At 62.8% G+C, this 56,352-nt stretch carries 52 protein-coding genes (1 of these 52 running past the window's edge); 26 read left to right on the top strand and 26 right to left on the bottom strand.

Going from position 1 to position 56,352, the window contains the following annotated elements; translation table 11 throughout:
• The 8 genes from ACEK02_RS12295 to ACEK02_RS12260 form a co-directional block, all read left to right on the top strand.
• Window positions 1-251, top strand: partial view of an ABC transporter substrate-binding protein gene (locus ACEK02_RS12295; RefSeq protein ID WP_371421988.1) — the 3' portion only. The gene continues 1,009 nt to the left of window position 1, outside the view; 251 of the gene's 1,260 nt are visible here — the last part of the coding sequence; the start codon falls outside the window, past its left edge; the stop codon is at window positions 249-251.
• 135 nt (window positions 252-386) lie between these two features.
• Entirely contained in the window at window positions 387-1,292 is a 906-nt protein-coding gene (locus ACEK02_RS12290; RefSeq protein ID WP_371421987.1) for a branched-chain amino acid ABC transporter permease, read from the top strand.
• A complete protein-coding gene (locus ACEK02_RS12285; RefSeq protein WP_371421986.1) occupies window positions 1,289-2,293 on the top strand; it encodes a branched-chain amino acid ABC transporter permease in 1,005 nt (334 codons plus the stop codon). Before ACEK02_RS12290 ends, ACEK02_RS12285 begins: the two co-directional genes overlap by 4 nt.
• Window positions 2,293-3,060 carry an ABC transporter ATP-binding protein gene (locus ACEK02_RS12280; RefSeq protein WP_371421985.1) on the top strand — a complete coding sequence of 256 codons (768 nt, stop codon included), beginning with the start codon at window positions 2,293-2,295 and terminating at the stop codon, window positions 3,058-3,060. The genes ACEK02_RS12285 and ACEK02_RS12280 overlap by 1 nt, the downstream gene beginning before the upstream one ends.
• A complete protein-coding gene (locus ACEK02_RS12275) occupies window positions 3,060-3,773 on the top strand; it encodes an ABC transporter ATP-binding protein (RefSeq protein ID WP_371421984.1) in 714 nt (237 codons plus the stop codon). The genes ACEK02_RS12280 and ACEK02_RS12275 overlap by 1 nt, the downstream gene beginning before the upstream one ends.
• A gap of 75 nt (window positions 3,774-3,848) precedes the next feature.
• Window positions 3,849-4,634, top strand: a complete 786-nt coding sequence (locus ACEK02_RS12270) for an SDR family NAD(P)-dependent oxidoreductase (RefSeq protein WP_371421983.1) — start codon at window positions 3,849-3,851, stop codon at window positions 4,632-4,634.
• 85 nt (window positions 4,635-4,719) lie between these two features.
• Entirely contained in the window at window positions 4,720-5,463 is a 744-nt protein-coding gene (locus ACEK02_RS12265; protein ID WP_371421982.1) for an SDR family NAD(P)-dependent oxidoreductase, read from the top strand.
• Between the two features lie 118 nt (window positions 5,464-5,581).
• The gene (locus ACEK02_RS12260; RefSeq protein ID WP_371421981.1) at window positions 5,582-6,763 is read left to right on the top strand and encodes a M20 aminoacylase family protein; all 1,182 of its coding nucleotides are present in this window, start codon (window positions 5,582-5,584) and stop codon (window positions 6,761-6,763) included.
• Between the two features lie 141 nt (window positions 6,764-6,904).
• On the opposite strand, the gene ACEK02_RS12255 is transcribed toward ACEK02_RS12260, so the two are convergent.
• Entirely contained in the window at window positions 6,905-7,054 is a 150-nt protein-coding gene (locus ACEK02_RS12255; protein WP_371421980.1) for a hypothetical protein, read from the bottom strand.
• A gap of 161 nt (window positions 7,055-7,215) precedes the next feature.
• Between ACEK02_RS12255 and ACEK02_RS12250 the strand changes: the two genes are divergently transcribed.
• Window positions 7,216-7,464 carry a hypothetical protein gene (locus tag ACEK02_RS12250; RefSeq protein ID WP_092139892.1) on the top strand — a complete coding sequence of 83 codons (249 nt, stop codon included), beginning with the start codon at window positions 7,216-7,218 and terminating at the stop codon, window positions 7,462-7,464.
• A 37-nt stretch (window positions 7,465-7,501) separates the two neighbouring features.
• Here ACEK02_RS12250 and ACEK02_RS12245 read toward each other — a convergent pair whose 3' ends face one another.
• Window positions 7,502-7,759, bottom strand: coding sequence for a hypothetical protein (locus ACEK02_RS12245; protein WP_371421979.1), 258 nt, complete (start codon window positions 7,757-7,759; stop codon window positions 7,502-7,504).
• Window positions 7,759-8,034: a transcriptional regulator gene (locus ACEK02_RS12240; protein WP_371421978.1), complete on the bottom strand. Its 276-nt coding sequence runs from the start codon at window positions 8,032-8,034 to the stop codon at window positions 7,759-7,761. Before ACEK02_RS12240 ends, ACEK02_RS12245 begins: the two co-directional genes overlap by 1 nt.
• A 180-nt stretch (window positions 8,035-8,214) precedes the next feature.
• Here ACEK02_RS12240 and ACEK02_RS12235 point away from each other — a divergent pair, with 180 nt between their 5' ends.
• Window positions 8,215-9,270, top strand: a complete 1,056-nt coding sequence (locus tag ACEK02_RS12235) for a HoxN/HupN/NixA family nickel/cobalt transporter (protein ID WP_371421977.1) — start codon at window positions 8,215-8,217, stop codon at window positions 9,268-9,270.
• A 10-nt stretch (window positions 9,271-9,280) separates the two neighbouring features.
• On the opposite strand, the gene ACEK02_RS12230 is transcribed toward ACEK02_RS12235, so the two are convergent.
• Both ACEK02_RS12230 and ACEK02_RS12225 read right to left on the bottom strand, forming a co-directional pair.
• Window positions 9,281-10,111: a class II aldolase/adducin family protein gene (locus tag ACEK02_RS12230; RefSeq protein WP_371421976.1), complete on the bottom strand. Its 831-nt coding sequence runs from the start codon at window positions 10,109-10,111 to the stop codon at window positions 9,281-9,283.
• Between the two features lie 50 nt (window positions 10,112-10,161).
• On the bottom strand, window positions 10,162-11,202 hold the full coding sequence (locus tag ACEK02_RS12225; protein WP_371421975.1) for an MBL fold metallo-hydrolase: 1,041 nt from the start codon (window positions 11,200-11,202) through the stop codon (window positions 10,162-10,164).
• Between the two features lie 145 nt (window positions 11,203-11,347).
• On the opposite strand from ACEK02_RS12225, the gene ACEK02_RS12220 reads away from it, so the two are divergent.
• Both ACEK02_RS12220 and ACEK02_RS12215 read left to right on the top strand, forming a co-directional pair.
• Window positions 11,348-12,028 (top strand): DUF938 domain-containing protein, encoded by a 681-nt coding sequence (locus ACEK02_RS12220; protein ID WP_371421974.1) that lies wholly within the window; start codon window positions 11,348-11,350, stop codon window positions 12,026-12,028.
• A gap of 114 nt (window positions 12,029-12,142) precedes the next feature.
• Entirely contained in the window at window positions 12,143-13,381 is a 1,239-nt protein-coding gene (locus ACEK02_RS12215) for an MFS transporter (protein WP_371421973.1), read from the top strand.
• A gap of 171 nt (window positions 13,382-13,552) precedes the next feature.
• On the opposite strand, the gene ACEK02_RS12210 is transcribed toward ACEK02_RS12215, so the two are convergent.
• Window positions 13,553-14,869, bottom strand: a complete 1,317-nt coding sequence (locus ACEK02_RS12210; RefSeq protein ID WP_371421972.1) for an ActS/PrrB/RegB family redox-sensitive histidine kinase — start codon at window positions 14,867-14,869, stop codon at window positions 13,553-13,555.
• Between the two features lie 109 nt (window positions 14,870-14,978).
• Here ACEK02_RS12210 and ACEK02_RS12205 point away from each other — a divergent pair, with 109 nt between their 5' ends.
• The 4 genes from ACEK02_RS12205 to ACEK02_RS12190 all read left to right on the top strand — a co-directional run bounded on the left by ACEK02_RS12205 (window position 14,979) and on the right by ACEK02_RS12190 (window position 19,179).
• Window positions 14,979-15,773: an ABC transporter ATP-binding protein gene (locus tag ACEK02_RS12205; RefSeq protein ID WP_371421971.1), complete on the top strand. Its 795-nt coding sequence runs from the start codon at window positions 14,979-14,981 to the stop codon at window positions 15,771-15,773.
• Window positions 15,770-16,588: an ABC transporter permease gene (locus ACEK02_RS12200; protein WP_371421970.1), complete on the top strand. Its 819-nt coding sequence runs from the start codon at window positions 15,770-15,772 to the stop codon at window positions 16,586-16,588. The genes ACEK02_RS12205 and ACEK02_RS12200 overlap by 4 nt, the downstream gene beginning before the upstream one ends.
• A 137-nt stretch (window positions 16,589-16,725) precedes the next feature.
• Window positions 16,726-18,051 (top strand): polyhydroxyalkanoate depolymerase, encoded by a 1,326-nt coding sequence (locus tag ACEK02_RS12195; RefSeq protein WP_371421969.1) that lies wholly within the window; start codon window positions 16,726-16,728, stop codon window positions 18,049-18,051.
• Window positions 18,052-18,342: 291 nt separating this feature from the next.
• Window positions 18,343-19,179, top strand: a complete 837-nt coding sequence (locus ACEK02_RS12190) for a M48 family metallopeptidase (RefSeq protein WP_371421968.1) — start codon at window positions 18,343-18,345, stop codon at window positions 19,177-19,179.
• A 53-nt stretch (window positions 19,180-19,232) separates the two neighbouring features.
• Here the strand turns inward: ACEK02_RS12190 and ACEK02_RS12185 are convergent, their stop codons facing one another.
• The 5 genes from ACEK02_RS12185 to ACEK02_RS12165 form a co-directional block, all read right to left on the bottom strand.
• Complete coding sequence (locus ACEK02_RS12185; RefSeq protein ID WP_371421967.1) at window positions 19,233-21,506, bottom strand: transglycosylase domain-containing protein; 2,274 nt, start codon at window positions 21,504-21,506, stop codon at window positions 19,233-19,235.
• 367 nt (window positions 21,507-21,873) lie between these two features.
• Window positions 21,874-23,076, bottom strand: a complete 1,203-nt coding sequence (locus tag ACEK02_RS12180) for an ABC transporter substrate-binding protein (protein WP_371421997.1) — start codon at window positions 23,074-23,076, stop codon at window positions 21,874-21,876.
• A 433-nt stretch (window positions 23,077-23,509) separates the two neighbouring features.
• Window positions 23,510-25,504, bottom strand: coding sequence for a methyl-accepting chemotaxis protein (locus tag ACEK02_RS12175; RefSeq protein WP_371421966.1), 1,995 nt, complete (start codon window positions 25,502-25,504; stop codon window positions 23,510-23,512).
• 325 nt (window positions 25,505-25,829) lie between these two features.
• On the bottom strand, window positions 25,830-26,195 hold the full coding sequence (locus ACEK02_RS12170) for a DUF1304 domain-containing protein (protein ID WP_371421965.1): 366 nt from the start codon (window positions 26,193-26,195) through the stop codon (window positions 25,830-25,832).
• A gap of 183 nt (window positions 26,196-26,378) precedes the next feature.
• Window positions 26,379-28,115 carry an EAL domain-containing protein gene (locus tag ACEK02_RS12165; protein ID WP_371421964.1) on the bottom strand — a complete coding sequence of 579 codons (1,737 nt, stop codon included), beginning with the start codon at window positions 28,113-28,115 and terminating at the stop codon, window positions 26,379-26,381.
• Between the two features lie 206 nt (window positions 28,116-28,321).
• Here ACEK02_RS12165 and ACEK02_RS12160 point away from each other — a divergent pair, with 206 nt between their 5' ends.
• Window positions 28,322-28,648, top strand: a complete 327-nt coding sequence (locus ACEK02_RS12160) for a hypothetical protein (protein WP_371421963.1) — start codon at window positions 28,322-28,324, stop codon at window positions 28,646-28,648.
• A 3-nt stretch (window positions 28,649-28,651) separates the two neighbouring features.
• Here ACEK02_RS12160 and ACEK02_RS12155 read toward each other — a convergent pair whose 3' ends face one another.
• The 3 genes from ACEK02_RS12155 to mtgA all read right to left on the bottom strand — a co-directional run bounded on the left by ACEK02_RS12155 (window position 28,652) and on the right by mtgA (window position 30,644).
• Window positions 28,652-29,302 (bottom strand): hypothetical protein, encoded by a 651-nt coding sequence (locus ACEK02_RS12155; protein WP_371421962.1) that lies wholly within the window; start codon window positions 29,300-29,302, stop codon window positions 28,652-28,654.
• A 274-nt stretch (window positions 29,303-29,576) separates the two neighbouring features.
• Window positions 29,577-29,762, bottom strand: a complete 186-nt coding sequence (gene rpmF, locus ACEK02_RS12150; protein ID WP_068732923.1) for a 50S ribosomal protein L32 — start codon at window positions 29,760-29,762, stop codon at window positions 29,577-29,579.
• A gap of 219 nt (window positions 29,763-29,981) precedes the next feature.
• Window positions 29,982-30,644: a monofunctional biosynthetic peptidoglycan transglycosylase gene (gene mtgA, locus ACEK02_RS12145; RefSeq protein ID WP_371421961.1), complete on the bottom strand. Its 663-nt coding sequence runs from the start codon at window positions 30,642-30,644 to the stop codon at window positions 29,982-29,984.
• Window positions 30,645-30,812: 168 nt separating this feature from the next.
• Between mtgA and ACEK02_RS12140 the strand changes: the two genes are divergently transcribed.
• From ACEK02_RS12140 to ACEK02_RS12130, 3 genes are all read left to right on the top strand, one after another.
• Window positions 30,813-31,739, top strand: coding sequence for a polyprenyl synthetase family protein (locus ACEK02_RS12140; RefSeq protein WP_371421960.1), 927 nt, complete (start codon window positions 30,813-30,815; stop codon window positions 31,737-31,739).
• Between the two features lie 13 nt (window positions 31,740-31,752).
• On the top strand, window positions 31,753-32,451 hold the full coding sequence (locus ACEK02_RS12135) for a DUF1345 domain-containing protein (protein WP_371421959.1): 699 nt from the start codon (window positions 31,753-31,755) through the stop codon (window positions 32,449-32,451).
• 218 nt (window positions 32,452-32,669) lie between these two features.
• A complete protein-coding gene (locus tag ACEK02_RS12130) occupies window positions 32,670-34,274 on the top strand; it encodes a Na+/H+ antiporter (RefSeq protein ID WP_371421958.1) in 1,605 nt (534 codons plus the stop codon).
• Window positions 34,275-34,945: 671 nt separating this feature from the next.
• On the opposite strand, the gene ispG is transcribed toward ACEK02_RS12130, so the two are convergent.
• From ispG to ACEK02_RS12110, 4 genes are all read right to left on the bottom strand, one after another.
• Window positions 34,946-36,229, bottom strand: a complete 1,284-nt coding sequence (ispG, locus tag ACEK02_RS12125) for a flavodoxin-dependent (E)-4-hydroxy-3-methylbut-2-enyl-diphosphate synthase (RefSeq protein ID WP_371421957.1) — start codon at window positions 36,227-36,229, stop codon at window positions 34,946-34,948.
• 49 nt (window positions 36,230-36,278) lie between these two features.
• Entirely contained in the window at window positions 36,279-37,193 is a 915-nt protein-coding gene (locus tag ACEK02_RS12120) for a DMT family transporter (protein WP_371421956.1), read from the bottom strand.
• Between the two features lie 41 nt (window positions 37,194-37,234).
• The gene (locus tag ACEK02_RS12115; RefSeq protein WP_371421996.1) at window positions 37,235-37,720 is read right to left on the bottom strand and encodes a Fur family transcriptional regulator; all 486 of its coding nucleotides are present in this window, start codon (window positions 37,718-37,720) and stop codon (window positions 37,235-37,237) included.
• Between the two features lie 157 nt (window positions 37,721-37,877).
• Window positions 37,878-38,642, bottom strand: a complete 765-nt coding sequence (locus ACEK02_RS12110) for an AraC family transcriptional regulator (RefSeq protein ID WP_371421955.1) — start codon at window positions 38,640-38,642, stop codon at window positions 37,878-37,880.
• A 487-nt stretch (window positions 38,643-39,129) separates the two neighbouring features.
• On the opposite strand from ACEK02_RS12110, the gene ACEK02_RS12105 reads away from it, so the two are divergent.
• The 4 genes from ACEK02_RS12105 to ACEK02_RS12090 all read left to right on the top strand — a co-directional run bounded on the left by ACEK02_RS12105 (window position 39,130) and on the right by ACEK02_RS12090 (window position 43,356).
• The gene (locus tag ACEK02_RS12105) at window positions 39,130-39,975 is read left to right on the top strand and encodes an outer membrane protein (RefSeq protein WP_371421954.1); all 846 of its coding nucleotides are present in this window, start codon (window positions 39,130-39,132) and stop codon (window positions 39,973-39,975) included.
• A 178-nt stretch (window positions 39,976-40,153) separates the two neighbouring features.
• Window positions 40,154-40,633, top strand: a complete 480-nt coding sequence (locus ACEK02_RS12100; RefSeq protein WP_371421953.1) for a MarR family winged helix-turn-helix transcriptional regulator — start codon at window positions 40,154-40,156, stop codon at window positions 40,631-40,633.
• Window positions 40,626-41,780, top strand: coding sequence for an HlyD family secretion protein (locus ACEK02_RS12095; protein WP_371421952.1), 1,155 nt, complete (start codon window positions 40,626-40,628; stop codon window positions 41,778-41,780). The genes ACEK02_RS12100 and ACEK02_RS12095 overlap by 8 nt, the downstream gene beginning before the upstream one ends.
• 10 nt (window positions 41,781-41,790) lie before the next feature.
• The gene (locus ACEK02_RS12090; RefSeq protein ID WP_371421995.1) at window positions 41,791-43,356 is read left to right on the top strand and encodes a DHA2 family efflux MFS transporter permease subunit; all 1,566 of its coding nucleotides are present in this window, start codon (window positions 41,791-41,793) and stop codon (window positions 43,354-43,356) included.
• A gap of 46 nt (window positions 43,357-43,402) precedes the next feature.
• On the opposite strand, the gene pcaG is transcribed toward ACEK02_RS12090, so the two are convergent.
• The 3 genes from pcaG to pcaF are packed head-to-tail and all read right to left on the bottom strand — an operon-like array spanning window position 43,403 to window position 45,954.
• Window positions 43,403-43,984 carry a protocatechuate 3,4-dioxygenase subunit alpha gene (gene pcaG, locus ACEK02_RS12085; RefSeq protein WP_371421951.1) on the bottom strand — a complete coding sequence of 194 codons (582 nt, stop codon included), beginning with the start codon at window positions 43,982-43,984 and terminating at the stop codon, window positions 43,403-43,405.
• Window positions 43,984-44,685 carry a protocatechuate 3,4-dioxygenase subunit beta gene (pcaH, locus tag ACEK02_RS12080; RefSeq protein WP_371421950.1) on the bottom strand — a complete coding sequence of 234 codons (702 nt, stop codon included), beginning with the start codon at window positions 44,683-44,685 and terminating at the stop codon, window positions 43,984-43,986. The genes pcaG and pcaH overlap by 1 nt, the downstream gene beginning before the upstream one ends.
• 60 nt (window positions 44,686-44,745) lie before the next feature.
• Window positions 44,746-45,954, bottom strand: coding sequence for a 3-oxoadipyl-CoA thiolase (gene pcaF, locus ACEK02_RS12075; protein WP_371421949.1), 1,209 nt, complete (start codon window positions 45,952-45,954; stop codon window positions 44,746-44,748).
• 234 nt (window positions 45,955-46,188) lie between these two features.
• On the opposite strand from pcaF, the gene mutS reads away from it, so the two are divergent.
• The gene (gene mutS / locus ACEK02_RS12070; protein ID WP_371421948.1) at window positions 46,189-48,915 is read left to right on the top strand and encodes a DNA mismatch repair protein MutS; all 2,727 of its coding nucleotides are present in this window, start codon (window positions 46,189-46,191) and stop codon (window positions 48,913-48,915) included.
• Here the strand turns inward: mutS and ACEK02_RS12065 are convergent.
• From ACEK02_RS12065 to ACEK02_RS12045, 5 genes are all read right to left on the bottom strand, one after another.
• Window positions 48,912-49,709: a hypothetical protein gene (locus ACEK02_RS12065; RefSeq protein ID WP_371421947.1), complete on the bottom strand. Its 798-nt coding sequence runs from the start codon at window positions 49,707-49,709 to the stop codon at window positions 48,912-48,914. The two genes, mutS and ACEK02_RS12065, sit on opposite strands and share 4 nt — an antisense overlap.
• Before the next feature lie 59 nt (window positions 49,710-49,768).
• Complete coding sequence (locus ACEK02_RS12060) at window positions 49,769-50,278, bottom strand: OsmC family protein (protein WP_371421946.1); 510 nt, start codon at window positions 50,276-50,278, stop codon at window positions 49,769-49,771.
• A 57-nt stretch (window positions 50,279-50,335) separates the two neighbouring features.
• The gene (locus ACEK02_RS12055; RefSeq protein ID WP_371421945.1) at window positions 50,336-51,115 is read right to left on the bottom strand and encodes an ABC transporter ATP-binding protein; all 780 of its coding nucleotides are present in this window, start codon (window positions 51,113-51,115) and stop codon (window positions 50,336-50,338) included.
• Complete coding sequence (locus ACEK02_RS12050) at window positions 51,115-51,957, bottom strand: ABC transporter permease (RefSeq protein ID WP_371421944.1); 843 nt, start codon at window positions 51,955-51,957, stop codon at window positions 51,115-51,117. Before ACEK02_RS12050 ends, ACEK02_RS12055 begins: the two co-directional genes overlap by 1 nt.
• Before the next feature lie 102 nt (window positions 51,958-52,059).
• The gene (locus tag ACEK02_RS12045; RefSeq protein WP_371421943.1) at window positions 52,060-53,034 is read right to left on the bottom strand and encodes an aliphatic sulfonate ABC transporter substrate-binding protein; all 975 of its coding nucleotides are present in this window, start codon (window positions 53,032-53,034) and stop codon (window positions 52,060-52,062) included.
• Window positions 53,035-53,305: 271 nt separating this feature from the next.
• Here ACEK02_RS12045 and ACEK02_RS12040 point away from each other — a divergent pair, with 271 nt between their 5' ends.
• Window positions 53,306-56,101, top strand: a complete 2,796-nt coding sequence (locus tag ACEK02_RS12040) for a [protein-PII] uridylyltransferase (RefSeq protein ID WP_371421942.1) — start codon at window positions 53,306-53,308, stop codon at window positions 56,099-56,101.
• The last annotated feature ends 251 nt before the right edge of the window (window positions 56,102-56,352 follow it).

The following is a 56,352-nucleotide window of genomic DNA, read 5'->3' as shown; positions in this document are numbered from 1 at the left end:
CGCTGCGTCGCACAAACGGCAATACGGACAGTTCTGCACTGGCCAAGGAAATCTCCGGCATGACGGTGAAGCTGCCCTTTGGCGGCGCCGGCATCACCATGCGTGACAGCGATCATACGATCATCAATTACCCGGTGGCTTGGGGCAAGACGGTCAGCAAGTCCCCCTGGGTGCTCGATTACGTCGATACGGAATGGTCGAAGATCATCGAGCTGGAGAAGGAGTGGAAGAAAGAAAAGGGCTACGCCTGAGCTTTCTGCGGAGCATCGTCGCTTAGATGACGCAGCCCGTCGCATCCCGACGGGCTTTGCCGCTCCGCCGCACATCCGGTCCGCCGTTCGCGGCGGCCGGAACAGGCCCGCTCAGACCATCGAAGGACCATCGCTGTGAACCTCGAAGCCCTTGCCTCCTGTCTGTCATCGTCAGCTTGCGCCGTGACGCAGATATCGACGGCGCTCATCATCGGAATGCTGCTGTTCATGGTGGCGTCCGGCCTGTCGCTGATCTTCGGCGTGCTCGGCGTCATCAATTTCGCTCATGGCGCCTTCTATATGGCTGGCGCCTATATCGCATTCTTCACCTACCAGGCGACGTCGAGCTTTTTTCTGGCATTCCTTGCCGGCGCGCTCGGGGCAGGCTTGATCGGGATCATCTTCGAGCGGTTCATCATCAGCAAGGTGTATGGCAAGGACATCCTGATGCAGCTGCTGGTCTGCTACGCCATCATCCTGATCTTCGATGATCTGGTGAAGATCATTGCCGGCCCGGAATACAAGATGATGGGCATGCCTGACGTTTTCGCGCTTCCGCCGCTGGAATTCGCCGGCGGCTTCGTCCCGGCCTATTACGTCTTCATGATCGTTGCGAGCCTGTCGATCGGCGCGATGCTCTGGCTCGCGATCGAGAAGACCCGGATCGGCAAGATCATCCGGGCGCTGGCCATCAATCCGCAGATGGTCGGCGCGCTCGGGATCAACACGACGCTGCTCTACGCGGCCGTGTTCGGCGTCGGCAGCATGCTGGCGGGTATTGCCGGCTCCCTCGCAGCGCCGACGCGTACATTGACGCCGGGCATGGGCCTGTCGATCCTGATCGAAAGCTTCATCGTCACCGTGATCGGCGGGATGGGATCGATTGTCGGTGCGCTGATCGCAGCGTTGCTCATCGGCTTTACGCGCGCGTTCGGCGCGATCGGCTTTCCGCTTTTCGTTGACGGGATCATGTTCGGCATGATGGCCGTCGTTCTGATCATCAAGCCCAGCGGTCTGCTCGGTCGGGAGATCGCGCGATGATGAAAGCCGGATTCCTGCGCGATCTGCTCTTTGCGGCTGTCGTGCTGATCGTTTTGATTGTCGTACCGTTCATCTTCACCAAGCCATCTCTGCGTGACTTCCTCATCTATGTGATGGCCTATGGCCTGCTGGCGATGTCGCTGAACCTCCTCGTGGGGCTCACGGGGCTGGTCTCGTTCGGGCACGCGGCTTTCTTCGTGTCCGGCGCCTATATGTTCGGTCTGCTGATGCAGTCCGGCCGTGTATCGATACCAGTCGCAATTTTCGTCACGGTGCTCGGCACTGCGGTGCTTGCGCTGGTGATCGGTGCGATCTGCGTGCGCCTGAAGGAAATCTATTTCTCCTTCATCACGCTCGCCTTCCAGATGTTCATCCACTCGATCATTCTGACATGGGTCAGTCTGACCGGCGGCGACCAGGGTCTGCGCGGCGGCATTCCGCGGCCACCATTCTTCGGCATTGATCTTAGCAGTGGTGTGTCGCTCTATATTTTCTCGGCTTGCGTGTTCGTCGTCTGCATTCTCATCATGCGTCAGGTGTGGCAGTCGCCGTTCGGCTACACGCTGCGCCTGATCCGTGACAATCCGAACCGGGCCAATTACCTCGGTGTCGACATTGTTCGCATGAAGCTCGGCGTGTTCATCCTGGCCGGTGCGATGGCCAGCGTGGCCGGCATCCTGCTGTCGCTGTTCGTCTCCGGGGCCTACCCGGAATTCGGCTTCTGGACGACGTCGGGCGAGGCCATCTTCATGATTATGCTCGGTGGTTCGCAGCTGTTCGTCGGGCCGATCATTGGCGCCATCCTGCTGCGCCTGCTCGAACACTTCGTGTCCATCTACACCGAGTATCACGGCCTGGTGCTTGGCATCGTTATTCTGGCCATCGTGCTTGGTCTGCGTCAGGGCGTCGCGGACTACGTCGTCGAATATCTGCAGCGACGCAAAGAAGCCAAGGTCCCCGCTGCCAAAGAGGCCGCCTTCGTCAAGGAGAGGGTCGCCTGATGCTCTCGGTTCAGAACCTCGACAAACGCTTCGGCGGCGTCCACGCCACGCGCAACGTCTCGATCGATTTCCCCGAAGGCTCGCTCACGGCGATCATCGGACCGAATGGCGCCGGCAAGACCACCTTCTTCAATTTGATCTCGGGCGCGTTCCGGCCGAATTCGGGGAAGGTCATTTTCGACGGTCAGGATATCGTGGGTAAATCGAGCCTCGAGGTCGTGCGGCTCGGCATGACGCGGGCGTTTCAGGTCGCCGAGATCTTCCCCAGCCTGACTGTCACCGAGGCGATCATGGCGACGGTGATCTCCCATTTGCGCAAGTCATGGACCTTCCTGCGGCGGTTTCCCGTCGCGGAGGCGAAGTCGCGGACCGAAGAGATCATCGAACTGCTCGGGCTCGCCGACAAGGCCGGGACGCTGTCGCGGAACCTGTCTCATGGCGACCAGAAGCTGCTCGATATCGGTCTCGCGCTTGCCATGGAGCCGAAGGTACTGCTGCTTGACGAACCGACCGCGGGCATGGGGCCGGACGAGCGCTGGCGCATGATCGGCAAGGTGCAGCATCTCTGGCAGGTCAAGAAGATGACGGTGCTGTTCATCGAGCATGACATGGATATCGTCTTCAAGATCGCCCAGAAGATTCACGTTCTCAAATACGGCGCCGTACTGGCGCAGGGCACGGCCGACGAGATCCGGCGCAATCAGGATGTCATCGACGCCTATCTCGGCGCCGATCACCATCTCTCCGCAGCAGTGGGAGAGGCATGATGACCGACCCGTTCCTCCATGTCGAAGCCGCCGACGTCTATTATGGTGCCAGCCAGATCCTGTTCGGCGTCGATCTCGCCGTCGAGCAGGGGCAAACCATGGCGCTGCTGGGTCGCAACGGCGCCGGCAAGTCGACGACATTCAAGATGATCGCCGGCCTCGCGCCGCCACGTCGCGGCAAGGTTGCTCTTGCAGGACAGGAGCTTGCGGGCCGCCCGTCCTACAGGATCGCCCGCTCGGGCATCGGCTATGTGCCGGAGAACCGGCAGGTCTTTCCGGACCACACGGTCGATGACAACCTCATCGTCGCCGCCAAGAAGGGGCCGCGCGGCGACCAGCACTGGAATCGCGAGCGCATCTATGAGGTGTTTCCGATCCTCGCTTCGATGAAGGAACGCATGGCCGGCCGGTTGTCCGGCGGCGAGCAGCAGATGCTGACCATCGCGCGAACGCTGATGGGCAACCCCGACGTCCTCCTGCTTGATGAGCCGAGCGAAGGCCTCGCGCCGATCATCGTCCAGGCCATCGGAGAGCTCATCAAGACGCTGCGCGGCATGGGCGTCACCATCCTGCTGGCCGAGCAGAACATGCATTTCTGTCTCGGCATTGCGACCCATGCGACAGTGATCGACAAGGGCCAGATCGTCTATCGCGCGACCATCGATGAGCTCCGGCACAACGAAGAAATCAAGCAACGATATCTGGCGGTCTAGCATCTCGACGCCATCACATCGCGAATGCGCGATGATGCTGCACGCAAAGAAGAAACTGACAACGGGAGTGCAACGATGAAACGAGACGAAGGACGCGGCCGCATTGCCGTCGTGACGGGCGGCGCGAGCGGGATTGGTCTGGCCACTGCCGGCGTGCTGATCGAGCGCGGATGGCGCGTCGTCATTTCCGACATCAATGCGAAGGCCAATAAGGAATCCGCAGCGAAGATCGGCGCCGACTCCGTGCCGTTCGACGTGACCGACGAACACGCGACAGAAGCGGCGTTCGCGGATATCGAGGCGCGGCTGGGGCCGGTCGAGGCGCTGTTCGCCAATGCCGGCGTGATCCAGTCCGGCGGCCGTGCGGAGAACCTGCCGCTCGCGGAATTCGACAAGGTCATCGCCGCCAATCTGCGCGGCGTCTATGTATCCTGCCTTGCCGCCGGCAAACGCATGACCAAGCGTGGGCGCGGCGGCATCGTGATCACGGGTTCGGTCACCGCGTCGCGCACCGCGCCACTGCACGCCTATGCGCCGTCGAAGGCTGCGGCCGTTCACATGGCGGCGTGTCTCGCAGCCGACTGGGGCCGCTCGGGTGTGCGCGTCAATGCGGTGTCGCCGGGCTATGTGGGAACCCCGCCGGTGCTCGCCAATATCGAGCGCGGGACGCGCGATCCCAAACTGCTGGTCGAAGGCTCGGCGCTGGGGCGTATGGTCGATCCCGAGGAAATCGGACGCGGCGTCGCATTCCTGCTGTCTGATGATGCGTCGGCGGTCACCGGGATCAATCTTCCGATCGATGCGGGCTGGCTCGCGAGCTCGCATCTCACGACCTATGGCGGCGTGCCGCCGGCGCGCTGAGGCTCATTTACCGCAATCGAATTGAACACGGCCTGCAAGCCTTGAGGGCTCGCCGGGACACGCCGCCACAAACGGGAACTGCATCATGACATCTCCAGAGACATCGCCATTCGACCTCACCGGCCGGCGCATTGTGATCGCGGGCGCGGCCGGCGGCATTGGTAGCGCGACGGCGAAGTTGTGCGCGCGGCAAGGCGCGCAGCTCGTGCTGGTCGATATCGTCGACAAGGATAGCATCCGCGATCGCGTCGGCGCCGAACTTGCTGATCGGTCCGAGATCCACAGCCTCGATACCGGTTCGCGCCCGGACGTGACGGCGCTCGCGAAGCAGATCGGCCCGGTCTACGGACTGATCGATACCGCTGCGATCGCGCCGCATGACGACTGGATGGCCGACGATTGGGAGGAGTCGCTCGACCGCGTCATCCGCGCCAATGTCAAAGGCCCGATCAACCTGACGCGTGCATTCCTGCCGGGCATGATGGAAGCGGGCGATGGGCGCATCGTGCTGTGTGGCTCGGTGGCCGGCTGGATGGGCGGCCTGCGGACGGGGCCGCATTATGCCTTTGCCAAGGGCGGCATCCACGCATTTGTGCGTTGGCTCGCGCGACAGGCCGCGCCGGGCAATGTGCTCGTCAACGGCATCGCGCCGGGGCCGGTCGAGACGGCGATGACCGAGGGCAAGGGCTACGACACCTCGCTCTACCCGTTGAAGCGCATGGCCAAGGCGGAAGAGATCGCTGCCACCGCGGTGTTCCTGTGCGGCGCCGGCAGCGGTTACGCATCCGGCGCGATTTTCGATATCAACGGGGCGACCCACTTTCACTGATCGCGATTCACACAGATGTCCGCCCCTTGCGCAAGGCGAATGTCACTTGGTTCGGTTGCGAGAGTATCGACACCCCGCTAGGCTAACAGGCACAGCAACCACCACGATGAGAGTACCCATGAGCCCGCGCGAACATCTCGATCAATTGCACCCGGAAATGACTGCATGGCGCCGGGATTTCCATGCGCATCCGGAGATTGGCTTCGAGGAAGAGCGCACCAGCGCGCTGGTGGCGGAAAGATTATCGGAATGGGGCATCGAGGTGCATCGCGGATTTGGCGGTACCGGTGTGGTGGGCGTGATCCGTGGCCGTCATCAGGCGGCCGGCAGCAATCGGGCCATCGGCCTGCGCGCCGATATGGACGCGCTGCCAATGGAGGAAGGGAATGGTTTTGCCCATCGCTCGCAGAATCCCGGACGCATGCATGCGTGCGGCCATGACGGTCACACCACCATGTTGCTCGGCGCGGCCAAGTATCTCGCCGAGACGCGCAATTTCGCCGGCACCGTGCATCTGATCTTTCAGCCGGCCGAAGAAGGCCTCGCCGGCGCCAAGGCGATGATGGACGACGGGTTGTTCGAGCGTTTCCCGTGCGATTCCATTTATGCGATTCACAATAGCCCGGATATGCCGCTCGGGACTGTCAAGGCGCTGACCGGTACGGCGCTGGCAGCAATCGATTATTTCAAGGTGACGCTGCGTGGCCGCTCGTCCCATGGCGCGCACCCGCATCAGGGTATCGATACGGTGGCCATGGCCGCGCAGGTGGTGAATGCGCTGAATGCGATCCCGTCCCGTCAGGTCGATGCGCTGGAATCCGCCATCATCAGTATTGGCCAGATTCATGGCGGCACCTCGGATATCGTGCTTCCCGAGACGGTGGAGTTGCGCGGCTCGGTGCGTACGCTGAAGCCCGAGGTGCGCGAGCGCGTTGAAGAATTGTTCATGCGCGCGGTGACGTTGACCGCGCAGGCCTGCGGCGGCACGGCGGAGATCGAGTATCGTCACGCCTATCCGGCCACGATCAATACGGCCGATGAGACGGCGCGTGCCGCAGACGCTGCGGGGGCAGTGCCGGGCGTGACCGAAGTGCTTCGCGAAGGCAATCCGATTCTCGCCGGCGAGGATTTCGCCTTCATGCTGGAGCGCAACCGCGGTGCCTATCTGATGTTCGGCCAGCGCGGCGCGGACAACAAGGGCGGCGTGCCGGTCCACAATCCCGGCTATGATTTCAATGACGATCTGCTGCCGATCGGCGCGAGCTATCTCGCTGGATTGGTGGAGCAGGAGCTCGCATAAACGGCCGGTGTGTTGGCGCGGTCTATCTAGGCCGCGCCGGATGTCGGCCTCAAGGCGGCCTGACAGGTCTTCCCTCTTCAAAATCCATCGGCGCGCCAGTCATGGCCCGCCGATCTCTTATGCGGTGACCTCTTTGCGCGGCTAGATATCTTCGTCGTCGCGATCGCGTTTCGGCGTGGCGATATCGCCGTCTTCCTCGTCATCGTCGGGCCGCGGCGGCGTGGGCTTAGGCTTCTTCGGATTGTCCTTGGCCGGCTTGTCGTTGCCGGGGCTGCCCAGTCGTCCGCTCATCTTTTCCCCCGCCGGATCACTCGCGTTGACCTCATTCTGACCGTGATTGAAGCAGATATTGCCGCAATCCCGCAATTGCCCTGTGCTTTTCCGCATGACCGTGTAAACGGGGGCGAATCCTGCCCGATTTGAAATCTGGCAAATCCTGTTCTGGAGTGACGATGAAAAAGCCCAAGTTAGAGATTGACGAACCGCAGGCGCGCAAATTCGTTCGTGCCGACAGGGCGCCGACCGAAGGTTATTCACTGGTGGTGGATGGCCATTTCAAATCGCATCACGATACGGTCGAAGCCGCGGAAGAAGCCGGCATGAAGCTGAAGAACCAGTTTCAGATGCTTCAGATCCAGGTCTACGATTCTGCGACCAAGACCCGTACCATGATCGAATGGCCGGCGCCGAGCGCGGCCTGAGATAGATCAGATCCTGCGAAAGCAGGTCCTGGGATAGTCAGGTCCTGCGGCCGCCGCTGCGTTGATCGGCGAGCCATGCCGCCAGGGCCTGGGCCTTTTCCGTCGATTTGCTTGAAGACGTCTTGCTCGAAGACGTCTTGCCCGATTTCGCGGCGGCTTTCTTCTTCGCCGGAGCAGGGGGCGATACCGCTTCGCGGGCAAGGCGCATGGCCTTCAGTCGGGCCATGTTGTCGAGAACGGCTTTGGCCGCGGCCTCGCGTTCGGATTTCGTTGCTTTGGTGTCGTCAGTTGGCATCAGCTCGTTTTCTTTTTTCGGGTAGCTTTCGGTTTGGGCTCGGGCGGGTTGGCCAGCTCGTCGGCTTCCCTGGCGAGGCGAAGCGCGCGCAGTTCCTCGGTCCGCTTGCGGATGGCGACATCGGCCGCTGCAATCTCGGCCATAGCCTTCACGCCTTCGGCTTCCTGCGCCGCCCTGCGTGCAAGTCGGATTTCCTTCAGTTCTGCGGGTGTCTTCTGTTCCTGTTCGGTGTCCATCAACGCCTCGGGTTGGGCCACGCGATCGGTGCGCAGCAAATTCTGTGTCATTCTTATCACGTAGATATAGGAAGCGGCACCCCCGCTGCCACCTAACTGGCTGCTGCAGTTGATCCCTTTGTGCCGGAAATGCGGCGAATTCGACGCGAATGAGGCGAGGTTGCGTCCGTCGGGCCTTCCTGAGACAATCCGGTGGTAATCCGGACTGCAAGAATCTCCATGATCCGCACACTGTTCAACGATGGCGCCGACAACCTGCGCGGCCGCATCATCGCCATCTACGCCATTCTAATCCCGGCCAATGTGCTGGCCTGGATATGGGCCCTGATCGCCTTCCGCGACCAGCCGGTTCTGCTGGGAACCGCGCTGCTTGCCTACACTTTCGGTCTGCGCCACGCCGTGGATGCCGACCACATTGCGGCCATCGACAATGTGACGCGCAAGCTCATGCAGTCCGGCAAGCGCCCGCTGTCCGTGGGCCTGTTTTTTTCGCTCGGTCACTCCACTGTGGTCGTCGTGGCGTCCATCTTCGTGGCGCTGGCGGTGTCGGCACTGCAGGAGAAATTCGCGGACTTCCAGGAAATCGGCGGCCTGATCGGCACCGGTGTCTCGGCTTTCTTCCTGCTGATCGTGGCAGTGGCCAATATCTTCATTCTCGTATCGGTGTATCGCCTGTTCAAGGCGGTGAAGCGCGGTGAGCGGTTCATCGACGAGGACCTCAATATTCTGCTCGCGCAGCGCGGCGTCATCGGTCGCATGCTGCGGTCGGTCTTCGACGTGATCTCGAAGAGCTGGCACATGTACCCACTCGGCATCCTGTTCGGGCTCGGTTTCGACACGGCGACCGAGATCGCGCTGCTGGGCATCTCGGCCTCGCAAAGCGCCGACGGCATGTCGATGTGGTCGATCCTCGTATTCCCCGCACTGTTCACGGCGGGAATGTCACTGGTCGATGCGACGGACTCGGTGCTGATGGTGCGCGCCTATGGCTGGGCCTTCGTCAAGCCGATCCGCAAGCTCTATTACAACATGATCATCACGCTGGTGTCGGTGATCGTGGCGCTGGTGATCGGCGGCGTCGAGGCGCTTGGCCTGATCGGCCGCAAGCTCGACCTGTCAGGCAGCTTCTGGGATGGCATCGAGGCGCTGAACGAGAATTTCGGTGCGCTCGGCTATCTCATCATTGCGATCTTCATCCTGAGCTGGATGATCTCGGTGATCGTCTATCGCGTCAAAGGCTATGACGACATCGAGGTTCGGGTTCACGAAGCCTGAGGCGGCCTCGCTATTTGGGCGCCATCTTCTCCAGCGCCGCGCGCTTCCACAGATCCCAGGCCCGGCCATGGATCTGGTCGATCACACCCAGCGTTTTCTGGCTTTCCTCGCCCAGCAGATAGCTCACCGATCCGCCAAGGGCGAGCGCCTGTGACTGCAGCTGTGCATTGACGTTGCTGTAATGGGCGCGGAACACCGCCATCGGAATGGTGGCGGCGACCACGACGCTGCCATGGCCTCGCATTAGCGCAACGCTGCGATCGCCGAGCGTCATGGCCAGCGCCTTGCCCAGCTGCGCGTTGCTCACGAGCATGTTGCTCATGCCGGCGCTGTCGCGAATCTCGAACACCGGCACGTCAGGGAAAAGAAAGGCGCCAAGGTGAAACACCGGCCGCAGCGGCGTGCTGCTGACGCTGAAGGGAATGATCCCGGGCGAATGCGTATGGACGATGGCTTTGACGTCCGGCCGCGCCTTGTAGATCTCGCCATGGATGAAGCGTTCGAGGAAACTGGCGCGTCCCTTCGCATCGACAGGATTGGAATCGAGGTCGTATTCCATGATGTCGTCGGCGGTGACGAGTGCCGGGGCCACGGAGCGCCCCATCAGGTAACGGTTGGGGTCGGTCGGGTGGCGCATGCTGACATGGCCGAAACCGTCGATCACATTGAGATCGGTGAGGACGCGGTTCGCCACCACGAGGTCCTGCATCAACGCCGGATCGACGGGGCCGGCAGATGTTGGCGCGGGGGGCTGGGCTGCGGTCTGTGCGGAGGCCGGTTGCAGGGAGAGTGCGAACACTATTGCCAGCAGCATTGGCACAGTCGATCGTATCGACGCCATTGTAGTCCTCCCCCTGTCGAGTGGCGGGTTGGTCCGCCTTGCTCGCTATGTCATGCGGCCAGCACCGGGCCGCCAGCTTTCTTCCACGCATCGATGCCGCCATCGAGATGCGCGGCGTTGTCGATCCCCGCCTCCTTCGCCGCAGTGACGGCCATGGCCGAGCGTTCGCCGAAGGCGCAGAAGAACACGATGCGGCGCTTGGTGGCAGTGGCGACCTCGCGCAACATGCCGCCGGGCTTGAGGCTGTCCGATATCGACGGGTAGGGCGCATGCAGCGCGCCCGCGAGCACACCGTGCTTGGCGCGCTCGCCGCTCTCGCGCAGGTCCACCAGCAGGATGGCGGGATCGCCGAGATGGGCAATGGCCTCCCGCGGAGACAGCGCAAGGCCTTGTTTCTTCAGCGCGTCCGGCTTCAGCCCGACCTTCATATTGGCCGGGATTACCACATCCATCAGCTTCGGATTCGGCAGGTTGAGCTTGCCCATCAGCTCGATGTAGTCCTCGACCGACTTCACCTGCAGGCGCGGATTGTAGCGCTTCTCTTCGCCGATGGTGCTGACGGTGTCGCCCTTGTAGTCGTGCGCAGGGAACACCATCGTCTCGTCCGGCAACTTGAGCAGGCGGTTGAACAGTGAATCATACTGCGCTCGCGCGCTACCGTTCTGGAAATCGGTGCGGCCGGTGCCGCGGATCAGCAGCGTGTCGCCGGTGAAGACGCGGTCGCCCATCAGATAGCTGTAGGAGTCATCGGTGTGGCCGGGCGTATACATCACGTCGAGCTCGACGCCTTCGATCGTTACCTTGTCGCCGTCGCTGACACGCATGGCGACAACGTCGGCCTTGCTCTGATCGCCCATGATGGTGACGCAATGGGTGCGATCGCGCAGTTCGGCGAGGCCGGTGACGTGGTCCGCATGGAGATGCGTATCGACCGCCTTCACGAGCTTCAGGTCGAGCTCGCGCAGCAACTGGCAATAGCGATCGACCTTTTCCAGGACGGGATCGAGGATCAGCGCCTCGCCGCCGTGGCGGCTGGCAAGCAGGTAGCTATATGTGCCGGACACACTGTCGAACAGCTGACGGAAGATCATAGGCGCACCAATTCTGCGTGGTCGATCCTTCTTCAGATCGGGTATTCGTCAGAATATTAGCCCATTTGGCTGTGTTTGGACGATCTCTTTCTTCTCTTGTTCGTGAGCGCAAGTTCGGGATACTGCCCGCAGCAGTGAGGGCCTGATGGCGGAATATGTGGTCGAGTTCGGTCGGGATGGCCGGCGGGTGGAAGACGATGGCCGGCTCGATGCCGCAGCTTTCCATCGCAACCATGAGGCGATCTGGCACGCGCTTGCGCCTTTCCTGCGTCAGGCTTGCGGCGATGTTGTGGAAGTCGGCAGCGGCACCGGCCAGCATGTCATTCACTTCGCTGGACAAACGCCCGACATCACCTGGTGGCCGAGTGACCTCAACGACGCACATCTGAAAAGTATCGCGGCGTGGTGCGCCCATGCGCAATTGACCAATATCAGGCCGCCGCTGCGGATCGATCTGACCGATCCCGCTTGGTGTCCGGAGATGGCGAGCGGCAACGGCCCGGGCGCGCTGCTTGCTGTGTTCTGTGCCAATGTCGTCCACATTGCGCCATGGCCCGTCGCCGAAGGGTTGATTGCCGGCGCAGCAAAATATCTGCGCCCGGATGGACGTCTCTTTATCTATGGCCCGTTCAAGCGCGGCGGCAAACATACGGCCGTGAGCAATGCGGTGTTCGACACCAGCCTGCGCGACGGTAATCCTGAATGGGGCGTGCGCGATGTCGAGGAGTTGGAGCACGTCGCGCAGGGCGTCGGCCTTCGGCTGGCGGAGGTCATCGAGATGCCTGCCAACAATCTGATCCTGGTATTTGCCCGGTCGCCCGGATGATCAGCGCATGGTGCGTGCGCGCTGGCGTGTGTTGATCTGCCGCAGGGCGGTCGGCATAGTCGCCACGAATAAAGGCCCCGGAACGAACCGGGCCACATCCGGGCGGATTTCCCCATGATCGACGTGGCTACCCCAGAAATTCACGATGACGCACGCGCACGTTCCAACGTGCTGCGGCTGGCTGCGGCACAGGCACTTGGCGGCGCCAATTCGGCGGTCATTTTCGCCACCGGCGCCATTGTCGGCGCCACGCTGGCGCCGAGTGTGTCGCTCGCGACGGTGCCGATCTCGGTCTATGTCGTCGGCTTGGCCTGCGGAACGTTGCCCGTCGGCATGATCTCCCGCGCCTATGGTCGCCGCGTCGCCTTCATCATCGGCAGCGGCGCAGGCGCGATCTGCGGCCTGCTCGGCGCCATAGCGATCCTGAAAGCGTCGTTCGCGCTGTTCTGCTGTGCGACCTTCTTCGGCGGCTTCTACGGCGCGGTCGCGCAATCCTATCGCTTTGCGGCGGCCGATGGCGCCAGCGCCTCCTATCGCCCGAAGGCCGTGTCGTGGGTGATGGCCGGCGGTGTATTCGCCGGCGTGCTTGGCCCGCAGCTTGTGCAGTGGACCATGGATATCTGGTCGCCCTATCTGTTTGCTGCCAGCTTCGCAGCGCAGGCGGTCGTTGCCCTGATCGCGATGGCCTTGCTCTCCACCGTGGACGCGCCGAAGCCTGCGCCCGCAGACATGCATGGTGGCAGACCGCTGCTGGAGATCGTGCGGCAACCGCGCTTCATCGCGGCCGCGATTTGCGGCGTGGTGTCCTATTCCATGATGAACCTCGTGATGACGTCGGCGCCGCTGGCGATGAAGCTCTGCGGGCTGACGCTGAGCGACTCCAATTTCGGCCTGCAGTGGCACATCGTGGCGATGTACGGGCCGAGCTTCTTCACGGGATCGCTGATCGCACGCTTCGGCGCTTCAAAGGTCGTGGCTGCAGGCTTGGTGCTGGAGGCGATCGCCGCGGTGATTGGCATTGCCGGAATCAGCGCGATGCATTTCTGGGTCTGCCTCATCGTGCTCGGCCTCGGCTGGAATTTTGGCTTCATCGGCGCGTCCGCGCTCGTGCTGGAGACCCATCGGCCGCAGGAACGCAACAAAGTGCAGGCCTTCAACGACTTCCTGGTGTTCGGCCTGATGGCGATCGGCTCATTCTCGTCCGGCCAGTTGCTGGCGAATTATGGCTGGCCCACCGTGAACGCCGTGGTCTTCCCGCCGGTCATTCTCGGCTTGGTGGCGCTGATCGTGGCGGGCTTTGTCAGGCGCCGCGCGATGCAGCAGGCTGCGGCATTTCCCGATCCTGCGGTCTGACAAGGCGCATCGCACGCTTGCCGGCTGGGCGATCAATATCGTCCCAAGCCGGCATTTGTGAACGAACGATACTCCAAGAGACGTTTAAACGTCGTCAGACCGATCCTGTGTTTCCAGTGATCGAGGCCGGTGCAACTGTCGGCTGCGTTCGCGTGACAAGTGAGACTTGCGTCAGTCGACATCGGCCAATTGGTCCGCAGTCTCGAACGCGCCGCGCGGCCATGAGATCTGCACCACCGCGCCGTGGTCCGGAAAAATGCGATTGCTGAAGGTCACCCTGGCGCCGGTGCGCTCGAGCAGCGTGCGCGCGATGAACACGCCGAGGCCGAGGCCGCGATGCTCGCCCTCTTCGGCGGGGCGACGCCGCGACAGATAGGGTTCGCCGATCCGCTTCAGCAGGTCCGGCGGAATGCCCGGGCCATCGTCCGAGATCGAGATGACGATACTTTCCGCATTCCACCAGGCGTTCACTTCGACCTGCTCCCGCGCGAAATCGACCGCATTCTCCAGAATGTTGCCGACGCCGTAGAGGATCGCCGGATTGCGCATGCCGGCCGGTTCGGGGGCGTTGGCGACGGCGATACGTATCTTGATGGCAATGCCAAAGTCGCGATGCGGCGCCACCGCTTCCTCGATCAACTGCGAGAGCGGCATGCGGTCGAATGGTGCGCCGCTCGAATTCAGCTGCGTGATTTTGGAAAGGATCTCGCGACAGCGTTGCGCCTGTTCACGGACGGTCTTCAGGTCGTCTGCGAGTTCCGGATTGTTGTGGATGTTCTTCTCGAGCTCGCGGGAGATCAGGAAGATGGTCGAGAGCGGCGTTCCCAATTCATGCGCGGCAGCGGCGGCAAGACCGTCGATCTGGGTCAAATGCTGCTCGCGCGTCAGCACCAGTTCGGTGGCGGCGAGCGCGTCGGATAGCTTGCGAGCTTCCTCGGTGACCTGAAACGCATAGAGGCTGGTCACGCCGATGGCGGTCAGGATCGAGAACCAGACGCCGAGCAGATAGATTTGCGGCAACACCAGCGGTTCTGCGGAGTCCCATGGCAGCGGCAGATGGAAGAAGGCCAGCACGGTGGCAGAGACTGCCGCGAGAACGCCGAGTGCGATGGTGAATCGCGTCGGCAATGCCGTCGCCGAGATCAGCACCGGTGCCAGGAACAGGAACGAGAACGGATTTTGCAATCCGCCGGTGCAATAGAGCAGGCCCGCCAGTTCGATGATATTGAGTGCGAGCAGGGCAGCTGCGAAGCGCGGTTCCAGCCGGTGAACCGGATTGAACAGCGTCTGCAGGACGAGATTGAGGGTCGCCGACAGGCCAATGATCGTCACGCAGGGAATGATGGCGACGTCATATTCGAGCCCCTGCACCACGACGAAGATCGCCGCCAACTGGCCGAGCGCAGCGAGCCAGCGCAACCGCAGGATCGTGTCGAGGCGAACATGGCGGCGCGGCTGGCGAAAGTCGGAGGCGGAAATATCGGTCATATCAGGACATTAGACGGCTCAGGCGATGACCACAAACCCATGCGGGCTGCGGCCACTTGAAGCGCCCAAGCTTGCCTTCGCCGCCACAATGCCGCATGGAACGGCCGCAATGGCGATTGAAGACATCAAGTCAGGTCATGCGGCGACGGTTGATCGCAATGCTTCGGCGGCGATCGACGTCGCGCATCTCGTCAAACTCTACAAGACGAACCGCGCTGTCGACGACATCTCCTTCAGGATCGCGCGCGGCAGCATCACCGGCCTCCTGGGCGGCAACGGCGCCGGCAAGACCACCACCATTGCCATGATCATGGGGCTGACGCTGCCGACGTCGGGAAAGGTCTCGGTGCTCGGCTGCGCGATGCCGGCGCAATCAGCCGAGGTGCTCGGCCGGATGAATTTCGAAAGCCCTTACGTTGACATGCCGATGCGCCTCACGGTGCGGCAGAACCTGACGGTGTTCGGCAAGCTCTACGCGGTGCCTGACTTGAAGGGGCGTATCGCGCAACTGGCCTCCGATCTGGACCTCACCGATTTTCTCGACCGCGCCAGCGGGAAGCTGTCGGCAGGCCAGAAAACGCGTGTCGCGCTGGCCAAGGCGCTGATTAACGAGCCGGAGCTGTTGCTGCTCGATGAGCCGACCGCCTCGCTCGATCCGGATACGGCGGACTGGATCAGACAGCATATCGAGACCTATCGCCGGAGCCACAATGCGACGATCCTTCTGGCGTCGCACAACATGCTGGAAGTCGAGCGGCTGTGCGACCGCGTCATCATCCTGAAGAAGGGCCGCGTCGAGGACGATGACAGCCCGGAGCAGATTTTGCTGCGCTATAACCGCACGACGCTGGAAGATGTGTTTCTCGACGTCGCGCGCGGTCGCGACCGGGAGCAGGCGCCATGAGCCTTGTGGAGCGGTCACGCGGCATTGCCATGCATCGCATCAATGCGATGGTGCTGCGCTACTGGTATGTCCTGGTGTCGTCGTGGCCACGGATGCTGGAGCTGGTTTACTGGCCGGCGCTGCAAATCATCACCTGGGGCTTCCTGCAGAATTACATCTCGCAGAATGCCGGGTTCTTCGCCCAGGCGGGCGGCACGCTGATCGGCGCGGTGATCCTGTGGGACATCCTGTTTCGCGGCCAGCTCGGCTTCTCCATCTCCTTCCTCGAGGAAATGTGGGCGCGCAATCTCGGTAACCTGATGATGAGCCCGCTGAAGCCGATCGAATTTCTGCTCTCGCTGATGGTTATGAGCCTGATCCGTCTTGCCATTGGCATCATCCCGATGTTGATCCTCGCGATCGTGTTCTTCAAATTCAACCTGTTCGCTTTCGGCCTGCCGCTGATCGCGTTCTTCTGCAATCTGATTTTCACCAGCTGGTCGCTCGGTATCTTCGTCTCTGGTCTGGTGCTGCGAAACGGTCTCGGCGCCGAGAGCATCGTCTGGACGCTGATGTTCGGGCTGATGCCGCTGGCCTGCGTCTACTATCCCGTCTCGGTGTTGCCGAGCTGGCTGCAAGTGATCGCCTGGGCGTTGCCGCCAACCTATGTATTCGAAGGCATGCGGGCGCTGTTGTTCGATCATACCTTCCGCGCCGATCTGATGTTCACCGCCCTCGCTATCAACATCGTGCTGCTTATTGTTTCATTCGCGATATTTCTTGGGCTTTTGAACAGCGCCAGGCGCGCCGGATCGCTGATCTCCGGCGGCGAATAAGACCATTTATCAAGGGATAAGCGCCGTTTTTACCGCCAATGGCCCCAAAGCCATGGGTACGGCGCATTGACGCTTTCTTACGCAGACACCAGTATATTACTGCAGCGCAAAAGCAGACGCTAAACCAGTGAGGACAGATGCCGATAGGTGAATTTGGCAGGCCGCCAGCCTTGCCGTCCGAGACAAGCCCGGCTCTGACCACGCCGATGTACTGGATGTATGAGATGGCCTACGCGTCGCTCAATCCGGCACGCGCGATCACAGACGCTACCAAGATGCTGTTTCAGAATCCGCTGAACCCGTTCTCGCAGACCGAATTCGGCAAGTCGGTGACGGCGGGCTGCGAATTGTTCGAGCGCACCACGCGCCGCTACGGCAAGCCGGAATGGGGCCTTCACGATACCGACGTGAACGGCGTGCGCACGCCGATCGAGATCCGCTCGGTGTGGGAAAAGCCGTTCTGCCGTCTTCTCTATTTCGATCGCAAGCATCCGCGCCCGCTGCGTGTGCCGCAGCCGCGGGTGCTGATCGTGGCGCCGATGTCCGGCCACTACGCGACCTTGCTGCGCGGTACCGTCGAAGCCTTCCTGCCGACCCATGAGGTTTACATCACCGACTGGTCGGATGCGCGTCAGGTCCCTCTGGCCGCGGGCCGCTTCGATCTCGAAGACTATATCGACTACGTCATCGAGATGTTCCACGTGCTCGGTGGCAACGTCCATGTTCTCGCCGTCTGCCAGCCTGCCGTGCCGGTGCTCGCAGCGGTGTCGTTGATGGAAGCCGAGAACGATCCCTATGTGCCGCTGTCGATGACGCTGATGGGCGGCCCGATCGATACGCGCCGCAATCCGACCGCCGTGAACAATCTTGCGGCCGAAAAGGGCATCGACTGGTTCCGCAACAACGTCATCACCAAGGTGCCGTTTCCGCATCCGGGCGTGATGCGCGACGTTTATCCGGGATTCCTGCAGCTGAACGGCTTCATCAGCATGAATCTCGACCGCCACATGGATGCGCACAAGAGGCTGTTCCAGAACCTCGTGAAGGGCGACGGTGATCTCGTCGACAAGCATCGCGACTTCTACGACGAATATCTGGCGGTGATGGATCTGACTGCAGAGTATTACCTGCAGACCGTCGACACGGTGTTCGTCAAGCACGCGCTGCCGAAGGGCGAGATGACCCATCGCGGCAAGCCTGTCGATCCCTCGAAGGTCGTCAACGTCGCGCTGATGACCGTCGAAGGCGAGAAAGACGACATCTCCGGCCTCGGTCAGACCGAAGCGACGCATATGTTGTGCAGTTCGATCCCCGATGATCGTCGTGTGCATTATGTTCAGAAGGGCGTGGGACACTACGGCGTGTTCAATGGATCGCGATTCAAATCTGAAATCGTGCCGCGCGTGTCCGACTTCATGCTGAGCGCAGCAAGCCCACGACAGCGCGCTGCTGCTGCGGAGTGATTCAACACGCGCGCATGCGATGATGATGCATCGTCATCGCATGCGCGCGATCAACATCGATGAATCGAAAACAACATCGTTGAAATGCGCGATCATCGCGTGCGAGTTGTGGCGGCGGGCTTTCTAAGCCCTTGAAAACAGGTCAAGAAAACGGATTTTCCGCCTATTTGTAGGGGTGGTGCGCGATTCAATCCTAGATTCAGGGTTCCATCCCGAATCTGAATCGAGATTCCTGTTCCAGACCCCATCTGCTAGGGGACAAATTGCCTTTTGACCCCGTATATTGGGCAAATGATTTGTTTTTGCGCTGAGCAATTCCCGTGGCGGCGGTTATGGCAGAATCCGGTCGATCTACTGACGACCGGGACTACTGACATGGCCTTCCGCGCACTTCTCTATCGCCGCCCCACCGAACCGGACACGCTTGCCGTCAAACACGGCTCGCAAATGTTCGCCATACGCCTGCGCAGGCACCGCCGTGCGACGCGTTATACGCTGCGCATTCATCCGAGCGAGCGCGAAGCCATCCTGACCATGCCGCCGCGCGGGTCATTGGCCGATGCGAAGGACTTCGCACAGCGTCATGGTGCCTGGATCGCCGCGCGTCTCGGTCGTTTGCCGAAGGCAGCACCATTCGAACACGGCACAACGGTTCCGCTGCGGGGAACTCCGCACAGGATTGTGCATCGGGCAGGGCGGGGGACGGTATGGACCGAGACCCGCGACAGCGGCGAGAAGATCATCTGTGTCGCCGGCGATGTCGAGCATATCGATCGTCGTATCCACGATTTCCTCAAGCGCGAAGCCAGGGCCGATCTTGTCAAGGCATCGAACCGCTATGCGGCGCAGCTCAACGTCAAGGTGAAGCGGATCTCGATCCGCGATCAGTCGAGCCGCTGGGGGTCATGCACCACCGAGGGATCGCTGTCGTTCTCGTGGCGGCTGATCCTCGCACCGCCCTTCGTGCTGGATTATCTCGCGGCCCATGAAGTCGGGCATCTCGTCGAGATGAACCATTCGGTGAAGTTCTGGCGCGTGGTCGGGCGGATCTGCCCGGCGACTGAACGCGCCAAGGCCTGGCTCGATACCCATGGCAACGACCTGCATCGCTACGGCGTGCAGGATTGAGCTCCCTGTCCCGGCCGCGATGCTGCGCATCGCGTGTCCGGGACACTCGCTCACTATCTCCCGAACAACCGCTCCGTCAGCCAGCCATCGAGTCCGCTCGCGGCTTCCGGCCGCACATTCTGCTGCGGCTGCTGACGCGCGGCGGGATAGGCGGTCTGGGTCGGCGCCGGCGGCTGCGGGCGATAGCCGTTATAGACCGGTGCGCTCGGTACATAGCCGCGTTCCGGTGGCGCTGAGGGCGACGGTGCGGTCGATCCGGGCAGCAGGCTCGACAGGGCCTGGCCAATCGGATTGGTGCTGAACGAGTTCGACGGCGCCAGACCCGGCACCGGCTGCGGCTGCAGGCCCTGATGCGCCGTTTTCATGAAGCGCGACCAGATCTCCACGGGCAGGCCGCCGCCGGTCGCCTTCTTGGTCGGCGAATTGTCGTCATTGCCGAGCCAGACGCCGGTGACGAGCTGCGACGTGTAGCCGATGAACCAGGCGTCGCGGAAATCCTGGCTGGTGCCGGTCTTGCCCGCGGCCTGCCAGCCCGGCAATTCGGCCTTCTTGGCGCTGCCGGACAAAATGGTCTGCTGCATCATCGTGTTCATCATCGCCACGGCGCGGCCGTCGATCACCTGGCTCGCGGTCTCGGCCGGGCGCGTATACAGCGTCTTCTTGCCTTCCACCGTGCGGATCCGTGTCACCACATGGGGCGACACGCCGAGGCCGCCATTGGCGAAGGGCGCATAGGCACCGACCAGTTCGGTCATCGACACTTCGGACGTGCCGAGCGCGATCGAGGCATTGGCTTCCAGCTTCGAGGCGATCCCCATGCGATGCGCGGTGCGCACCACGCTGGCCGGGCCGACCTCGATGCCGAGCCGCACAGCCACCGTGTTCAGCGACATCGCCAGCGCCTGGGTCAGGGTCACCGAGCCGAAATATTCGTGAGTGTAGTTCTCGGGCTTCCAGCCCTTGATATCGATGGGCGCGTCGGTGCGGATCGTCTCCGGCGTCAGCCCCGCCTCGATGGCGGTGAGATAGACGAACGGCTTGAAGCTCGAGCCCGGCTGGCGCTTGGCGGTCACCGCGCGGTTGAACTGGCTCTCCGAATAGTTCCGGCCGCCGACCATGGCGCGCACCGAACCGTCCGGCGTCATCGCCACCAGCGCGCCCTGCGTCACATTGAACTTCACGCTCTTGGCCGCAAGCTCATCAATGATCGCGGCTTCGGCGACGCTCTGCAGCTTCGGATCGATGGTGGTCTCGACAATGATGCTCTCGTCGACCTGGCCGACGAGATCGTCCAGCACTTCGCCGATCCAGTCGGCGACATAATTCACCGTGCCGGCGCCCACCGGTTTGACGTTGTATTGCGGCACGCCGGTCGCGCCCTTGGCCTGCGCAGCCGTAATGAACTCGGCGTCCTGCATCGCCGCCAGCACCACTTTGGCGCGCGCTTCCGCGCCTTCCGGATTGCGGTTCGGCGCAAGGCGCGACGGCGACTTCACGAGCCCCGCCAGCATCGCCGCTTCCGCCACGGTGACGTTCTTCGCCGGCTTGCCGAAATATTTCTGCGCCGCCGCTTCCACGCCGTAAGCGCCGGAGCCGAAATAGACGCGGTTGAGATAGAGTTCGAGGATCTCGGCCTTGGAATGCTTGCGCTCCAGCCAGAACGCCAGCTCCACTTCCTGCAGCTTGCGCGCCATGGTGCGCTCCTGCGTCAGGAACAGGTTCTTGGCGAGCTGCTGCGTCAGCGTCGAGCCGCCCTGCGACACGCCGCGATGCATCAGGTTGGCCGCCGCGGCGCGCGCGATGCCGATCGGGTCGACGCCGTAATGCGAATAGAACCGCCGGTCCTCGATGGCGATGAAGGCCTTCGGCAGATAGGGCGGCAGATCCTTCAGCGACACATTGGCGCCGGCCTGTTCGCCGCGCGTCGCCAGCACCGTGCCGTCCATGCCGACGATCTGGATCGTCGGCGGGCGCTTGGGAATTTCCAAAGATTGGATCGGCGGCAGATGCGCGCCCACATAGATCACGACGCCGACAATGGCGATCGCCGCCCACAATCCGAGCACCGCGCCCCAGTAGACCAGCCGCTTGATGCCGCGCGCGATGCCGCCCGAGCTGCGCGCCTTGCTGGATGTCCGGGATTTGCGCGGCTTGTCGCCGCCACCACTATTGGATTCGCGCTTCGGCGCCTGTTTGGGCGTCTTCTTCGGCCGATCGTCGCCGCCGCCGGGCACGCGATCATCTGCCGTGAGGCGAAGATCGGACAACGCGGCGCCGATCCCGAAGGTCGGCTCCTTGCGCCCGCTCTTTTTCTTGCCCCACGCCATACGCAAACACCACGTCACCCGATGCCGCGGAGCCTAGCGGGCGCGGTTTAAGGCGCCGTTACGCAGAAGTTAACGCAAGGGAAACGCGGTTCCATTCTCACCTCTCCCCGCGTCCGGGCGAAGCGAAGCTTCGCGCAGCGAAGGTTCGGGTGAGGGGCCGTGCACGATGCGCGACATAGACGCGACCTTCACGGGTCGTATCGCGTGACGAGCGTTGCCGATCCGGGATCGGTAAGGCCTGAATGCCCGGCACTTCTAGCGAAGCGGCGCTTCGCGCTTTGGCCGTGCATGACGGAGTTAGGGTTGCTGGCAACCGGGTTGAAAGCCACGCGCAGGTGACACTGCGCGTGGCTTTGTCGTGTGGAGTCTAACCTGCGGCATCGTCCTCGATGATCGGGCCGAACAGCTCCCAGCGCTCGCCGTTGAAGCGCTGCATCTGCAGCTGCTTGTTGACGCGGTAGTCAGTGGGGGAGGTGGAGACGCTCATGCCGGGCAGGAGGATGTCGCTCGAGATGTTGGACAGCGACGACGCCTGCTTCATCACATTGGCGCGGGTGAGGTCGTCGCCGCAGCGCTTGAGCACTTCCACCATCAGCTGCGCATTGCCGTAGCCATAGGTGTTGAAGTTCGAGTTCTTGTCGCCCTCGGGATAGTATTTCTCCATGAAGGTGAAATAGCGCTTCATGCCGGCATCGTCCTTCCACTGCGGGTCCAGCGGGTCCTTGCCGTAGTTGGTCGAGATCAGGCCCTTGGAATTATCGAGCCCGGCGGGCACCAGCACCGCGCCCACCGACGTGGCATTGATGTCGACGATATGGGTGGGCTTCCAGCCGAGATCGGCGACCTTCTTGATCGCCTGCGCGGCGAATTTCGGCGTCGAGGCGTTGAATAGCAGGTCGGCGCCGGAGGACTTCAGCTTGACGATCTGCGAGTCGATGGTCGGGTCGGTGAGCTCATAGGACGCATCCGAGACGATCATCGACGCGGCCTTGTCGCCGAGGCCGGCCTTCATGCCGGTGAGATAGTCGCGGCCGAGGTCGTCGTTCTGCCACAGGATGGCGATCTTGGCGTTGGGATGGTTCTTCAGGATGTATTTGGCGTAGATCCGGCCTTCGCTCTGGTAGTTGGGATTGTAACCCATGGTCCAGGGGAAGTTCTTCGGATCGGTGAAGCGGCTGGCGCCGGTGGCGGCGAACAGCTGCGGCACCTGCTTCTGGTTGAGATATTTCTGCACGCCGGCATTGGACGGCGTGCCGATGATCTGGAAGGTCAGCAGCACCTCGTCGCTCTCCACCAGCTTGCGCACTTGCTCGACGGCCTTCGGCGGCGAATAGGCATCGTCATACTGGATCAGATTGATCTTGCGGCCATTGATGCCGCCCTGCTCGTTGATCATCTTGAAATAAGCGAGCTGCGTCTTGGCGATCGAGGAATAGGCCGAGGCCGGGCCCGAGAACGGCACGGTCTGGCCGATCTTGATTTCGGTGTCGGTGGCGCCGGGATCGTATTTCTTCTGCGCGGCTGCCGGATTGATCGCGGCCGATGTGGCTGTCAGCGCAATCGCCGCCATTCCGACAAATCTGGTCGTCGTGGCGAAGCGATGAAGAAGCGAAGCTCTCATGTCGTTGCCTTCCCTGATGATATGTCTTCGACGGTCGTTCCCGTGCGGGCGCCATCGTTACCGGGGAGTGTGAGGCAAGGATTTGAGGTTGGCAAGGCAAGGAGATGGGCACTTTCCCTAACCTCTCCAGCTTCCGGCGAAGCGACGCTTCGCTAGGGGAGAGGTCGCCGCTTCTTCGCGGCGGGTGAGGGGCGGAGCGCCGATGTTGATTCCAATTCGGTAGGCGCGGTTCGGACGATCAGTGCGATCCGAGGGCGCGTGTTTGTCGCCGGTCGCGTGCCATGCCCCTCATCCCACCCTTCTCCCCACAAGCGGGGAGAAGGAGCGCCGCGGCGTTTGTGGGGGAGCTGCGTCGCTTTGCTGAAGCCTGCGCAGCCCACCCTCACGCGCTGCGGACCGACGCCAGGAAGCTCGCCACATCCGCCTTCAGCCGGGCGCTGTCGCCGGACAGCGAGCGGGCGGCGGAGAACACATGGGACGAGGCGAGACCGGTGTCGCTGGCGCCGCGTTTGACGTCGGCGATATTGGCGCTGACATCGGAAGTGCCTTGCGCGGCGCGCTGCACATTGCGGGCGATCTCCGCCGTGGCGGCGCCCTGTTGCTCGACGGCTGCGGCGATGGTCGAGGCGATCTCGGACATCCGGCCGATAGTGCTGCCGATGCCCTTGATCGCCGCCACCGAGTTCTTCGTCGCCTGCTGAATGCCTGATACCTGCTGGCCGATCTCGCCGGTGGCGCTCGCCGTCTGTTCGGCCAGTGCCTTGACCTCGGCGGCGACCACGGAGAAGCCGCGTCCGGCGGTGCCGGCGCGCGCCGCCTCGATGGTGGCGTTGAGCGCCAGCAGGTTGGTCTGCCGCGCAATGGTGCTGATGAGCTGGACCACCTCGCCGATCTTGTCAGCCGCGCTCAGCAACTCGCCGATCTGGCGGTTGGTCGTCTCGGCCTGTGCGACGGCCTCGCCGGCAATCTGCGCCGAGGCCTGCACCTGGCGGCCGATCTCGTTGACCGATGACGACATCTGTTCGGTGGCGGAGGCCACCGACTGCACATTGGCGGAGGCTTCATCGGATGCCGCGGCGACCACCTCGGTCAGTTGCTGTGACCGCGCGGCGGTCGAGGTCAGCGTGCCCGCTGCCGTCTCCAGTTCGGCCGAGGCGGACGACACCGTTTCGACGATGCGGCCGACCGCACTTTCGAAATCCCCGGCGAGCCTGTTCATGTCGGCCTTGCGCGCTTCGGCGGCGCGCTGCTCCTCGCGAAGCTTGGCGTCGAGCTCATCCGCCGCCTTCTGCTGCGCGCGCTGTTTGAAGGTCTCGACTGCCTGTGCCATGTCGCCGATCTCGTCGGCGCGGCCGAGGCCCGGCAGCACAACGGCGAAATCGCCCGATGCCAGCGTCTGCATCGCCTGCGTCATATCGGCGATCGCGCGTGCGATGCGCTGACCGAAATAGACCGCGGCGAGGCCGATCAGGATTGTGGCCAGTGCGATGGTCCAGGCCAGTATCCGCCGCGTCTGCAAGGCGCGCGCCTCGGCGGCAGCGTATTCGGCCTGGGCCGCCGCCACGAGGCCATCCAGTGTCGGCCGGTTGCGCTGAAACACTGTGGCGAAGTCGGCCACTTCGTCATTCAGCGTGGTCTGCGTCACCGAATAGGCCAGGAAACTCTCGCCATAGGCCTTCATCAGTGCGGCGAGCTCGTCGCGCACCGCGTCGGGCAGTTCCGCGGCCTTCAGCGCGTCGGAAAATTCGTCGCGCCTCTTGTCGAACTGGTCGCCATATTTTTCCTCGCCGCGCAGCATGAAGTCCTTCTCATGCCGCCGCATCATCAGCATCAGATTGGCCAGGCGGACCTGGTCGAACTGCGCCAGCCGCGTTTCGACGTCGTGAACCGCAGCGCGGAGCCTGCCCTGCAGGCCCAGCGTCTCGTTGAGTCCCAGCGATTTCTGGATCGAGGCGATGTTGTTGAAACGGGTCTGATAGACATTGAGGCCTGCGCGCAGTGCCGAGCCCTGTTTCAGCGCATCGCCCTCGGGGCGCTTGTCGACGATGGCGTCGATATCCGACAGATTCGCCAGCGCTGTTGTGATGATCTCGCCATGGGCAGCGATCAGCTTCTCGTCATGCTTGCGCAGAAATTCATTGGCGACCTGTCCGGCTTCCAGATAGTTCGCAGCCAGGCCCACCACATGCTGGCGCAGCTTGACGGTTTCATCCGATTGGCGCTGCGCGTCCGCTTCATAGGCGAGACCGATGAGACAGATCGTGCCGGTGAGCACGACAGCCATGATGCCGATCAATGCGATCTGGATACGCAGGCCAAATCTGATGCGCGGAAAATAGCGTCGGATCGCGGGAGCGCGCAAAGAGAGCTTGAACAAGAGAGCTGATCCTCGTTGATGCCGTGACCGCGCTGCGCGGTGCACCTAACGACTGTCTAGATATCTCAGCTCTGCATCGCTTTTACAAAACGCGCGCAAGATGGTTACGAGAGTCGCGCCGACTCTGACATGTGCATGTCACAATGGATCCAGCATGCGCAGCGCAACGCGCATATGAGATGTCAGCACGATGACGCAGCAGCGATGGCGACGTTTTTATGAAAAGATGCTGCCGAATTTGGTTGGCTTAGTCAGCAAAACAATCGTGAGGCGTAATTCTCATTGTCATCCCGGTTTTCGCCGGGACGACAAATGAATGGGTGAATCACGTCGCCAGCCACAACACGATCAGCGCCAATGCCGCCGGCGCGGCCTGCACATACAGAATGCGCTTGCTCACCGTCGCTGCGCCGTAAACACCGGCGACGATCACGCACAGCAAGAAGAACGCCTTGATCTGGAAGGCGAAGGCGGGTGCTGGATGAAGCAGGCCCCAGATCAGCCCGGCGGCGAGGAAGCCGTTATAGAGGCCCTGATTGGCGGCGAGCACAGCGGTGATCTCGGCCTTCTCCGGCGTGTTCTTGAACGTCTTCAGCCCCTGCGGCTTCTGCCAGAGAAACATTTCCAGCACGAGAAAATAGACGTGCAGCACAGCGACCAGTGCGGTGAGAAGATTGCCGATGAAGTTCATGAGAGCCCCCCGTGTTCATTCCCTCTTCCCGCTTGCGGGGAGAGGGTGGCGTGACGAGCGTAGCTCGTCGCGACGGGTGAGGGGGAGTCAGAGTTTTGCTCTCAGGCTTCCCCTCACCCGCCTTCCACATGCTACGCATGTGAAAGTCGACCTCTCCCCGCAAGCGGGGCGAGGTAAGAAAGGTCACCCCATCGCCGGCTTCGCCACCGGCGTCTTGTCGAGCCACGGACGCGCGGGGGACGCGAGGCCGGTGAGGCGGCCCTGGATGTAGTCGCAGCCCCAGTCGCGCAGCATCAGGCCGGACTCCTCGTCCTGTACCCATTCGGCGACGGTCTTGATGCCGAGCCGGTGGCACAGATCGATCAGGGTCTGCACGAAGGCGCGGTCGTCGGCGGAATGCGCGATGTTCTGCACGAAGGCGCCGTCGATCTTGACGATGTCCACGCCGAGTTTGCGCAGGTTGCGGAAAGACGTGTAGCCGGCGCCGAAATCGTCGATGGCGATCCGGCTGCCGAAATTCTTCAGCCGCGTGACGAAGCCGCGGACGTCGTCGAGATCCCGGATGGCTACGGTCTCGGTGATCTCGACGATCAGCCGCTGCGCGACGCCGGGGTGCGCCGCCATCATCGATTCGATGGAGGTCCACCAGTCCGGATCCATCGTGGTGTCGGGCGAGATGTTCAGCGAGAGTTGCACGTCCGGTGCGGCGGCGAGCTCGGCGACGACGAGTTCGAGCACACGGTGATCCACCAGCCGGATCAGCCCCAGTTTCTCGGCCACCGGCACGATATCCGGCGCCAACAGCAATTGCCCGTCATCCTGCTTCATGCGCACCAGCGCTTCATAGAAAGCAGGGGTGCGGCTGTCGGCATGCATCACGGGCTCAAAGGCCGTGACGATACGGCGCTCGTTCAGCGCGGTGACGATCTCGTCGGTGACGCGGATATTGACGCGGCGCTGCGCATCGCGCTCCACATTCGGCCGCCACAGGGCAAAGCTGCCATGGCGGCGGCGCTTGGCGCCGTCCAGGGTTTCCTGCGCGCGGTTGACGGCTTCGTTGACGTTCTGCGCATAACGCGGAACGTTGACTGCGCCGATGGTGGCGGTCGCCGAGACCGGGCCCGACTGGGTCGGGATCACCTCATCGCGAATGCCCGCCAGGAAGCGCTCGGCGGCAATCGTGGCATCGTCGACGGTGCAGTTCTTCAGGATCAGGCCGAACTTGTTGCCGGAGAAGCGGCCCATCACGTCGCCGCCGCGCAGCCGCGTGCGAATCCGCTTGGCAATCTCGGCGATGACCTCGTCGGCGATATCGAAGCCGAAGGCGTCGTTGATGCGCGCCAGATGGTCGATGCCGATCAGCATAAAGGCAAAGGATGAGCGAAAGCGCGTTGCCTCCTCGATGGCTTCGGCGAGAGATGCCAGAAGATGCGCGCGATTGAGTTCGCCGGTGACGGGATCGTGCTGGGCCAGTTTCAGCAGTTGTTCGTCGCGGGCATGGCGTTCGCTGTTGATGCGGACGACGCCTTCGACACGCTCCGCCTTGCCCGCGGCATCGGCGTGGCAACTGCCGCTCTCTTCGATCCACAGCACGGCGGCGGTGGTCGAGGCGCGCAGTCCGTATTCGATCCGGTAAGTGCCGCCGCCGGATGCCAGCGCCCGGGCCAGTGCCTCGGTGCGAATGCCGCGCTGCGGCTCGATCAGTGTCGCGAGCCCGGCGCCGCTGGCGATGGTCGCAGGGGGAATGTCGGTGAAGATGGCGGCGGCCTGGCCGGTCCAGGCGATCCGGTCGCTGGCGATGTCCCAGATGAAGGCGGCCTGACCAAGTGCGGCCAGAATCTCTGCTGCCTGCGGCTCGGAGGCGCCTGCGGCGCTCTGGGAAACAGCGGATGTCAAAGTCGCCTCGTTTTGGGACGCCATCGGGTGATTCGCCCCCGACAATACGGCTCAGATCGTCACAATCGTTAGTCAAAGTTCCTAAAGACTTAAGAAAGTGTAGCCCGGCAGGCCTTCGCAGACCTGATCAGGCCCTGATCTCAGTTGTGGAGAGCCGCGGCACGACCCTTGCGACGCAGAGGGTGGAGGGGCAACCCTCGTCCCGAATTGAGACGTGAGTGCTGTTAACGATGTCAATTTCCGCGACCCGAGCCTACGTCACGACGCCGCATCCGATGCGGCGCGCCGGCGATTTCGTGGTCGAGAAAGATCCGGCCATCGTGGAGGCCGTCGCGCTGACGCGGACCGAGCCGGTCCAACATAGTGCGCCAGTGTCGTCGCGCGTGGCGCGGCCCGACGCATCCTTCATTGCACATCTGATTGCGACTGCCGATCAGGCACCGCAGACCCGCGAGCTGCGTCGTGCAGCTGTCGCCGATGTCGAGGCGGCCTATCGGGCGGTGGCGATGACGAATGTTGCGGGATCGGTGATCAACCGCACGCAGCGGGTGATCTGAAACCTAGCTCTTCGGCTTGTCGTCAGGCGAGGCGATGCCACCGGGCTGCAAATCCGGCGATGTATGCGCCACGACTTCCGGCGGGATCGGGGTCGATTCCAGTTTCGGTTCGATCCGTTCGACCTTCTCGACCTTTGGCTCCGGACGATCGGTCAGCACGGGTGCGGCGACGGGCGCTGCGGCCTGAGCGGGCGCGGGCGGAGGCGTCGGAGCGACTGGCGCTGGCTCATAACGCGGTACCGGCTCGGGTGCATAGACCGGAGCGGCGACGCGACGCGGACGGCGGGCGCGCAGCGAGATGCCGGCGAGGAAATCCACCATCGCCGTCAGTGTGATCAGGAAGAAGGTCGCATTGCCGAATTTCGGCAGCATCACGAACTCGGCGGCGGCAGCGCCGAACACGAGCAGCGAGAGGAAATGGTCGGTGAAATATTTCGGCGCCGGGCGTGCGGCGCGCATCACTTCCAGCCACAGCAACAGGATGCTGAGCGCAACGAGCAGGTCGTTGAGCGTCACCATCCAGATGTCCTTGGACATCAGCGTGATCGGAAAGAGGGGGATCGGACCCGACAGCGCGAGGTCGGGCATCAGGAAGGCGATGATGTTGCAGATCGCCACCGGAATCAGCAGCAGCGGGAAACCGATCGACGCCATCGAAGGCCTTCTTTGCGAGCGAGAGAACCAGAACGCATGTAGGTGATGCAGGACATCACCAAGGTGACGACATCACCGAGGTGACGCGAAGGCATCACCGGGACAACGCATTAGCTCCAGAGTTGGAGCGAATTCGGGCGGAAGACCAGTTCAGAATTATTGTCTGAACAGCTTTCTCGACTTGCCCGCTGGCGCTTCGACCCGCTTGACCCGGACCTTACATGGACGAGCGAGGGCGGCGCCACCTGACGTGACGCAGCCCTCCATCCAGTGGTCAGGATTCTTTCTTCACCTTCAGAACCTGGCGACCCTTGTACATGCCGGTCTTCAGGTCGAGGTGGTGCGGGCGGCGCAGTTCGCCGGAGTCCTTGTCCTCGACATAGGTCGGGGTCTTGAGCGCGTCAGCCGAACGACGCATGCCACGCCGCGACGGCGATGTTTTTCTTCTCGGAACGGCCATAGGAAAAGTCCTTGCAGGTTCTTGGCAGATGGTTTCGATCGGCGCCCGGTGACAGGCGGCCAGCACAGAACGCGCGGGCAAAATCGCTGATAAGGCCGGGCTTATAACGGAATGACGACGCGATGGCTAGGGCGCAGCCGCGGGAATTTTGCCCCGAAGCCCGTCATTCCGGGACAAGACCGGCGGCGGAGCCGACTGGCAGGGACCGGGAATGACAGCCTAGTTCCAGCACCTCTGCAGCTCCGCCGCCTGCGCCCTTGCCATATAGGTTCCCGCCAGCCGCCGCACCCCGGGGCCCGGCGTCCGGGCGCTCCGGGTGACCGGATTTGGCAAAATGGCTGCCAAAAGCGCGGCTTCCCGGGCCGACAGGCTCGAGGCCGGCCGTTTGAAGGCATATTCGGCCCCGGCCTGGGCGCCAAACTGCCCGGATGGGCCCATTTCGGCGATATTCAGGTAGATTTCCAGGATCCGCTGCTTGGACAGGACCAAATCGACCCACATCGCCAGTGGAATTTCGAGGCCCTTGCGGATCACGCTGCGGCCGTTCCACAGGAAAAGGTTTTTCGCAACCTGCTGGGTGATGGTGGACCCGCCGCCGGAGACTTCACCGTCCTGGGCGTCCTCGATGGCGTTTTGCAGGGAGTTCCAGTCGATGCCGCGGTGGCTGCAGAATTTGGCGTCTTCGGACGCCACCACGCTGCGCGGCAGGGCCGGCGACATGGCCTTGAGATCGACCCAGCTTCGCTCCACGGGGGAACCGGTGATCCAGCGCCACGCCATCAGCGCCGAAATCGGCTGGCCCACGGCATAAAGCGGCGTCAGCAGATAGGGCAGCGCGAGAAGCAGGATTCCGATCAGGATGAGGCGGCGGATGAGGCGCAAGAGGAGCGTTCCCGGTCGGAGCTATGCCGCTGATAAAGCGAGGTTTCCCCGCTCTTTTCAAGCCGGTTAAGCTTGCCGCGACCAATCGCGGCGGGACGTCGCAGGCGCAATTGACGTGGCCTTTGCCATAGAGGATTGTCCGGCCAAATTGTTCTGGAGCTATTCTTAATGTCGACCGGTGCTTCCACCAAAGATTTCGCCTCGCGCCTGGACCAGACCGCGGACGATACCGAAGCCGTGCTGACCCGTGTGCTCGGCGATGGCGTGCTGCCCGACGAGATCGCCCGGCCGAAGCGGCTGATGGATGCGATGCGTTACTCCTCGCTCGGTGGCGGCAAGCGCCTGCGCCCGTTCCTGGTGGTGGAGAGCGCTGCGGTATTCGGCGTGCATCGCGAGCAGGCGCTGCTGGTCGGCGCCGCCCTCGAATGCATTCACTGTTATTCGCTGATCCATGATGACCTGCCGGCCATGGACAACAGCGACCTGCGCCGCGGCCGTCCGACCCTGCACAAGGCGACCGACGACGCCACCGCAATCCTCGCCGGCGATGCGCTGCTGACGTTGGCCTTCGACATCGTCACCCGCGATGAAATCCATTCCGATGCGACGGTGCGTTTGCTGCTGACCCGCGCGCTCGCGCGCTGTGCCGGCTTGGGCGGCATGGTCGGTGGCCAGATGCTCGATCTCGCCGGCGAAGGCCGCTTCGGCGACAAGGGGCCGGTGGATGTTGCCCGCGTCCAGCAGATGAAGACCGGCGCGCTGCTGCGTTACGGCGTCATCGCCGGCGCGCTGCTCGGCCAGGCCACGCCAAAGGAATACAAGGCGCTCGACGATTACGGCCGCGCGCTCGGCGAAGCCTTCCAGATCGCCGACGACCTGCTCGACGTCGAAGCTGATGCGGCGACGCTCGGCAAGCCCGCAGGTGCCGATGCCGCGCTCAACAAGACCACATTCGTCACCCAGCTCGGCGTCGATGGTGCCAAGAAGCGCGTCGCCGATCTCATCGCAACGGCCGATGCTTCGCTGTCGATCTTCGGCAGCAAGGGTGACGTGCTGCGTGCCGCCGCGCGCTTCGTGGCCGAGCGCAAGAACTAAGGAAGACCTGATCATGTCGGAGGCGGGCAAGGATCTCGACGAGCTCCTTGTCCGTTTTCGCAAGATGCCGGCGCCGATCCGTGTCGTTTACGGCCGCCCGCGCACGTTTCTGGCGCTTCTGATCGGCGTCGTTGCGTTCTTCTTGTTGCCATCCTCGCTGCGGCTGGTGACGCGCCTGCTCATCGGCTGGGACGTGTTCATCGCGTTCTATCTCGTGCTGGTCTACGGCATGATGCTGCGTAGTGGCAGCCAGAAGCACATTCGCCGCAACGCCGCCTTGCAGGACGATGGCAGCTTCATCATCCTGCTGGTGGCAGCCTTGGGTGCCTTTGCCAGCATCGCGGCCATCGTGTTCGAACTCGGCGAAGGCCATCGCACGGCCTGGGAATTGATGCTGGCGATCGTCACCATCGCCTCGTCCTGGGCCGCTGTGCACACGACCTTCTCGCTGCACTATGCCCATCAATTCTATCGCGGAGCCAAACCCGGCGGGCTGGCATTTCCGTCTGGCGATGACGACACGAAGGAACAGCCGGATTATTGGGACTTCGTGTATTTCTCCTTCGTCATTGGCATGACCGCGCAGGTGTCAGACGTCGGCATCACCGTGAAGACCATCCGCCGCACGGCTACGGCCCATGGCATCGTCTCCTTCATCTTCAACACCGCGCTGGTGGCGCTGATGGTCAATATCGCGGCAAGCGCGATTTAACTTTTGGACTTTCTTTCCCTTCTCCCCCCGTGGGAGAAGGTGGCACGGACGAAGTCCGCGACGGGTGAGGGGTAGTCTCGAAGCGCGGTGCTTGTGGCTACCCCTCACCCGTCTCTACCGCCCGTGCGAAGCAAAGCTTCGCTAGAGCGGTCGATCCACCCTCGCCCACCTGGCGAAGCTCCGCTTCGCGCGGGGGGAGAGGGAAGGAAGGAAAGCGCGTGGAAGCCAAGTTTCAAATTTTCCTGGCCCTGATCGCGGCCCTCGCAGGCACGGCGTGGCTGGCGAAGCGCATCAGCATCGCCCCGGCGATCCTGCTGCTGCTGGCCGGCATTGCGCTGGCCTTCGTGCCGGGCATGCCATCGATCGAACTGCCGCCGGATGTGGTGTTGCTCGGCGTGCTGCCGCCGCTGATCTATTCGGCCTCCGTTGCCATGAGCTGGCGCGAGTTTCGCGCCAATCTGCGCATCATCACGCTGCTGGCGGTGGGCTGCGTGATCTTCACGGCGTGTCTTGTTGCCACCGCCACGCACATGCTCATCGGCCTGCCATGGTCCGTCGGCTTCCTGCTCGGTGCCATCGTCGCGCCGCCGGATGTGGTGGCGCCGCTGGCGATTGCGCGAAAAATCGGCCTGCCGCGCCGGATGCTGGTCGTGCTGGAAGGCGAGGGCCTCGCCAATGATGCCACGACGCTGATCCTGTATCGCTTTGCGGTGGTGGCGATCACCACCGGGGCATTCTCGCTGCCGAAGGCGGCCGGCACCTTCGTCGCCATCCTCGCCTGCGAATTGGTCTTCGGCCTTGCCATCGGCTGGATCAGCCTGCGCATGCGTCATCGCGCGCGCGATCCGCAGGTCGAAATCACGCTATCGCTGCTGACGCCCTATGTCGCCTATCTGATCCCCGAACATTTCGGCGGCTCCGGCATCATCGCTACTGTGGCCTGCGGTCTTTACATCTCCTGGAACGGCCCGCTGCTGATCTCGGCGGCGACGCGTCTGCAGGGCATCTTCTTCTGGGATTTGGTGATCTATCTGGTCGAGGGCCTGCTGTTCCTGCTGACCGGCTTCCAGATGCGGGCGCTGATCGAGAAATCGAAGGCCTTTCCCTTCGCGGAGATCGTGTGGGCCACGGTGCTGGTCTCCGCCGTCATCATCGTCGCGCGTTTCGTCTGGGTCTATGCTGCGATCTACGTGCCGCGCTGGCTGAGCGCGGATCTACGCAAGTGCGATCCGGCGCCGAACTGGCAATGGACCTTCGTGGTCGCCTTTACGGGTGTGCGTGGTGCGGTGTCGCTGGCCGCTGCGCTGGCGCTGCCATTCACGATGGTCTCGAACGAGGCCTTCCCGGCGCGGGACCTGATCCTGTTCGTCTCCTTCAACATCATTCTCATTACGCTGGTCGGCTTTGGCCTGTGCCTGCCCATCGTGGTGAAATGGCTCGGCGTCACCAGGATCGGCCGCGAGGAATATATCGCCGAACATGAAGCTGAACTCGCCACGCGCCGCGAGGCGCTGGCTACGGCACTGGCACAGCTCGACGCCATGACCGACGACCGCGAACTATCCGACGAGGTCGTGAAGCTGCTCCGTGCACGCCATGAAAGCCGCTCGAACCAGTTGCCGGGCGAACTCGATCCCGACGTCGACGTCTCGGCGGTGGGGATCGATCTGGTGCGCGAACTGATCAAGTCCGAGCGCAAATTCATCCACGCGCAGCTGCGCGACGGCAAGATTACCGACGAAAGCAGGCGGCGGATCGAGCGTGACCTGGATCTGGAAGAAGCGGGGCTGAGTAATCGCGAGTTTCGGCGAATCCCGTTGTAGCGCGACTGTGTCTACTGAAACCTGTCTTGAAAGATCGGCTCGAAATGTCGCCATTCGTTGTAGTGGTCTTGCGGGAGATCGTAAGGCTGACAGGCGATGATCGCCGCGAGTCCGCTAGCGTGATATCTCTTTTCGTAGTCCGTCCGCGCCGGGCGCAATAACTTCGGCGCTCCGTCGAGCTGCCCGGCCCTTGTGAGTTTGATCTCGAAAATCGCCCGTACCGGTTCCCGATCGTAGTTGAAGGGCTGCCGCCAGCACCGACGGACCTGGGAGGCGAATCGACGCCCCCAGGTATCGACATTGCTTCGGCTTTGCGTTGTGGGAACCGGAGCTATCACAGTAGGCGCTTGTGGAGGCGGGCCGGAACTATCTCGCGTCACTCGGCCCGGCAGGCCAAAGGGTTGCGCGTTGCAAGGAGCCGATGACACTACGGCGAACGACGCGGCGATGACCGCCGCGAACAGCGCTGCAGAAAGACGGACGCCCTCGATCACTATTCGCCCCTGAGATGCATTGTCGAGTATATAAACTATAGATTGAAAATATCGGCGTGACACTTGAAATGATGTCGTCCCAAAATATCGATCCTGAAGCCCCGTCACACGGCACGAAAAAGCCGGCGGCGGATGATCCGCTCGCCGGCTGATTTCTAAACGGATGACGTACGCAGCTTACTCCGCCGCGCTCACGACTTCCGGCGCCTTGGCGTTGGCGCCGTAGCGCTGGTCGATATAGTCGATCACCAGCGCCTTGAAGTCAGCCGCAATGCTCGGGCCGCGCAGGGTACGGAATTTCTCGCCGTCGACGAACACCGGCGCGGCCGGGCTTTCGCCGGTGCCGGGCAGCGAGATGCCGATATTGGCGTGCTTGGATTCGCCGGGGCCGTTGACGATGCAACCCATGACCGCAACGTTGAGGTTCTCGACACCAGGATACTGCGTCTTCCAGCCTGGCATCGAGTCGCGGATGAAGTCCTGGATCGAGCGCGCCAGTTCCTGGAACGTGGTCGAGGTGGTGCGGCCGCAACCGGGGCACGCTGCGACCAGCGGCACGAAGGTGCGGAAGCCCATGGTCTGCAGCAGTTCTTGCGCGACCTGAACTTCCAGCGTGCGGTCGCCGCCGGGCTCCGGGGTGAGCGAAATGCGGATGGTGTCGCCGATGCCCTGCTGCAGCAGGATGCCGAGCGCGGCCGAGGACGCGACGATGCCCTTCGAGCCCATGCCGGCTTCGGTCAGACCGAGATGGATCGCATAGTCGGAGCGCGAGGCCAGCGTCTGGTACACAGCGATGAGGTCCTGCACCGCCGAGACCTTGGCGGAGAGGATCATCTTGTTCTTCGGCATGCCGAGTTCTTGCGCGCGGGCGGCCGACAGCAACGCCGACTGCACCATGGCTTCGCGCGTCACCGCGCGAACATCCTTCGGATTGGCAGACAGCGCGTTCTCGTCCATCAGCTTGGTCAGCAGTTCCTGATCGAGCGACCCCCAGTTCGCGCCGATGCGGACGGCCTTGTTGTTCTTGTTGGCGATCTCGATGATGTCGGCGAACTGCGAGTCTCGCTTGTTCTTGAAGCCGACATTGCCGGGATTGATGCGGTATTTGTCGAGCGCCGCGGCGCAGGCCGGGAATTCAGCAAGCAGCTTGTGGCCGATATAGTGGAAGTCGCCGATCAGCGGCGTGGTGATGCCCTGCTTGTCGAGCGCTTCGCGGATGTGCGGAACGGCGGCTGCGGCTTCGTCGCGGTCGACAGTGATGCGGACCATTTCCGAGCCCGCGCGCGACAGCGCTGCGACCTGCTCGATGGTGCCCTGGATGTCGGCGGTGTCGGTGTTGGTCATCGACTGCACGACGATCGGCGCGCCGCCGCCAACGGCGACATTACCGACCATGACCTGAGTGGTGAGGTGCCGGGGCGCCGGACCGGCGATATCAGACGGAATTTCAATCTTGTTCATGGGGTCTCGAATATCAGATTTAGATGACATCCAGCAATGGATCAGTGGCCTAGGCCTTGGCCGGTCGGTTAACGAGAAATAGTCCCGCGATGACCAATAGCGCGGCGACGCCAAAGGCGGGAGTCAGATGGTCGCCCATGATGAGATAGCCCGCCGCGACGCCAAACAAAGGGGTGATGAAGGTAAAAGCCGACAATTTGCTGGCCGAATAGGTCTTGATTAGCCCGAACCACAGCAAAAACGTGAATCCCACCACCCAAAAGGCCTGAAAAGAGAGCAGGGACAGCGCCAGCGGGCCGGGAACCCGGGTCACGGTTTCGCCCGCCAGCAGTGCAGCCAGGCCCAGAATCGGGACCGAAAGCCCGACCTGGTAACCCAATGCCTTCTCAGGCGGGACGTAAAGGAGGGGGGTCATCTTGACCACCAGCGTGGTCGCTGCCCATAGGCCGGCACCGGCGACGATCATCAGATCCCCGATCAGCACGTCGGTTGTGACATCGGGTTGCGGCACGCCGATGGCCACGGCGACGCCGGCGAAGCTTACGGCCAGCCCGGCCCATTGCACCGGGCGCAGGCGTTCGCCGAGGAACTGATAGGAGCCGAAGGCCACGAAGAACGGCATCGTATAGAGGAAAACCGCGGCGCGGCTCGCGGTGGTGAATTGCAGCCCGTGAAAGATCAGCACGAATTCGACGCCGAACAGCACGCCGGCAAACAGGCCCGCTTTCAGCGTCCCGTCGCGCTCGAACAGCTTGACGCCGCGCACCCGCGCGATGGTCAGGATGACGAGCAGAGCACCGGCCGAGCGCAGCATCGCCTGCGTGTAGGGTGGGATATCGTGCAGCACCAGTTTGATGGCGATCTGGTTGAAGCCCCAGGTCAGGCACAGCATCAGCACAAGGGCGATGGCCCCGGCGGTGAGTGCGCGTCCGCCGGATGGGCTGATGATGGTTTCTGCAGACATGAAGCCTCGGGCCGGCTTGTCGCCGTGTTGTTATGGGATCTTCAGGCCTGACAGTGAGCGCAGGTTCCGGTGATTTCGACAACAGACAGTTTCGGGACGAAGCCAGTCGTACGTGCGGCATCGTTCAGGCTCTGCGCGATCTTCGTCGCGGGCACTTCGCCGACTGACCCGCATTGGTCGCAGATCAGGAATGCGACCATCGAGGCTGTGCCGTGGTCGTGCGCGCAGGCGAGGAAGGCGTTGCGGCTCTCGATTCGGTGAACGAGGCTGTTCTCCATCAGAAAATCGAGCGCGCGATACACGGTGATGGGTGCCGGACGCGAAATGGTTCTGGCGAGCTCGTCGATGATCTCATAGGCCCCAAGCGGCCGGTGGCTGGCGAGCAGCGCTTCAAGCACCTGCCGGCGGATCGGGGTCAGCTTTTGCGACCGGGCCGCGCAGACATTCTCGGCATGATGCATCGCATCCGCAGTACAGCGGTCGTGATCGTGGCCAGGAGCCGGGAAAGTTGGTTTCGGAACTGCCATTTGGAGGGAGCTTAACCCGTTAGGTGTGATTGTGCCCGTCTTTTTGGCGTTGAACTCCAGTCTTGCACCAAATCCAGCGCAGCCAAATAACGAACCTTCACTCCAGATGGGGGACAGCCGGGCGATTGCAAAGGTTGAACGGGCAGACCGTGCCAGATCAGGTCGCATTTTTGCGCTCGCGGCGCAGATCCGATGGTGAGGTGGCATATCGGCGCCGGAACGTCCGGTTGAAATACGACAAATCGCTGAAGCCGGCCTCGTCGGCGATCTTCCCGATTCGCTCATTGGCCCGAAGCGGGTCGAGTAGCCGTGCATGAGCAAGCGCCAAACGCCTCTCGAGCAGATATTCCGACAGGCTCAGGCCGTGTTCGCGAAACAGCTTGCGGACATAGTCCGGCGATATCCTCTCAGTCGCCGCCAGCGTCTCGGCTGAGAGGTCGTGACTTCCGAGTCCTGCTTCGATCGCTGCCTGGATCGCCTGCAAGCGCAGCATGCGGGTGCTCGAAGGTCGCGATGTCTCGGGGTGGTTTTCCCTGCCGATTGTCAGAAGTGCGATCAGGCTACACAGATCGGCCGCGACATGGTGCTGAAGATCAGTGGGCGCGGATCCGTCGAGGTCGATCGCTGCCTGACAATGCGCCATTAGTAGCCGCAAGGTCTGAATCTCCAGGCGGAGAGGTCGCATGAGCCAGGTGTTGAGATGCGGTACCTTGATCGACAGCGCAGCCCGCTCGATCTGAACGATCAGATGCTGCGTCTCACGAGATGACGTATGCCGACCGGGGTCCCTGGTTGTCATCAAGATCGCATGGTCCTGCTCGATGATCTCCTCGCGGCCATGCTGCGATGCGCGCGCACTACCTTTCAGAACGACTGCAAAGACGACATTGTCCGGCGATAACGCAGTCGCAGCATCCAGCATGCCAGTGCTCGCCGGAAATCCCCTGCCGATAAAAACGATAGCATCCGGCAATCTGCACAGCGCAATTTCGGTCGAAACCGGAGTGTCCGTCGGAAGAGAAGATTCGACGTTGAACGTCAGGCGCCCGAATTGGAGCTGCGCCGTCGGCAGATTTTCGGAAACGGCCTCGATTAACGAATCGGGCGCTTCGGGACCGGGCCTTGAAGTCACGAGGATCCGTCCTGCAAGCATTGAACTATATCTTGGTCGCGCCAATGCGGATCGTGTTCATATTCATCGTGGTTACTGCGTCTTTGGGCGGTTTCTCTTTTGATAGTTCGCGATATGCCATGTTGCCTGAACGCAACAAGTAGAATGAATTGCGGTGCCAGTCGCGCCCAGTCCTGTCGCGTCGCGTCCGTTCCAAGTCGCTGATGTCTCATTCAACTACACATCATCGAAGCAGAGCCTTCGGCCTGCCTTCGTTGATCTGTTTTTGGGGAGACTGATGGTGAGACGCACCGTATTGGCCGCTGCAGGCCTCGCCGTCATGGCGCTTTCGTCCACAGCGGGCGCCGCCGATCTGTCGCCCCGCATATATGCCAAGGCGCCGGTTCTGGTGGATCCCGGCATCAACTGGACCGGCTTCTATGTCGGCCTCAATGGCGGCTACAGCTGGGGCAAGGGCGACGCCACCTTCCTGCCGGGCACAGCCTTTGCGTCGCCGGTCAAGCAGGACGTCAATGGTGGCCTCGGTGGCGGCCAGATCGGCTACAACTGGCAGCTCGACCGCACATGGGTCGTCGGTCTCGAAGCCGATATCCAGGGGACCGGTGAACGCGGCAGCGCCACGTCGCCGGTAAGTTCGCTGCGGACGACGGTGCTGGGCGGCGACTTCAATCTGCTGACGCAGACATCGGCTACCAGCTCGTGGAGCTTCCCGTGGTTTGCGACCTTCCGCGGGCGGGTAGGTCTGCTGGCAACGCCGGACCTGCTGCTTTACGGCACCGGCGGTCTCGCTGTCGGCGAGGTCAAGTATTCGACGCAGACGACCGTGACCGGTCAGTTGTTCGGGCCGGGATCGCAAGGCACGACACCCGCCGGCGCCGCCGTAACCATTCCCGGAACGCTGCTGTCGGAATCGCAGACCCGCGTCGGCTGGACCCTGGGCGCCGGCCTGGAAAAGAAGTTCGGCACCAACTGGTCGGCCAAGCTCGAATATCTGTATCTCGATCTGGGCTCGGCGACCTATTTCGGGGGCACAGCCAGCCAGACCTCGGTCGGCTTCCACGACCATGTCTTCCGCGCCGGCATCAATTACGCGTTCAGCCCCGCCGTCCTCGCCAAATACTGATCCTATTCAGTACCTTACATTTTCCAAGCCCGGCCTCGCGCCGGGCTTTTTGCTGTGCTGCGCGCTGCGGATGCCTGGAAGATCCAGCCATGTCGCCATCGCAGGGCAGCGCCGTCTTTATCTCCGATGTGTTATTCATAAGCTTGCTTACAATAAGCTACGCTAATGGAGTGCCTCAATGTCCCCATCCGTGGGTACCGGAATCGATTTCCTGTCGGCCCTGTTCGAAACGCAGCGCATGTTGCGGCAACTGGCCGACAAGGAAGCGCGGCATCTCGGCATGACCCGCGCCCAATGGGCGGTGCTGGCAAAGGTCGAGCGCAATGAAGGGCAGAAACAGGCCGACCTCGCCGACGCCATGGAGATGGCGCCGATCAGCCTGACGCGGCTGATCGACAAGCTCTGCGACAGCGGCCTGCTCGAGCGGCGCAGCGACGACGCGGACCGGCGGATCAAGCGGCTCTATCTCACCGAGGCTGCGCGACCGCTGATGGGCAAGCTCGCCGTTCTCAGGAACGAACTGATGCAGGTCGCGCTCGATCGCATGAGCGAGCAGGAAACCCATCAACTCGTCGATTATCTCGAAACCATCAAATCCAACATCCGCGCTGCGCTCTCGCCTGCAGCCGTCAAGACCAAGGAACACGTCTATGGCTGAGCCCGTGCTGAAATTTCCCGACAAGGATGCGCCCGACGGCCCATCCGGCGGCGCTGCGACGACGCAGCGTCAGGGTGTGAAAGGTTTTCTGAAGCGCTATCGGCGGCCGCTGCTGCTGGTGGTGGTGCCGACCATCGCTCTTGTTGGCGGCGTCGCCTTCTATCTGTCGGGCGGTCGCTATGTCGGCACTGACGATGCCTATGTCGGGGCGCAGAAGGTGCTGATCACGCCGGACATCTCCGGCAAGGTCGACAAGGTCGTGGTGCGCGAAGGCCAACACGTCAAGGAAGGCGACGTGCTGTTCGAGATCGATCCGGTGCCGTTCCGCCTGGCGCTCGACGACGCCAAGGCCAAGCTGGCCCAAGCCAAGACCACCTACGATAATCTCGTCAGCAACGTAAAGATCTACGGCCAGATGCAGGATCTGGCGCAGCAGGGCGTCGACTTCAAGCAGCGCGACGTCGAACGCAAGTCGACGCTGGTCAAGAGCAACTTCGGCTCGCAGCTCGATCTGGACAACGCGGCGACAGCGGCGGTGACCGCGAAAGCACAGCTGGAACTCCTGAGGCAGCAGCTCGCGACCTCGATGAACCAGTTGCTCGGCAATCCCGACCTGCCGCTGGCCCAGTTCCCGCCTTACGCGCAGGCGCAGTCGGCGCTCGATCAGGCGCAGCGCAACCTCGACCACACCGTGCTGAAGGCGCCGATCTCCGGTGTCGCGACGCAGGTCGATAACATCCAGCTCGGCCGCTTCGCGATGGCCGGCACGCCGATCCTCACGGTGATCGACGATAACCGGCCGTGGGTCGATGCCAATCTGAAGGAATCCGATTTCACTTACATCGCCGTCGGCCAGACCGTGGAAATCGATGTCGATGCGTTCCCGAACCATGCCTTCAAGGGCACTGTCGGTTCGCTGAGCCCCGGCACCGGTGCACAATTCGCGATCCTGCCGCCGCAAAACGCCACCGGCAATTTCGTCAAGGTCGTGCAACGTGTCCCGGTGCGGATCTATCTCGATTACAACGATCCGTTCGTGAAGCGGCTCAAAGCCGGTATGAGCACTTACACGACAATCGATACCAAGCATCATCGCTCGCTGGCCGGCCTGCTCGGGCTGTCATCGGCCAAGGCTGCTCAGGACTGATCCCATGAGCATGTCGGCGCCATCTCCCAGCGCGGTCCCCGGCTTTCGCCGGAACATGGTGACGATCTGCGCCATGACCGCGACCATCATGCAGGCGCTCGACACCACCATCGCCAATGTGGCTCTACCCTATATGCAGGGCACGCTGTCGGCGTCGCAGGATCAGGTCAACTGGGTGCTGACCTCCTATATCGTGGCTGCGGCCATCATGACTGCGCCGGTCGGCTGGATTGCCAACCGGTTCGGCCGCAAGAAGATCTTCATTATCTGTTCGGCGGGTTTCACTGTCGCCTCGGTGTTGTGTGGCCTCGCGCAGGACATCAACCAGATGGTCGGCTTTCGCCTCTTGCAGGGCGTGTTCGGCGCGGCACTCGTGCCGCTGTCGCAGGCGGTGATGCTCGACAGCTACGCGCTGCATGAGCGCGCCAAGGCGATGTCGATCTGGGGCATGGGCGTGATGCTCGGGCCGATCATGGGGCCTTCATTGGGCGCCTGGCTGACGGAGACCTATTCCTGGCACTGGGTGTTCTTCGTCAATCTGCCATTCGGCATCGTCACGGTGTTCGGCCTGCTGGCCTTCATGGACGAGACCAAGACCAATGCCGAACTGAAATTCGACTGGTTCGGTTTCGGGGCGCTGGCCATCGGCATCGGTGCGATGCAGCTCGCGCTCGACCGCGGCGAGCAGCTCGGCTGGCTCGAATCCAACGAAATCGTCATCGAGGCGATCGTCTCGGTCATCGGCTTCTATTATTTCTTCGCGCATTCCTTCACGACCTCGAAGCCGTTCATCCAGTTCGCGATCTTCAAGGACAAGAATTTCGTCGGCGGCTGCGTGTTCATGGCCGTCATGGGGCTTGTGCTGTATTCGACCATGGCTCTGTCGTCGCCCTATCTGCAGAATGTGATCGGCTATCCGATCCTCACGGCAGGTCTATTGCTGGCGACGCGCGGCTCCGGCACTTTCGTGGCGATGATGCTGGTCGGGCGCATCATGAAATATATCGAGGCGCGCACGCTGATCATGGTGGGAATGGCGCTGATGTCGGTGTCGCTGTTCTTCACCTCGATGTGGACCGATCAGACCGGCGTGCCGGAGATCGTGATCGTCTCCATCGCGCAGGGATTTGGCCTCGGTCTCGTCTTCGTGCCACTGTCCACGGTGGCGTTCCTGACGCTGCCCAATCATCTGCGCACCGACGGCACTTCGATGCTGACGCTGCTGCGCAATGTCGCGAGCTCGATCGGCATTTCCATCGTGATCGCGCAGCTCACTTCCGGCACCCGCATGGCCCATGCGGTGCTGGTCGAGCACATCACGCCGTTCAACAACGCGCTGCAGATGCCCAACGTGACCAGCGCGATCAACCTCGCCACCGACTCTGGTCGCGCCATGATGGATGCCATCGTCACGCTGCAGGCAACGATCATCGCATTCGGCCTCGATTATCAGATGGTGATGCTGGTGACGCTCTGCGCGATCCCGATGGCACTGATCATCGGCTCGTCCAAGGCGACCTTGCGCGCGCAGGCCGCCAAGCCGGGTGCGGACGAGCATCCGGCGGTGATGGAATAAAAAAAAGCGGCCCGCAGGCCGCTTTTTCGTTTCGATCAGATGAGCATCACACGTCGAAGAACACCGTCTCGTTGTCACCCTGCAGGTGAATGTCGAAACGATAAACGCCTGCTGCAGTCTTCTTCGCGATCAGCGTTGCACGACGATCCGCCGGCACAAGCTGCATCACCGCATCGCCCGCCGTCGCGGCTTCATCGTCGAAATAGATGCGCGTCATCGACTGCATGGTCATGCCGCGGCCGAACACGGCCATCACGATATGCGGGGCCTGCGGCTTGCCGTCGACGCCGGGCACGCTGCCTGGCTTGATGGTGTCGAACGAATATTCGCCGGCGTCGGTGGTGCCGGAGCGGCCGAAGCCCCGAAAGCTCGAATTCGGCAGCCCGCGCGTGTCCTGCGGATCTGCAAAACGGCCCTGCGCGTCGGCCTGCCAGATTTCCAGCACGGCGTCAGGCACGACCTTGCCGTCGCCGTCATAGATCACGCCTTCGATGTGAATCTTGTCGCCGGTGACGTCGGGCGTCAGCAGGTTGTTGGTGAAGGCGTCGTTCCAGGCATATTTGCCGTTCGGCGTCAGGCCATAGGCATAGAACGGCCCGACGGTCTGCGACGGGGTAATTCCGGGCATCAGTGATTCTCCGTCGGGGTAGCGTTGCGGCCGCGCAGCACGATGTTGAAACGATAGGCCAGCGCCCAGCCGGGCTCGGTGGTGTCGAGGTCGAAATCCGACACCATGCGCAGTCGCGCCTTTTCGTCGGTGACCGAATTGAAGATCGGGTCGAATGGGAACAGCGGATCGTTCGGGAAATACATCTGCGTCACGAGGCGCGAGATGAAGGAATGGCCGAACACCGAGAAATGGATATGGGCGGGGCGCCAGGCATTGTGGTGATTGCCCCACGGATAGGCGCCGGGCTTGATGGTGATGAACTTGTAGTTGCCCGCGGCGTCGGTGACGGTGCGGCCAGCGCCGGTGAAGTTCGGATCGAGCGGCGCGGGATGCTGGTCCCAGACATGCACATAGCGGCCGCAGGCATTGGCCTGCCACAGCTCGACCAGCGTGTTCGGCACCCCGCGGCCGTCCTCGTCCATCACCGTGCCGTGGACGATGATGCGTTCGCCGAGCGGCTCGCCGGCATGCATGGTGGTGAGGTCATGATCGCCAGGGCGTACCGTCTCGTGGCCGTAGACCGGTCCCGTCGTCTCCGACAGCGTGTGCGGCATCAGGATGCGCTGCTTCTGCGGGGCACGCTTGATGGTGCTCTTGTAGCCGGGTGACAGCCGCGGCGCGTGGGCCGCATTGCTCTCGACGGGATAGATTAGCGTCATGCTGGTTTTCCCTTTTTGGCCGCCGCGGATCCCGCGGCGGCAATCTTGAAAACGTCTTTGTTAGTTGAGTTTCTCGATCGCCATGGCGACGCCCTGGCCGACGCCGACGCACATGGTGGCGAGCGCCAGCTTGCCGCCGCGCTTTTCCATGCCGTGCACGGCGGTCATCGCGAGGCGCGCGCCGCTCATGCCGAGCGGATGGCCGAGCGCGATCGCGCCGCCATGCGGGTTCACGAAATCAGCATCTTCCTTGACGCCGAGCTGGCGCAGCACCGCGATGCCCTGCGAGGCGAAGGCTTCGTTGAGTTCGATCAGGTCGAAATCGCTGATCTTGAGGCCGAGGCGTTCCATCAGCTTCTTGGTCGCAGGCACCGGGCCGATACCCATGATGCGCGGCGCGACGCCGCCCGAGGCGAGGCCGAGGATGCGCGCACGGGCCTTGAGGCCGTGCTTCTCAACCGCGGCACCCGAGGCGAGGATCATGGCGCAGGCGCCGTCATTGACGCCCGAGGCGTTGCCGGCGGTGACCGTGCCGTCCTTGCGGACGATCGGGCGCAGCTTGGCGAGGCCTTCCAGCGTGGTTTCGGGGCGCGGATGCTCGTCCTTATCGACGGCGGTCGGACCGGCCTTGCCGCCGGGCACCATCACCGGGATGATTTCTTCCGCAAAGTAACCCGCTGCGATCGCCTTGCCGGCGTTCTGCTGCGAGCGGATGGCGAAGGCATCCTGGTCGGCGCGGGAGATCTGGAAATCCTGCGCGACGTTCTCGCCGGTCTCCGGCATGGCATCGACGCCGTACTTCTCGCGCATCAGCGGGTTGATGAAGCGCCAACCGATGGTGGTGTCGAAAATTTCCGCCGAGCGGGAGAAGGCTTCGGTGGCCTTGCCCTGCACGAACGGTGCGCGGGTCATGGATTCAACGCCGCCGGCAATGGCGAAATCGATTTCGCCGGCGCGGATGGCGCGGGCGCCGGCACCGACGGCATCGAGGCCTGACGCACAGAGACGGTTCAGGGTTGCGCCGGGAACCGAATCGGGCAGGCCCGCGAGCAGGGACGCCATGCGGGCGACGTTGCGGTTGTCTTCACCGGCCTGGTTGGCGCAGCCGAAATAGACTTCCTCAACGGCAGTCCAATCCACGCCGGGATTGCGGTCCATCAGGGCCTTAATGGGAGCTGCGGCGAGGTCGTCGGCGCGGACTTTGGCAAGGGAGCCGCCGAAACGGCCGATGGGGGTGCGGACGGCGTCGCAGATAAAGACATCGCTCATCAATTCTCTCCCTGGGGGACTGCATCCGCGCTCGATTGCCGGATTTTCGCGGTGTTTTTAGGAAGCCCCGCCGACCCGGTCAAATGCCGCTGCTGGATGGCAGCGTTGTCCCTGGGAATTGCGGATATGAGATCGCAGTTGACTTGTCAACCGCCTCGCCGCGATGGGGAAAACTACGGTTTGCGACTGCCGCGGGTGGGATCGGCCCCGCAAAATTTGCTAGCGTCCGCCGCCATGACAATCCAGCAGCCCATTACCGCCCCAGAACCCGCTCCCCGCGTGGAAGACACCGCAAAAGTGTCTCCGATGATGGAACAGTACCTTGAGATCAAGGCCGCCAATCCCGGCCTGCTGCTGTTCTATCGGATGGGCGATTTCTACGAGATTTTCTTCGAGGATGCGGAGGTCGCGTCGCGGGCGCTGGGCATCGTGCTGACCAAGCGCGGCAAGCATCAGGGTATGGACATCCCGATGTGCGGCGTTCCGGTGGAGCGCTCCGACGATTATCTGCATCGCCTGATCGCGCTCGGCATCCGTGTCGCCGTCTGCGAACAGATGGAAAATCCTGCCGAGGCGCGTAAGCGCGGCAACAAGAGCGTGGTCCGCCGCGATGTCGTGCGTGTGGTCACGCCGGGCACGCTGACCGAAGAGAATTTGCTCGACGCCCGGGCCAATAATTATTTATTGGCGATCGCGCGCAGCAAGGGCTCAAGCGGTGCGGATCGCATTGGCCTCGCCTGGATCGATATCTCCACCGCGGAATTCATCGTCACCGAATGTGCGACTGGCGAACTCGGCGCCACCCTGGCGCGGATCAATCCGAATGAAGTGATCGTCACGGATGCGCTCTATAGCGATCCCGACCTCAGCCAGTTGCTGCGTGAGTTGTCGGCGGTGACGCCGCTCACCCGCGACGTGTTCGACGGCGCCACCGCCGAGCGCCGGCTATGCGATTATTTTGCCGTCGCCACCATGGATGGCCTCAGCGCCATGTCGCGGCTGGAAGCCACCGCCGCCGCCGCCTGCGTCACCTATGTGGAGCGCACCCAGGTCGGCAAACGCGTGCCGCTGTCGCCGCCCACCCGCGAGGCGGTCGGCACCACCATGGCGATCGACCCTGCCACCCGGGCCAATCTCGAACTGACGCGCACGCTTGCCGGCGAGCGCAAGGGCTCGTTGCTCGATGCCATCGACTGCACGGTGACGGCCGCCGGTTCGCGCCTGCTGGCGCAGCGACTGGCTGCGCCACTGACCGATGAAGTGGCCATCGGCCGCAGGCTGGACGCGATCTCCACCTTCGTCGCTGACAGCGGTTTACGGGATGATCTCCGCGTCGCTCTGCGCGCCGCGCCGGATTTGTCGCGTGCGCTGGCCCGTCTGTCGGTCGGTCGCGGCGGCCCGCGCGATCTGGCGTCATTGCGCGATGGCGTATTCGCCGCCGATCAGGTGCTGGCGCGGCTCGGCGCCATAGACAATCTGCCGGCGGATATCACTGCTGCGATGGCCGCGTTGCAGCGCCCGTCCCGCGAGCTCGCCAGCACGTTCGCCCGCGCACTGGCCGACGACCTGCCGCTGCTGAAGCGCGATGGCGGTTTCGTGCGCGAGGGCTTTGAAGCCGCACTCGACGAGACCCGCAATCTGCGCGACGCCTCGCGCCTTGTGGTCGCTGCGATGCAGGCGCGCTATGCCGATGACACCGGCGTTAAGGGTCTGAAGATCCGCCACAACAACGTGCTCGGTTACTTCGTCGAGGTCACGGCGCAGCATGGCGACAAGCTGATGCAACCGCCGCTGAATGCGACCTTCATCCATCGCCAGACGCTGGCGGGGCAGGTGCGCTTCACCACGTCCGAACTCGGCGAGATCGAGGCCAAGATCGCCAATGCCGGCGACCGTGCGCTGGGTCTCGAACTTGAAATCTTCGAGCGGCTTTCGGGTATGGTGGCTGAGGCGTCGGAAGATCTCCGTGCCGCGGCGCATGCCTTTGCGCTGCTGGATGTGGCGACGGCGCTGGCGAAGCTGGCGGTCGATGACAACTATGTGCGCCCCGAAGTCGACAACTCGCTGCTGTTCGCCATCGAAGGCGGCCGGCATCCCGTCGTCGAGCAGGCGCTGAAGCGCGACGGTCAGCCGTTCATCGCCAATGCCAGCGATCTCTCGCCGGGGCCGGGGCAGAAGTCCGGGCAGATCTGGCTGATCACCGGTCCGAACATGGCGGGTAAATCGACCTTCCTGCGGCAGAACGCGTTGATCGCGCTGCTGGCGCAGATCGGCAGCTATGTGCCGGCATCGCGCGCCCGCATCGGCATCGTCGATCGTCTGTTCTCGCGCGTCGGCGCCGCGGACGATCTGGCAAGGGGACGCTCGACCTTCATGGTCGAGATGGTCGAGACCGCGGTGATCCTCAATCAGGCCACCGAACGCGCGCTGGTGATCCTCGACGAGATCGGCCGTGGTACGGCGACCTTCGACGGTCTGTCGATCGCGTGGGCTGCGATCGAGCATCTGCACGAGAGCAATCGCTGCCGCGCGCTGTTCGCAACGCATTATCACGAACTCACCGCACTCTCCGCGAAACTGCCGCGACTGTTCAATGCGACGGTGCGCGTCAAGGAATGGCACGGAGACGTGGTGTTCCTGCATGAGGTACTGCCGGGCTCGGCGGATCGCTCTTATGGCATTCAGGTGGCGAAACTCGCGGGCCTGCCTCCGGCGGTGATCGCGCGGGCAAAGTCAGTGCTGGCCAAGCTGGAAGCGCAGGATCGCGGTCAAAGCGCCAAGGCGCTGATGGATGACCTGCCGCTATTCGCCATCACCGCGCGCGCGCCGGCCGAAGCAGCTCCGCCGTCGGAGGCGGAGTTGCTGATGGATGCCGTGAAGGCGCTGCATCCCGACGAGATGTCGCCGCGCGAGGCGCTGGATGCACTCTATGCGCTGAAGGCCAAGTTGCCCAAAGGCTAAACGCTGCGAATCTTCCTGCGGCCCAACGACCACAGGCCGAGATTCCACACCACGCAGGTTGCCAACGCGACGCTGAGCGCGATTGCCGAGCCGAAGCGTGGCGCGGTGATGGGCAGCGTGGCGACGGCGATGCCGAAGCCCATGAGGCCCCAGCCGCCATTGGCCATGACCGCGGCGGTCGGCAGGCCGCCGATGCGCGGATGCAGGATCAGCAACAGGCTGGTGAACACCACGGGATAGAGCGCAAGGATGCCGCTACCGGCCGGGCCGATGGTCGCGGATAGCGTGACGACTGTGCCGACCAACGAGGACACCAGTGCCGCGCGCAGCAGTATGTCGTACCAGCGCCGCGTAATGAGCGGCATCTTCGCGTGGCGAAACCGCGCCATCAGCGGCAGGCAGATGCTGAAGGCCACCGCATTGGCGAGGAGACCCCCCAGCAATGACCATTCGAATTGCCGGACCAGTATGGCAAGGCCGAACCACACCACCATCGCCGTGCCGAGACTGACAACGACGTTATGGCGCCGGGCCAGGTAGATGTAAGTCAATCCAAAGAACATTGTCACGGCGTTGATCGGCAGGCTCGTCAGCGCGCCCTGCGCGATGAAGGCGGCATCGTGATCGATGGCGAGAAAAACGTAGGACGGGCCCGCAGAGATTGGCAGCGTCGCCACTAGGGCGCCGATCACCGGGCCGGAGCGTTCGGTAATGATGGCGGCGGTGATCACGAAAGCGGCGGTGATCGCCATGCGCAGCGTGAGTGTCAGGAGAAAGGCAAGTTCGGGGGACATGGAAGCCTGATGAGAGGAGGTGCTTGGCCTCCTCTTTCTTGGTGGACAGTCCCGCCTGCTTACACCCTGTTGAGGGACACCGAAACCTTCGGGCCATGCTTGATAGTCTGGTAGACCACGCAATAACGCTCGGTCAGCTTCAGCAGCAGATCGAGCTTGTCCTGCGGTGCGTCAGTATCGACGTCGAAGCGCAGGCGGATTTCGGCGAAGCCGACCGGAGCTTCCTTGTCGACGCCGAGCGTGCCGCGGAAATCAAGATCGCCTTCGGCCGTCACATTGCCGGACTTCAGCGGAATTTCGACGGCGGTCGCCACCGACTTCAGCGTGACGCCAGCGCAGGCGACCAGCGCTTCCAGCAGCATGTCGCCCGAGCAGAGTTCGAGCCCGGAGCCGCCAGTCGCCGGATGCAGGCCGGCGGCGGCGATCTGGCGACCGGTCTCGACCTTGCAGGCGATGCCGTCATTGTCGATCGAGCCTTTTGCCTTCAGCGTGATGAAGGCCGCCTTGGGATCGGTCTTGTAGAGCTCCTTGATGGGGGCCTGGGTGGTGCGAAGCGCGGCGGCGTCCATGATATCTCTCCCTGAGATTTTGTTAGTTGCAGATTCTATTCGCGTGCGGCGATGTTGTCACCACCACGCGCCGACCGCCTCGGCAGGTGCGCTATCGGGCACGTCGCGATCGAGAGAGCGATCCAGTGCGGTGAGCACGCGACGCTTCACCGCTTCGAACAGCGGCGAAGACCGATCGCGCGGACGCGCGAGGTTGACTTGTATTTCAGCGAACAGCCGGCCGGGTCGTGGCCGCATCACCAGCACGCGATCGGCCAGCACGACGGCTTCATCCACGTCATGGGTGACGAGGATCAGCGTCGGCCGCGTATCGGCCCACAGATCCAGCAGGTGATCCTGCAGGTCGCGGCGCGTGAAAGCGTCGAGTGCGGAGAACGGCTCGTCGAGCAGCAGCACTTCCGGCTGCGGCACCAAGGCACGGGCAATGGCGACGCGCTGTGCCTGCCCGCCGGACAATTCGCGCGGCCATGCCTTGGCTTTATCCGACAGGCCGACGCGTGCCAGGGCCTGCGCGACTGTCTCGCGGCGTGCGGCGACAGGAAGCTCGGACAGTCCGAAGCCGATATTGTCGGCGACGCTGAGCCACGGCAGCAGCCGCGGTTCCTGGAAGATGATGCCGATCTTCTCGTGCGGCGCGCTGATATCGATATCGTCGATGCGGATACTCCCGGTCGAGGCGCGATCGAGCCCGGCCACGGCGCGCAACAGCGTCGATTTTCCGCAGCCGGAGCCACCGATAATGGCGACGATCTCGCCTTGCGGGATTTGCGCGGTGAAGCGCTCCAGTGCACGGACGCCGTTGGGATAGGTCTTGCCGACCTTGTCGAGGGCGAGCATCAGGTCTCTCCGCCCGGACGGAACGCATCCTGCCAGCGCAGCAATGGCGTGGTGATCAATTCGATCAGCCAGTCGGTGGTCTTGCCCAGTAGTGCGAAAATGGTGATCGCGGCGAGGATCTGCGCGGGCTTGCCGAGCTGCTGGCCGTCGATCAGGAGATAGCCGAGCCCTTCGGAGGCGCCCATGAATTCGGCGGCAACCACGAACATCCAGCCGAGCCCGAGACCGACGCGCAGCGCGACAACGTAAGCCGGCAGCACGGCGGGCAGCAGGATGCGGCGGATCATGGCGGGGCCGGAGAGGCGGAAGGTGCGACCGACCTCGACGATCTTGCGATCGACCGAGAGGATTGCGCCCATCACGCCGAGATAGACCGGGAAGAACACGCCAACGGCGATCAGCGCGACCTTCGAGGTTTCGAAGATGCCGAGCCACAGGATGAACAGCGGCACCCAGGCGATCGACGGAATGGCGCGCAGCGCCTGAACGGTGGGGTCGAGCAGTCGCCGTGCGACGCCCCAATAGCCGGAGATGGCGCCAAACAGCGTGCCGGCGATGACGCCGAGGCCGAAGCCTGCGCCCACGCGCATGAGTGTTGTGGCGATGTGACGCGTGAGCTCACCGGTTTGCGCAAGCTCCAGGATGGTGGCGAAGACGCGCGACGGTGGCGGCACCAGCCGGCCGCTCGACCAGCCGGACCACACTGCAAGCTCCCATGCCAAAGCGAGCGTCAGCGGCAGTACGACGCCTAGCGCCGGCCGCGCATAACGGTGCCAGCGCTTGTCGGTCGCGGCTTTTGCACGCGTGTCTGTTGCGTCGAGCGCAGTCGTGTCGAGCGTCATGGCCATAGCTGAAGCGCGTCTCGATCTGGTTTACAAGGTGGTCAAAAGCTTCACCCTCCCTTTGCGGGGAGGGTGAAGGGTGGTTTCGCAAGTGCGAGAGCGTCAGCTCTTCGGCAGCGGCACCTGATCATCAATCAATGCATCCACCGTCGCCTTCACATCGACCTTGGCGTCGATCACGCCGGCCTGCTGCAAAGCGAGGCCTGCGGCGAGGATCGACTCGCGCTGGGGTGCGCCGATGCGGCTGTGGGTCAGCTCGGTGCGCTCCTTGAGCTGTTTGTCGACAACCGCGTCGGGTAGCTTGGTGACGCCGATGAAGGCTTTCTTCAGCTCGGGATAGTTCTCCAGCGAATATTTCCGTGCGTCTTCATAGACGGCGAGGACGCGGCGCGCTGCATCCGGATAGTCCTTCAGGAATTGTTCGCGCACATTGAGGATGCCCCAGGTGTTGGCGTCCGGCTTGCGGAAGAACAGCTTGGCGCCGTCCTCGATCTCGGCCTGCGCCATCATCGGATCGAGTCCGGCCCATGCATCGACGTCCCCGCGGATCAGCGCTGCCTTGCCGTCGGCATGCTGCAGCAGCACCGGGGTGATGTCCTTGTCGGTGAGCCCGGCGCCAAGCAAAGCGCGGACCAGGAAGATGTGGGGATCGGTGCCGCGGGTCACCGCGACCCGCTTGCCCTTGAGGTCGGCGACGGAGGCGATCTTGGAGTCTTTGCCGGTCACCAAAGCGGTCCATTCCGGACGCGAATAGACATAGACCGACTTGATCGGATTGCCGTTGATCCTGGCCACCAGCGCGGCGGAGCCCGCGGTCGAGCCGAAGTCGATGGAGCCGGCATTGAGGAATTCCAGCGCCTTGTTGGAGCCGGCCGATTGTACCCAGGTGATCTTCACGCCGTCCTTGGCGAATTCCTTCTCCAGCAGGCCGTTCTGCTTGAGGATGATCGAGACCGGATTGTAGGTCGCCCAATCGAGCCGGATTTCCTTGAGCGGCTCGGCGGCGAAGGCAGCTCCGGGCAGCAGTGCAGCCGCAGCAATCAGACCGGCAACAGCGCGCCGTGACATCGTGAACATTCTGGTCTCTCCCTGATGGAATGACGAAACGTGAGGGTGGAAGGCGACTTGCATCCGGCGGGCGTCATGGCATCACGTCCGGGTCGCTCTGCGTGCGAAAACGTGCTTTAATTTCAATTGGTTATGGCGTTTCGTCAACGAGAAGATATGATGCGTCAAAGACACCGCCGCGAGAACGTTGTTGCCCGGATTGCGCAAAAGGCAGCATGGACTAGCTGTGGGGCTACAATCACCGTGACAGCGCTTGCGCCGTCCGATATCCGGGTTGTTCATGGACAGCGTTGCTACACAAGCCAAACTCACGACCGAAACCGAGTTCGATACGCCGCGGATTACCGCCGAGATCGACGCGCTTGCAGCGCAGCATCGCGGCAAGAACGATTTGTTTCGCGCCGCGGTCGCCAAGCTGCTGAAGGCTGAACTGCTCAAGGCCAGTGAAGCCGCCGAGGCCGTGCTGCTGAAAGACCGGCACGGCCGGCGCTGCGCCGAGCAGCTCTGCCACGTGCAGGATGAGATCATCCGCATGCTGTTCGCTGCGGCGACGAAGCATCTGTATCATTCGCCAATCCCGTCCGGTGCCGAACGCATGGCGGTGGTCTCTACCGGCGGCTATGGCCGCGGGCTGATGGCGCCGGAATCCGACATCGATCTGTTGTTCATCCTGCCCTACAAGCAGACCGCCTGGGGCGAGCAGGTCGCCGAGGTCATTCTGTATTGCCTGTGGGACATGGGCCTGAAGGTCGGCCACGCCACGCGTTCGGTGGATGAATCGATTCGGCAGGCGCGCGGCGACATGACGATCCGCACCGCAATCCTGGAAACGCGCTTCCTCACCGGCGATCAGGCTCTCTACGACGAACTGGTCACGCGCTTCGATACCGAAGTGGTGCAGGGCACCGCCGCCGAATTCGTCACCGCCAAGCTCGCCGAACGCGAGGAGCGTCATCGCCGTGGCGGCCAGTCGCGCTATCTGGTCGAGCCCAACGTCAAGGACGGCAAGGGCGGGTTGCGCGATCTGCATACCGTGTTCTGGATCGCGAAATACGTCTATCGGGTGCGCGACAGCAAGGAACTGGTGGCGCGCGGCGTATTCGATCCGCAGGAATACCGCACCTTCAAGCGTTGCGAAGACTTCCTGTGGTCGGTTCGCTGCAATATCCACTTCCTGACCAAACGACCTGAAGAGCGGCTGTCTTTCGACCTGCAACGCGAGATCGCGGTTCGCCTCGGCTATACGTCGCATCCCGGCATGCAGGACGTCGAGCGCTTCATGAAGCATTACTTCCTGATTGCCAAGGAAGTCGGCGATCTCACCGCAATCCTGTGCGCCAAGCTCGAAGACCAGCAGGCCAAGCCGGCGCCGGCGCTGACGCGCATGATGGCCAAGCTGCGGCCCGAGATGCATCGCCGCCGGCTGCCGGACAGCGACGCCTTCATCATCGACAACAACCGTATCAACCTTGCTGCGCCCGACGTGTTCAAGGAAGACCCGATCAATCTGATGCGGTTCTTCCGGCTGGCACAGAAGCACAATCTGGCCTTCCATCCTGATGCGATGCGGACAGCAACGCGGTCGCTTCGGTTGATCACGCCGGAGATACGCGAAAATCCCGAAGCCAACGCGCTGTTCATGGAGATCCTGACTTCGGATAATGCCGAGATCGTGCTGCGGCGGATGAACGAAACCGGTGTGCTCGGTCATTTCATTCGGGCCTTCGGCCGCATCGTCTCGATGATGCAGTTCAACATGTATCACCACTACACGGTGGACGAGCATCTGCTGCGGTGTGTCGGCATCCTTCAGGAGATCGAGCGCGGCGGGAATGACGAGTTCGTTGTCGCTAGCGACCTGATGCGTAAGATCCGCCCGGAACATCGCGCGGTGATCTATATCACGGTGTTGCTGCACGACATTGCCAAGGGGCGCCCGGAAGATCACTCCATCGCAGGCGCCAAGGTCGCGCGGCGGCTATGTCCGCGGCTCGGCTTCAACGCCGCCGACACCGATCTCGTCGCTTGGCTGATCGAGGAGCATCTGACCATGTCCACGGTGGCGCAATCGCGCGACCTGTCGGATAGCAAGACCATCGAGAATTTCGCCGCCGTGGTGCAGTCGGTCGAGCAGATGAAGCTGCTGACGATTCTCACCACCGCCGATATTCGCGGCGTCGGTCCCGGCGTCTGGAACGGCTGGAAGGCGCAACTGATCCGAACCCTGTATTACGAAACCGAGCCGGTGCTGACCGGTGGTTTCTCGGAAGTCAATCGCGCCCAGCGCATCGCGTCGGCGCAGGCTGAATTCCGCCGTGCCTTCACCGAGTGGCCCGAGCAGGATCTCAACGCCTATATTTTGCGGCACTATCCGGCCTACTGGCTCAAGGTCGAGCTCGAACGCAAGATTCGCCATGCTCGTTTCCTGCGCGCCTCGGAAGAGGCAGGGCACAAGCTGGCGATCAATGTCGGGTTCGATGAAGCCCGCGGCGTCACCGAGCTCACGATTCTGGCCGTCGATCATCCCTGGTTGCTGTCGATCATCGCCGGCGCATGCGCTGCGGCAGGTGCCAATATCGTCGACGCGCAGATCTACACAACGACCGATGGCCGCGCGCTCGACACCATCGCGATCTCCCGGGAATACGATCGCGATGACGACGAAGGCCGCCGTGCGACACGGATCGGCGACATGATCGAGGACGTGCTCGAAGGCAAGGTGCGGTTGCCGGAAACCGTGGCGAAGCGCGCCACGACAAAGGGCAAGATCAGGGCTTTCACGGTGGAGCCGGAAGTCATCGTCAACAACCAGTGGTCGGATCGCTACACGGTGATCGAGGTCTCCGGCCTCGACCGGCCCGGTCTGCTGTATCAGCTGACCACGGCGATCTCGAAGCTCAATCTGAACATCGCCTCGGCGCATGTGGCGACCTTCGGCGAGCGTGCGCGAGACGTGTTCTACGTCACCGATTTGCTCGGGGCGCAGATCAACGCTCCGACACGTCAGGCTGCGATCAAGCGCGCGCTGATCCATCTGCTGGCAAACGGCGATATCGCGGAGAAGCCGGCGGCGTGATTTTCCTTCTCCCCGCCTGCGGGGAGAAGGTGGCGCGGACCAAGTCCGCGACGGATGAGGGGGGCTCTCAGCAAGCTCGGAGCGAGTGGAGAGTCCCCCTCACCCGCTTCCCACATGCTTCGCATGCGGAAAGCGACCTCTCCCCGCAAGCGGGGCGAGGTTAGTATGTCACTTCACCACCACGCCTTCATGCTCTAGCAGCCATCGCTTGCGCGCGATGCCGCCGCCATAGCCGGTGAGGGAACCGTTGG

It is taken from the genome of Tardiphaga sp., assembly GCF_041424195.1.
In the GTDB taxonomy this organism is placed as follows: domain Bacteria; phylum Pseudomonadota; class Alphaproteobacteria; order Rhizobiales; family Xanthobacteraceae; genus Tardiphaga.
Note: the sequence above shows the minus strand (reverse complement) of the source record. Positions and strands in the feature narration are given on the sequence as shown.

Bases quoted from the DNA above. Each gene is read 5' to 3' on its own strand.
- ACEK02_RS12285 (WP_371421986.1), top strand. From the start codon at position 1,289: ATGATGAAAGCCGGATTCCTGCGCGATCTGCTCTTTGCGGCTGTCGTG.
- ACEK02_RS12280 (WP_371421985.1), top strand. From the start codon at position 2,293: ATGCTCTCGGTTCAGAACCTCGACAAACGCTTCGGCGGCGTCCACGCC.
- ACEK02_RS12275 (WP_371421984.1), top strand. From the start codon at position 3,060: ATGACCGACCCGTTCCTCCATGTCGAAGCCGCCGACGTCTATTATGGT.
- ACEK02_RS12270 (WP_371421983.1), top strand. From the start codon at position 3,849: ATGAAACGAGACGAAGGACGCGGCCGCATTGCCGTCGTGACGGGCGGC.
- ACEK02_RS12265 (WP_371421982.1), top strand. From the start codon at position 4,720: ATGACATCTCCAGAGACATCGCCATTCGACCTCACCGGCCGGCGCATT.
- ACEK02_RS12260 (WP_371421981.1), top strand. From the start codon at position 5,582: ATGAGCCCGCGCGAACATCTCGATCAATTGCACCCGGAAATGACTGCA.
- ACEK02_RS12255 (WP_371421980.1), bottom strand. From the start codon at position 7,054: ATGAGCGGACGACTGGGCAGCCCCGGCAACGACAAGCCGGCCAAGGAC.
- ACEK02_RS12250 (WP_092139892.1), top strand. From the start codon at position 7,216: ATGAAAAAGCCCAAGTTAGAGATTGACGAACCGCAGGCGCGCAAATTC.
- ACEK02_RS12245 (WP_371421979.1), bottom strand. From the start codon at position 7,759: ATGCCAACTGACGACACCAAAGCAACGAAATCCGAACGCGAGGCCGCG.
- ACEK02_RS12235 (WP_371421977.1), top strand. From the start codon at position 8,215: ATGATCCGCACACTGTTCAACGATGGCGCCGACAACCTGCGCGGCCGC.
- ACEK02_RS12230 (WP_371421976.1), bottom strand. From the start codon at position 10,111: ATGGCGTCGATACGATCGACTGTGCCAATGCTGCTGGCAATAGTGTTC.
- ACEK02_RS12225 (WP_371421975.1), bottom strand. From the start codon at position 11,202: ATGATCTTCCGTCAGCTGTTCGACAGTGTGTCCGGCACATATAGCTAC.
- ACEK02_RS12220 (WP_371421974.1), top strand. From the start codon at position 11,348: ATGGCGGAATATGTGGTCGAGTTCGGTCGGGATGGCCGGCGGGTGGAA.
- ACEK02_RS12215 (WP_371421973.1), top strand. From the start codon at position 12,143: ATGATCGACGTGGCTACCCCAGAAATTCACGATGACGCACGCGCACGT.
- ACEK02_RS12210 (WP_371421972.1), bottom strand. From the start codon at position 14,869: ATGACCGATATTTCCGCCTCCGACTTTCGCCAGCCGCGCCGCCATGTT.
- ACEK02_RS12205 (WP_371421971.1), top strand. From the start codon at position 14,979: ATGGCGATTGAAGACATCAAGTCAGGTCATGCGGCGACGGTTGATCGC.
- ACEK02_RS12200 (WP_371421970.1), top strand. From the start codon at position 15,770: ATGAGCCTTGTGGAGCGGTCACGCGGCATTGCCATGCATCGCATCAAT.
- ACEK02_RS12195 (WP_371421969.1), top strand. From the start codon at position 16,726: ATGCCGATAGGTGAATTTGGCAGGCCGCCAGCCTTGCCGTCCGAGACA.
- ACEK02_RS12190 (WP_371421968.1), top strand. From the start codon at position 18,343: ATGATTTGTTTTTGCGCTGAGCAATTCCCGTGGCGGCGGTTATGGCAG.
- ACEK02_RS12185 (WP_371421967.1), bottom strand. From the start codon at position 21,506: ATGGCGTGGGGCAAGAAAAAGAGCGGGCGCAAGGAGCCGACCTTCGGG.
- ACEK02_RS12180 (WP_371421997.1), bottom strand. From the start codon at position 23,076: ATGGCGGCGATTGCGCTGACAGCCACATCGGCCGCGATCAATCCGGCA.
- ACEK02_RS12170 (WP_371421965.1), bottom strand. From the start codon at position 26,195: ATGAACTTCATCGGCAATCTTCTCACCGCACTGGTCGCTGTGCTGCAC.
- ACEK02_RS12165 (WP_371421964.1), bottom strand. From the start codon at position 28,115: ATGGCGTCCCAAAACGAGGCGACTTTGACATCCGCTGTTTCCCAGAGC.
- ACEK02_RS12160 (WP_371421963.1), top strand. From the start codon at position 28,322: ATGTCAATTTCCGCGACCCGAGCCTACGTCACGACGCCGCATCCGATG.
- ACEK02_RS12155 (WP_371421962.1), bottom strand. From the start codon at position 29,302: ATGGCGTCGATCGGTTTCCCGCTGCTGCTGATTCCGGTGGCGATCTGC.
- rpmF (WP_068732923.1), bottom strand. From the start codon at position 29,762: ATGGCCGTTCCGAGAAGAAAAACATCGCCGTCGCGGCGTGGCATGCGT.
- ACEK02_RS12140 (WP_371421960.1), top strand. From the start codon at position 30,813: ATGTCGACCGGTGCTTCCACCAAAGATTTCGCCTCGCGCCTGGACCAG.
- ACEK02_RS12135 (WP_371421959.1), top strand. From the start codon at position 31,753: ATGTCGGAGGCGGGCAAGGATCTCGACGAGCTCCTTGTCCGTTTTCGC.
- ispG (WP_371421957.1), bottom strand. From the start codon at position 36,229: ATGAACAAGATTGAAATTCCGTCTGATATCGCCGGTCCGGCGCCCCGG.
- ACEK02_RS12120 (WP_371421956.1), bottom strand. From the start codon at position 37,193: ATGTCTGCAGAAACCATCATCAGCCCATCCGGCGGACGCGCACTCACC.
- ACEK02_RS12115 (WP_371421996.1), bottom strand. From the start codon at position 37,720: ATGGCAGTTCCGAAACCAACTTTCCCGGCTCCTGGCCACGATCACGAC.
- ACEK02_RS12110 (WP_371421955.1), bottom strand. From the start codon at position 38,642: ATGCTGGATGCTGCGACTGCGTTATCGCCGGACAATGTCGTCTTTGCA.
- ACEK02_RS12105 (WP_371421954.1), top strand. From the start codon at position 39,130: ATGGTGAGACGCACCGTATTGGCCGCTGCAGGCCTCGCCGTCATGGCG.
- ACEK02_RS12100 (WP_371421953.1), top strand. From the start codon at position 40,154: ATGTCCCCATCCGTGGGTACCGGAATCGATTTCCTGTCGGCCCTGTTC.
- ACEK02_RS12095 (WP_371421952.1), top strand. From the start codon at position 40,626: ATGGCTGAGCCCGTGCTGAAATTTCCCGACAAGGATGCGCCCGACGGC.
- ACEK02_RS12090 (WP_371421995.1), top strand. From the start codon at position 41,791: ATGTCGGCGCCATCTCCCAGCGCGGTCCCCGGCTTTCGCCGGAACATG.
- pcaG (WP_371421951.1), bottom strand. From the start codon at position 43,984: ATGCCCGGAATTACCCCGTCGCAGACCGTCGGGCCGTTCTATGCCTAT.
- pcaH (WP_371421950.1), bottom strand. From the start codon at position 44,685: ATGACGCTAATCTATCCCGTCGAGAGCAATGCGGCCCACGCGCCGCGG.
- pcaF (WP_371421949.1), bottom strand. From the start codon at position 45,954: ATGAGCGATGTCTTTATCTGCGACGCCGTCCGCACCCCCATCGGCCGT.
- mutS (WP_371421948.1), top strand. From the start codon at position 46,189: ATGACAATCCAGCAGCCCATTACCGCCCCAGAACCCGCTCCCCGCGTG.
- ACEK02_RS12065 (WP_371421947.1), bottom strand. From the start codon at position 49,709: ATGTCCCCCGAACTTGCCTTTCTCCTGACACTCACGCTGCGCATGGCG.
- ACEK02_RS12060 (WP_371421946.1), bottom strand. From the start codon at position 50,278: ATGGACGCCGCCGCGCTTCGCACCACCCAGGCCCCCATCAAGGAGCTC.
- ACEK02_RS12055 (WP_371421945.1), bottom strand. From the start codon at position 51,115: ATGCTCGCCCTCGACAAGGTCGGCAAGACCTATCCCAACGGCGTCCGT.
- ACEK02_RS12050 (WP_371421944.1), bottom strand. From the start codon at position 51,957: ATGACGCTCGACACGACTGCGCTCGACGCAACAGACACGCGTGCAAAA.
- ACEK02_RS12045 (WP_371421943.1), bottom strand. From the start codon at position 53,034: ATGTTCACGATGTCACGGCGCGCTGTTGCCGGTCTGATTGCTGCGGCT.
- ACEK02_RS12040 (WP_371421942.1), top strand. From the start codon at position 53,306: ATGGACAGCGTTGCTACACAAGCCAAACTCACGACCGAAACCGAGTTC.